This window comes from Pantoea agglomerans (assembly GCF_020149765.1).
In the GTDB taxonomy this organism is placed as follows: Bacteria; Pseudomonadota; Gammaproteobacteria; order Enterobacterales; family Enterobacteriaceae; genus Pantoea; species Pantoea alvi.
On record NZ_CP083808.1, the window covers coordinates 114,763 to 170,935 of the forward strand.

General features: G+C 56.8%; 52 protein-coding genes and 2 pseudogenes (1 of these 54 cut by a window edge). 33 read left to right on the top strand and 21 right to left on the bottom strand.

Annotated features, from left to right (window positions below; all coding sequences use genetic code 11):
- A protein-coding gene (locus LB453_RS00555; RefSeq protein WP_224481406.1) for a LysR family transcriptional regulator crosses the window boundary here: on the top strand, positions 1-275 show its 3' end. It extends 634 nt beyond the left edge of the window; 275 of the gene's 909 nt are visible here — the last part of the coding sequence; its start codon lies beyond the left edge, outside the window; it ends in the stop codon at positions 273-275.
- Between the two features lie 422 nt (positions 276-697).
- Here LB453_RS00555 and LB453_RS00560 read toward each other — a convergent pair whose 3' ends face one another.
- Both LB453_RS00560 and LB453_RS00565 read right to left on the bottom strand, forming a co-directional pair.
- Positions 698-934: a hypothetical protein gene (locus LB453_RS00560; protein WP_103796404.1), complete on the bottom strand. Its 237-nt coding sequence runs from the start codon at positions 932-934 to the stop codon at positions 698-700.
- Between the two features lie 256 nt (positions 935-1,190).
- Positions 1,191-2,582, bottom strand: a complete 1,392-nt coding sequence (locus LB453_RS00565) for an MFS transporter (protein WP_103796406.1) — start codon at positions 2,580-2,582, stop codon at positions 1,191-1,193.
- A gap of 123 nt (positions 2,583-2,705) precedes the next feature.
- Between LB453_RS00565 and LB453_RS00570 the strand changes: the two genes are divergently transcribed.
- From LB453_RS00570 to LB453_RS00590, 5 genes are all read left to right on the top strand, one after another.
- A complete protein-coding gene (locus LB453_RS00570; RefSeq protein WP_103796407.1) occupies positions 2,706-3,608 on the top strand; it encodes a LysR family transcriptional regulator in 903 nt (300 codons plus the stop codon).
- Positions 3,609-4,197: 589 nt separating this feature from the next.
- Entirely contained in the window at positions 4,198-4,893 is a 696-nt protein-coding gene (locus LB453_RS00575) for a DJ-1/PfpI family protein (protein WP_103796408.1), read from the top strand.
- A gap of 177 nt (positions 4,894-5,070) precedes the next feature.
- Positions 5,071-5,952, top strand: a complete 882-nt coding sequence (locus LB453_RS00580; protein WP_103796409.1) for a hypothetical protein — start codon at positions 5,071-5,073, stop codon at positions 5,950-5,952.
- Between the two features lie 351 nt (positions 5,953-6,303).
- On the top strand, positions 6,304-6,582 hold the full coding sequence (locus tag LB453_RS00585; RefSeq protein ID WP_103796410.1) for a hypothetical protein: 279 nt from the start codon (positions 6,304-6,306) through the stop codon (positions 6,580-6,582).
- Between the two features lie 234 nt (positions 6,583-6,816).
- Positions 6,817-7,266: an NUDIX hydrolase gene (locus LB453_RS00590; RefSeq protein WP_103796411.1), complete on the top strand. Its 450-nt coding sequence runs from the start codon at positions 6,817-6,819 to the stop codon at positions 7,264-7,266.
- A 352-nt stretch (positions 7,267-7,618) separates the two neighbouring features.
- Here LB453_RS00590 and LB453_RS00595 read toward each other — a convergent pair whose 3' ends face one another.
- Positions 7,619-8,401, bottom strand: a complete 783-nt coding sequence (locus LB453_RS00595; protein ID WP_103796412.1) for a MipA/OmpV family protein — start codon at positions 8,399-8,401, stop codon at positions 7,619-7,621.
- A 165-nt stretch (positions 8,402-8,566) separates the two neighbouring features.
- Between LB453_RS00595 and LB453_RS00600 the strand changes: the two are divergent.
- Positions 8,567-8,719, top strand: a pseudogene (locus tag LB453_RS00600) (DNA-binding response regulator); the annotation flags it as partial.
- Positions 8,720-9,219: 500 nt separating this feature from the next.
- On the opposite strand, the gene LB453_RS00605 reads toward LB453_RS00600, so the two are convergent.
- On the bottom strand, positions 9,220-10,242 hold the full coding sequence (locus LB453_RS00605) for a S66 peptidase family protein (protein WP_103796414.1): 1,023 nt from the start codon (positions 10,240-10,242) through the stop codon (positions 9,220-9,222).
- 330 nt (positions 10,243-10,572) lie between these two features.
- Between LB453_RS00605 and LB453_RS00610 the strand changes: the two genes are divergently transcribed.
- From LB453_RS00610 to LB453_RS00660, 11 genes and pseudogenes are all read left to right on the top strand, one after another.
- Entirely contained in the window at positions 10,573-11,742 is a 1,170-nt protein-coding gene (locus LB453_RS00610; RefSeq protein WP_103796415.1) for an efflux RND transporter periplasmic adaptor subunit, read from the top strand.
- Entirely contained in the window at positions 11,726-14,797 is a 3,072-nt protein-coding gene (locus LB453_RS00615) for an efflux RND transporter permease subunit (RefSeq protein ID WP_103796416.1), read from the top strand. The genes LB453_RS00610 and LB453_RS00615 overlap by 17 nt, the downstream gene beginning before the upstream one ends.
- Before the next feature lie 220 nt (positions 14,798-15,017).
- Positions 15,018-15,353 (top strand): annotated as a pseudogene (locus LB453_RS00620) (addiction module toxin RelE).
- Between the two features lie 4 nt (positions 15,354-15,357).
- Entirely contained in the window at positions 15,358-15,648 is a 291-nt protein-coding gene (gene nadS / locus LB453_RS00625) for a NadS family protein (protein ID WP_103796417.1), read from the top strand.
- Positions 15,649-16,196: 548 nt separating this feature from the next.
- Positions 16,197-17,567, top strand: coding sequence for an adenylosuccinate lyase (gene purB / locus LB453_RS00630; RefSeq protein ID WP_103796418.1), 1,371 nt, complete (start codon positions 16,197-16,199; stop codon positions 17,565-17,567).
- Positions 17,564-18,067: a GNAT family N-acetyltransferase gene (locus tag LB453_RS00635; protein WP_103796419.1), complete on the top strand. Its 504-nt coding sequence runs from the start codon at positions 17,564-17,566 to the stop codon at positions 18,065-18,067. The genes purB and LB453_RS00635 overlap by 4 nt, the downstream gene beginning before the upstream one ends.
- A 28-nt stretch (positions 18,068-18,095) precedes the next feature.
- The gene (locus tag LB453_RS00640; RefSeq protein WP_375337776.1) at positions 18,096-18,899 is read left to right on the top strand and encodes a transporter substrate-binding domain-containing protein; all 804 of its coding nucleotides are present in this window, start codon (positions 18,096-18,098) and stop codon (positions 18,897-18,899) included.
- A 62-nt stretch (positions 18,900-18,961) separates the two neighbouring features.
- Positions 18,962-19,633, top strand: a complete 672-nt coding sequence (locus tag LB453_RS00645; RefSeq protein ID WP_103796421.1) for an amino acid ABC transporter permease — start codon at positions 18,962-18,964, stop codon at positions 19,631-19,633.
- A gap of 7 nt (positions 19,634-19,640) precedes the next feature.
- Entirely contained in the window at positions 19,641-20,402 is a 762-nt protein-coding gene (locus tag LB453_RS00650) for an amino acid ABC transporter ATP-binding protein (RefSeq protein ID WP_103796422.1), read from the top strand.
- 50 nt (positions 20,403-20,452) lie between these two features.
- Positions 20,453-21,604, top strand: a complete 1,152-nt coding sequence (locus LB453_RS00655) for an amidohydrolase (RefSeq protein WP_103796423.1) — start codon at positions 20,453-20,455, stop codon at positions 21,602-21,604.
- Positions 21,605-21,756: 152 nt separating this feature from the next.
- A complete protein-coding gene (locus LB453_RS00660; protein ID WP_103796566.1) occupies positions 21,757-23,709 on the top strand; it encodes a methyl-accepting chemotaxis protein in 1,953 nt (650 codons plus the stop codon).
- 222 nt (positions 23,710-23,931) lie between these two features.
- On the opposite strand, the gene LB453_RS00665 is transcribed toward LB453_RS00660, so the two are convergent.
- A complete protein-coding gene (locus LB453_RS00665; RefSeq protein ID WP_103796424.1) occupies positions 23,932-25,140 on the bottom strand; it encodes a zinc-dependent alcohol dehydrogenase in 1,209 nt (402 codons plus the stop codon).
- Positions 25,141-25,482: 342 nt separating this feature from the next.
- Between LB453_RS00665 and fdhF the strand changes: the two genes are divergently transcribed.
- From fdhF to LB453_RS00685, 4 genes are read left to right on the top strand one after another with little or no spacing between them, the layout of a single operon-like run.
- Positions 25,483-28,455, top strand: a complete 2,973-nt coding sequence (gene fdhF / locus LB453_RS00670) for a formate dehydrogenase subunit alpha (RefSeq protein WP_224481407.1) — start codon at positions 25,483-25,485, stop codon at positions 28,453-28,455.
- Positions 28,455-28,943 carry a DUF1641 domain-containing protein gene (locus tag LB453_RS00675; RefSeq protein WP_103796426.1) on the top strand — a complete coding sequence of 163 codons (489 nt, stop codon included), beginning with the start codon at positions 28,455-28,457 and terminating at the stop codon, positions 28,941-28,943. The genes fdhF and LB453_RS00675 overlap by 1 nt, the downstream gene beginning before the upstream one ends.
- Entirely contained in the window at positions 28,936-30,303 is a 1,368-nt protein-coding gene (locus LB453_RS00680; RefSeq protein WP_103796427.1) for a cytochrome ubiquinol oxidase subunit I, read from the top strand. Before LB453_RS00675 ends, LB453_RS00680 begins: the two co-directional genes overlap by 8 nt.
- On the top strand, positions 30,300-31,244 hold the full coding sequence (locus LB453_RS00685) for a cytochrome d ubiquinol oxidase subunit II (protein WP_103796428.1): 945 nt from the start codon (positions 30,300-30,302) through the stop codon (positions 31,242-31,244). The genes LB453_RS00680 and LB453_RS00685 overlap by 4 nt, the downstream gene beginning before the upstream one ends.
- Here LB453_RS00685 and clcA read toward each other — a convergent pair.
- Complete coding sequence (gene clcA, locus LB453_RS00690) at positions 31,241-32,641, bottom strand: H(+)/Cl(-) exchange transporter ClcA (protein ID WP_103796429.1); 1,401 nt, start codon at positions 32,639-32,641, stop codon at positions 31,241-31,243. The genes LB453_RS00685 and clcA overlap by 4 nt on opposite strands.
- 96 nt (positions 32,642-32,737) lie before the next feature.
- Positions 32,738-33,415, bottom strand: a complete 678-nt coding sequence (locus LB453_RS00695) for an SOS response-associated peptidase family protein (RefSeq protein WP_103796430.1) — start codon at positions 33,413-33,415, stop codon at positions 32,738-32,740.
- Between the two features lie 168 nt (positions 33,416-33,583).
- Between LB453_RS00695 and LB453_RS00700 the strand changes: the two genes are divergently transcribed.
- The 3 genes from LB453_RS00700 to LB453_RS00710 all read left to right on the top strand — a co-directional run bounded on the left by LB453_RS00700 (position 33,584) and on the right by LB453_RS00710 (position 35,145).
- The gene (locus LB453_RS00700; protein WP_224481408.1) at positions 33,584-34,270 is read left to right on the top strand and encodes a hypothetical protein; all 687 of its coding nucleotides are present in this window, start codon (positions 33,584-33,586) and stop codon (positions 34,268-34,270) included.
- 323 nt (positions 34,271-34,593) lie between these two features.
- On the top strand, positions 34,594-34,767 hold the full coding sequence (locus tag LB453_RS00705; RefSeq protein WP_199187332.1) for a hypothetical protein: 174 nt from the start codon (positions 34,594-34,596) through the stop codon (positions 34,765-34,767).
- A 30-nt stretch (positions 34,768-34,797) separates the two neighbouring features.
- Complete coding sequence (locus LB453_RS00710) at positions 34,798-35,145, top strand: hypothetical protein (protein WP_103796431.1); 348 nt, start codon at positions 34,798-34,800, stop codon at positions 35,143-35,145.
- 38 nt (positions 35,146-35,183) lie between these two features.
- Here LB453_RS00710 and LB453_RS00715 read toward each other — a convergent pair whose 3' ends face one another.
- The gene (locus LB453_RS00715) at positions 35,184-36,377 is read right to left on the bottom strand and encodes a zinc-dependent alcohol dehydrogenase (protein WP_103796432.1); all 1,194 of its coding nucleotides are present in this window, start codon (positions 36,375-36,377) and stop codon (positions 35,184-35,186) included.
- 288 nt (positions 36,378-36,665) lie between these two features.
- Here LB453_RS00715 and LB453_RS00720 point away from each other — a divergent pair, with 288 nt between their 5' ends.
- Positions 36,666-37,373 (top strand): phage antirepressor KilAC domain-containing protein, encoded by a 708-nt coding sequence (locus LB453_RS00720; RefSeq protein WP_199187333.1) that lies wholly within the window; start codon positions 36,666-36,668, stop codon positions 37,371-37,373.
- A 294-nt stretch (positions 37,374-37,667) separates the two neighbouring features.
- The gene (aroD, locus tag LB453_RS00725; RefSeq protein ID WP_224481409.1) at positions 37,668-38,513 is read left to right on the top strand and encodes a type I 3-dehydroquinate dehydratase; all 846 of its coding nucleotides are present in this window, start codon (positions 37,668-37,670) and stop codon (positions 38,511-38,513) included.
- Between the two features lie 97 nt (positions 38,514-38,610).
- Here the strand turns inward: aroD and LB453_RS00730 are convergent, their stop codons facing one another.
- The 3 genes from LB453_RS00730 to LB453_RS00740 form a co-directional block, all read right to left on the bottom strand.
- Complete coding sequence (locus LB453_RS00730; protein ID WP_103796434.1) at positions 38,611-39,321, bottom strand: IclR family transcriptional regulator; 711 nt, start codon at positions 39,319-39,321, stop codon at positions 38,611-38,613.
- A 309-nt stretch (positions 39,322-39,630) separates the two neighbouring features.
- Positions 39,631-40,959 carry an MFS transporter gene (locus tag LB453_RS00735; RefSeq protein WP_103796435.1) on the bottom strand — a complete coding sequence of 443 codons (1,329 nt, stop codon included), beginning with the start codon at positions 40,957-40,959 and terminating at the stop codon, positions 39,631-39,633.
- Between the two features lie 565 nt (positions 40,960-41,524).
- Positions 41,525-42,115, bottom strand: a complete 591-nt coding sequence (locus tag LB453_RS00740; protein WP_103796436.1) for a CGNR zinc finger domain-containing protein — start codon at positions 42,113-42,115, stop codon at positions 41,525-41,527.
- A 170-nt stretch (positions 42,116-42,285) separates the two neighbouring features.
- Here LB453_RS00740 and LB453_RS00745 point away from each other — a divergent pair, with 170 nt between their 5' ends.
- Complete coding sequence (locus tag LB453_RS00745; protein WP_103796437.1) at positions 42,286-43,167, top strand: alpha/beta fold hydrolase; 882 nt, start codon at positions 42,286-42,288, stop codon at positions 43,165-43,167.
- Positions 43,168-43,240: 73 nt separating this feature from the next.
- Positions 43,241-43,456, top strand: a complete 216-nt coding sequence (locus LB453_RS00750; protein WP_103796438.1) for a hypothetical protein — start codon at positions 43,241-43,243, stop codon at positions 43,454-43,456.
- A gap of 54 nt (positions 43,457-43,510) precedes the next feature.
- On the opposite strand, the gene LB453_RS00755 is transcribed toward LB453_RS00750, so the two are convergent.
- Positions 43,511-44,716 carry a diguanylate phosphodiesterase gene (locus LB453_RS00755; RefSeq protein WP_103796439.1) on the bottom strand — a complete coding sequence of 402 codons (1,206 nt, stop codon included), beginning with the start codon at positions 44,714-44,716 and terminating at the stop codon, positions 43,511-43,513.
- A 500-nt stretch (positions 44,717-45,216) separates the two neighbouring features.
- Positions 45,217-46,176, bottom strand: coding sequence for a LysR family transcriptional regulator (locus tag LB453_RS00760; RefSeq protein ID WP_103796440.1), 960 nt, complete (start codon positions 46,174-46,176; stop codon positions 45,217-45,219).
- 96 nt (positions 46,177-46,272) lie between these two features.
- Here LB453_RS00760 and LB453_RS00765 point away from each other — a divergent pair, with 96 nt between their 5' ends.
- The 3 genes from LB453_RS00765 (at position 46,273) to LB453_RS00775 (ending at position 48,262) form a co-directional block, all read left to right on the top strand.
- Positions 46,273-46,707 carry a DMT family transporter gene (locus tag LB453_RS00765; protein ID WP_103796569.1) on the top strand — a complete coding sequence of 145 codons (435 nt, stop codon included), beginning with the start codon at positions 46,273-46,275 and terminating at the stop codon, positions 46,705-46,707.
- Between the two features lies 1 nt (position 46,708).
- Positions 46,709-47,167, top strand: a complete 459-nt coding sequence (locus LB453_RS00770; protein WP_103796441.1) for a DMT family transporter — start codon at positions 46,709-46,711, stop codon at positions 47,165-47,167.
- A gap of 108 nt (positions 47,168-47,275) precedes the next feature.
- Positions 47,276-48,262 carry a UV damage endonuclease UvsE gene (locus tag LB453_RS00775; RefSeq protein WP_103796442.1) on the top strand — a complete coding sequence of 329 codons (987 nt, stop codon included), beginning with the start codon at positions 47,276-47,278 and terminating at the stop codon, positions 48,260-48,262.
- Here LB453_RS00775 and LB453_RS00780 read toward each other — a convergent pair.
- From LB453_RS00780 to LB453_RS00795, 4 genes are all read right to left on the bottom strand, one after another.
- Positions 48,234-48,767, bottom strand: coding sequence for a hypothetical protein (locus LB453_RS00780; RefSeq protein ID WP_103796443.1), 534 nt, complete (start codon positions 48,765-48,767; stop codon positions 48,234-48,236). The two genes, LB453_RS00775 and LB453_RS00780, sit on opposite strands and share 29 nt — an antisense overlap.
- Positions 48,768-48,800: 33 nt before the next feature.
- Entirely contained in the window at positions 48,801-49,094 is a 294-nt protein-coding gene (locus tag LB453_RS00785) for a hypothetical protein (RefSeq protein ID WP_103796444.1), read from the bottom strand.
- 170 nt (positions 49,095-49,264) lie between these two features.
- Complete coding sequence (gene ycgZ / locus LB453_RS00790) at positions 49,265-49,504, bottom strand: regulatory protein YcgZ (protein ID WP_033748886.1); 240 nt, start codon at positions 49,502-49,504, stop codon at positions 49,265-49,267.
- Between the two features lie 262 nt (positions 49,505-49,766).
- Positions 49,767-50,516, bottom strand: coding sequence for an SDR family oxidoreductase (locus tag LB453_RS00795; RefSeq protein WP_224481410.1), 750 nt, complete (start codon positions 50,514-50,516; stop codon positions 49,767-49,769).
- A 155-nt stretch (positions 50,517-50,671) separates the two neighbouring features.
- On the opposite strand from LB453_RS00795, the gene LB453_RS00800 reads away from it, so the two are divergent.
- Positions 50,672-51,577, top strand: coding sequence for a LysR family transcriptional regulator (locus LB453_RS00800; RefSeq protein ID WP_103796446.1), 906 nt, complete (start codon positions 50,672-50,674; stop codon positions 51,575-51,577).
- A 30-nt stretch (positions 51,578-51,607) separates the two neighbouring features.
- Here LB453_RS00800 and mdtI read toward each other — a convergent pair whose 3' ends face one another.
- The 4 genes from mdtI to LB453_RS00820 form a co-directional block, all read right to left on the bottom strand.
- Positions 51,608-51,937, bottom strand: a complete 330-nt coding sequence (gene mdtI, locus LB453_RS00805; protein WP_103796447.1) for a multidrug/spermidine efflux SMR transporter subunit MdtI — start codon at positions 51,935-51,937, stop codon at positions 51,608-51,610.
- On the bottom strand, positions 51,924-52,274 hold the full coding sequence (gene mdtJ / locus LB453_RS00810) for a multidrug/spermidine efflux SMR transporter subunit MdtJ (RefSeq protein WP_103796448.1): 351 nt from the start codon (positions 52,272-52,274) through the stop codon (positions 51,924-51,926). Before mdtJ ends, mdtI begins: the two co-directional genes overlap by 14 nt.
- Positions 52,275-52,878: 604 nt before the next feature.
- Entirely contained in the window at positions 52,879-55,422 is a 2,544-nt protein-coding gene (locus tag LB453_RS00815; RefSeq protein WP_103796449.1) for an excinuclease ABC subunit UvrA, read from the bottom strand.
- 220 nt (positions 55,423-55,642) lie between these two features.
- The gene (locus LB453_RS00820) at positions 55,643-55,972 is read right to left on the bottom strand and encodes a DUF1471 domain-containing protein (protein ID WP_103796450.1); all 330 of its coding nucleotides are present in this window, start codon (positions 55,970-55,972) and stop codon (positions 55,643-55,645) included.
- Positions 55,973-56,173: the final 201 nt, after the last annotated feature.

Below are 56,173 nucleotides of genomic sequence, written 5' to 3' on the forward strand. Positions count from 1 at the left end.
AAGCGGGCGGCTGCGTCCCCGTTATTGCGCAGTATGCTGAAGAGAAACAGACCATCCTGAGTTTTGTAGCCGCTGGTCTGGGCATTGCTCTGGTCCCTTCATCCTATAAGAATATGAATGCTGACGGCGTGAAATACCTTGCTCTCTCGCCGATGAAGAATGTGGAAGGGCTTCCGCTAAGTGTCATGTGGCATCAGGGAAATAATAATATTTTTGTTAAGGCTCTGCTGGATATACTTTCTGATAACATTGAAAAGCTTACTTATAACATGTAACTGTTTACAGCACGCTGGAGACTGGCCGTCTATTTTCCCTGCGCATGCGTGCTGAAAAAATCGGCAGATTGTGGCTGGATATTATGTTGCTCATTTATAAGCGAAGGCAGAAGATAGCCGTAAAAAGAATCAGGGTGCATAAATTATATGAAACGTGTTCTTATAAAAAACCTTTAAATACATGAAGTTATAAATAAATCTTAACACAAGCTACATACAATAAATTACTCAGGCCGCCATGAGCGAGTAATGGATATGCCTGCATTAACCTGCTCCCCAATAATCAATGCAGCGCAGAGCTAGCAACGTCTGTTTCTGGCACAAAGCGGGCATGCATGTAGGGCAGGGGCCGCTTTGTGCGAAAGGTGGACGTAGCGGAGATATCAGAATACCGAGGGACTCTTTTTTGGGTGTTGGGCTTTTTATTCCCATCCCATTTCTTTATAGGTCTTACTATCCTGTTCAGGAAAACCAGTTTGATATTCTCCCCAGTTACGGAACGCGTAATATTTTTTCATTGCTTCCAGATGGGAATCTGCTTCACATGTCCACACTAATCTGTAGTCCGGCTCTAGAAATTTACGAGCAGAGTCTCCCCTTGGACCGGCAAGACAAAACAGATCTAAACCATCTTCATTTGTCCATAGCTCATGCTTCATAATTTTTTTCCATGAACTGCTTTCCCTAAATTAAGATATTGCGATGTTATCAATGTCCGCTTCGTTGGCACGAAGCAAGCCGAAATCAGGTTAATGTCCTTTACGGAAATCGACTTCTTCATTAACTTTGTGCAAGAAGAATAAGCCTTAGATACGGGCTGCTTTTCGGTCAGCATAATGAAAATTATCATCAAACGCCTTAGCTGAGTACCATCCATTCGCAAGTGTATCGTCAGGCCAGAATAAGCGCGTGAGTTCAGGCTGCCGCCAGGCCTGTTTTACGTAACCGGCTCACGCTTAACACTACTGATGCCGCAGAAGCGACGACAGCAATCCACAGAGCATAATGGACAGCCTGTCGTTCATTTATTGCCAGCAGAGCCCCCATGACAGCTGCACCGAGGCATTGCCCGAACGTCCGGACGATAGACAATACGCCCGATGCGTAGCTGGCATAGTCGCGGGATACGTTAGAGAGCATTTCCCGGTTGTTAGGGCTCTGGAAACAACCAAATCCGATGCCGCACCACAGGCTACGTAAACAGATATCCCATGCCGCAGGGCTGTCGGGCAGCGTGGCCAGCAAAATCAAACCCACAACAAAAAGAGCTAACCCAACGGTAGAAATCAGAGGCGCTGAAAATATGTCGGCCCAGCGGCCCGCATGAGAAGCTATTAACACAATGCCGATCGGCCAGGGCGTAAAGAGTAATGCCGAAACTACAGGGCTGTAGCCATACAGGTTCTGAAACAGAAATGGCAGCGCAATAAAGGTAATCCCCTGGCTCACAAAACAAGCCAGCGAAGTTAACGCGGCCAGGGTAAAGCGTCCATTTTTGAATATTACGGGGGGTAATAAAGGATGCTTTACCCGGCGGATCTGCCAGATAAAAGTTATGGCGCTGAACATCGCGAGCAGACTCCAGCTGACAGCCTCGACGCTGATGCGATGGTCTGAGGAGAAGCTGTTTGCCGCCATTACCATTGAGCCTAAAAGTATTGCAGAAAGCACAGCTCCTGGCGTATCGAACGGCGTTCTGTCGGACGCCGTTTTCCGTGGCAGCGACCTGAATACCAGCAACAGGGAAACGGTGCCGGGGAGCACATTTATGGCGAACAACCATTTCCAGCTCATTATGTCCAGCACTGTGCCGCCAAGTACCGGCGCAATGGCCGACGCTGAAGCAATAAGCAGGGCATGTAGCCCAAGAATACGGCCAAGCAATCGCCCGGGGAAAACAGAACGCAGTATGGCCGGGGCAATGCTCAGGGTAGCTGCGCCGCCGATCCCCTGCATAATGCGCATTCCGATGAGTATCTCCGGCGAACTGGCCAGCGCACAACCCAGTGATGTGAGCGTAAAGAGGGTAAGGCCTGAAAGAAACACGGGTCGGTAACCGACGCGTACTGCCAGCGCAGCGAAGATAGCCAGCGTCATGGCGGCGGAGAGCAGGTAACCGTTGGCGAACCAGACCGAGACATTCGCCGGTACCTGCATCGCTTTTGCCATAGATGGCAGGGCGATGTTGATCATCGTGCCGTCAAACACGCCCATCAGCGTCGTGGTCATCACGGCGGCCATAACGCGTGCACGCTCCTGTCCCGGCAGGCCTTCATCGCCCGGCTGATTTGAAAATAACGTAGTCATCTTTATGCCTGTGAAAAGAGGAATACGAAAACTATAATCAGCAGCAGCTCAAGGCGGAAGATGCAACGTTTGCACTGTATAATTGCGTCTGACGCCATATCTGAATGGTTAGCAGGAACCAAAATGTCCGATCCTGATTTTAACTTGCTTGTTGCGCTCGACTTCTTGCTGGCAGAAGCCAGCGTTGCGGGGGCGGCTCGACGCTTAAATCTGAGTACCTCAGCGATGAGCCGTACTCTCAGCAGGCTACGTGAGGTGACGGGGGATCCCATTCTGGTACGAGCGGGACGTAACATGGTGCTCACCCCCTGGGCTGAAGCAACCCGGGAGCGTGCCAGAAGCGCGGTCAATGAGGCGAGAGCGGTTCTTCAGCCCTCATCCGGGACGCTCAAAGTGGAAGACCTCGAACGGCTGTTCACCATCAGGGCCAATGATGGTTTTGTCGTGGCATTTGGCCCCATGCTGATTGCCGCCGTGGCCGAAGCGGCTCCAAATGTTTGCATACGCTTTGCACCGAAACCTGAAAAAACCTCTCGTTACCTTCGAGAAGGTTTGGTTGACCTGGAGATTGGCGTCCAGAGCAATATGGGGCCAGAAATTCGGGTGCAGAGACTCTTTCAGGATCGCTTTATTGGTGCGGTGCGCAAGGAGCATCCGCTGGCGTCACAGCCGGAAATAGGCGTTGAAGATTATATTGCCTGGGGACATGTGGTGGCGTCACCCGACGGGGTGTTACATGGTTTTGTCGATGATGCCCTGGCGGCGTCAGGCGTCACGCGCAAAGTGATGAGTGTGGTTCCGGGCTTTCCGACTGCGCTATCCGTCGCACTGGCCTCCGACCTTATCGCCATGGTTCCCGCGCTGTACTTGCGCAACCAGCAAATGTCAGAGAATTTACATCTCTTCGAATTGCCATTTAAAACCCGGAACATTGTGGTGTCGCAGATGTGGCACCCAAGAATGGAACAGGATCCCGGGCACCGCTGGCTTCGAGAGAAAATTTTAGAGGTGTGTCGGGTACCGTAATGTAATCCGACCCATTTCAACTAAGTTAACCGGACTGTTATCACGGAAGTTTTAAGACACACGGGACGGTCTCCGGCACGCGTTATTGAGATTCTGCGGCTGATGTTTGCCAGAGGCAAAATCGAAAATACGAATCATCCCCTTTCTGTCATGGCAGGGGAAAGAGGCTCCCCGGATGTTGCCATTATGCGTAAGCATTTCGCCGTACTATGCATCTTTCTCTCAGGGATACGAGAGGGGATGGGGCAAATGAAAACAGCTCTCCAGATAGTTAATGAATTCCGGCGGTAGCCGCTCCAGCTAAAATAGACTCGGTTGAATGGCATGTCCTGCTTCTGATAACACAAAGCAACGCTAGCTACGTCCGTTCCTGACACAGAGCGGACATGCACGAAGGGCAAGGTCCGCTTTGAGCGAAAAGCGGACGTTTTACCATTTGTCAGCCTGGTACTGGTAATAAATTTCTTAACGCTACAGATATACAGCTGGATTAAGCAGGATCTTCAGCAGACGCACTTCTGTTTGTTAAAAACATTTGTCTTTGTTGAAATAAACGACATTATATTCCTTTAAGTTAAAAGGATTTTTTATGAGCGATTCTGCATGCATATCAATAGGGCTGGTCCTGTTTCCGGCTCTTACTCAGCTTGATCTTACCGGCCCTTATGAAGTTTTTGTAAGAGCGCCAGACACAAAGGTTCACCTTATCTGGAAGAACCTGGATCTTGTCGTTTCTGATCGTGGTATGGCGATACAGCCAACGACCACATTTAACACCTGTCCAAAACTGGATGTAATTTGCGTTCCGGGTGGCCCCGGGCAGATAAACCTGATGGAGGACGAAGAGGTCCTTTCGTTTATCCGTACCCAAAGTCAGGAAGCCAGGCTTGTGACTTCGGTATGCACTGGGTCGCTTGTTTTAGGCGCAGCAGGGCTTTTGAAGGGATACAAAGCCACTACGCATTGGGCCTCTCTGGAGCAGCTCGCTTTGTTGGGTGCAGAGCCAGTCAGTGAGCGCGTGGTTCGTGACCGCAACCGTATAACGGGCGCAGGCGTGACTTCAGGTATTGATTTTGCTCTCACTGTCGTATCAGAAATATATGGCAGTGATATTGCTCAGAATATTCAGCTGCATATGGAATATGATCCCGCACCTCCTTTTACCTGCGGCTCACCCCATACAGCATCTGAAGAGCAGTTAAAAAAAGCACAGGAGCAAGCTGCGCCATTTATTGAAAAGAGGCGGCAGGCTACTTTGAAAGCAGCAGCCAGACTGCAGAAATAAGGGCTCAGTTGGGGAGGGCTTTCTGGCACAGAGCGGACTGATATGAAGCTCAGGTCCGCTATGAGCTGCCCTTATTGTATAAAACATGTAGCTAATTTACAGTGAAGCCATTGATTGACAAGTGAGTGAAATCAGGCAAGTAGCAAATGAAAAAAAACTTCGGCAGGACAACAAATAATGTTATTAAATAATAAAAACCTATTTATTACTCTCTTATCCCTCTGCACATTTCAGACTTATGCAGCTCAATGCACTGCGGAAATCCTCGCTAAAAACAAACTGAACAATTTCATCCTTGTGAGCCAGCAGACAAGAAGTGGAATTCCCAAATCTGTATCAATCACTACTGAAAGTCCAGATGGGTATCTCCACACGTCGGTTCAAAGCAACTTCACTCAATGCGGTGAGCTAATTAGTGGCCGTATGGAAGAGGTCAAAACCTCCCCAGGCCAGAAAACAGTTTTCACGGCAACCACTGTCATTCAGTTGAATAAAACCGAATTCGGGTGGCGCATCCAGCTGAACTCAAACGGGGCCATAGCCGATAAAAACAGTCAGAAAACCACGCCGGTCTTTCGGCAGACTCTTGAGGGAATCTACCAGCTTAACGATAAAGGAATTATCAGCCGTGCGGTTAGTCATTCGGTTATCGCGGCCACAAAACCGGAAGATAAAGACAAAACCGCAGTGAGCACAGTCGACTACGCCTTTAATTCATCAGGACTACTGGCAAGTGCGGCAAGTAAAGGAAGTATGGCGATAGATAATTATACGATTGTATATAGTTATGATGCCAATCATCGGCTGATCAAAACGCAATCACCCTCAACCATAGAAGAGTATGGCTATGATAACGAGGGCCGTGAATTGACCATGAGCAAGACCCAGACCTATTTCACCATCGAAAAAAAGCTGGCCACCTGCGAGGAATGGAACTCACATGGAGAATGCACTCGCGCTAATTTGGATATCACGATCACCCCTATTGATCGTACAGATAAACAGTATATGGAAAAACATAACGCCGTAATGACGGCGAAATATGAATACTGGAACTGAACCGCCCCAGCATGGCCTGGTAAATGGCCTGCTCCCCGTTAATAATCCGACATAATTTCAGCCATGTCCGCTTCTGGCACCATGTGGACATCTGCAGCACCCACTATCCGCAGTGGGTAAAGAGCACCGCTCAGCGCTGCCTGGTCATTGACTGACTGATTTTCTCCGGTCTCCGTTAACAGCAGCCTGATTCAGGGAGTGGCCCGACCGCATAGGAAAAATCTGCTTTTTTAGGGCCGTTATAAAACTGACATACAGGCCGTGTAATGTCACTTCGCTGGGACTCAGCTACAAAGATTTGCGATACAGATGATACTTTCCTCTACAGAACGTATTTCCTAAAGGTGAATCATGAATATGCTCTCAACAAAATCGGTCCTAAAGACAGCAGCCTTGGCGCTTACTGCGTTTTTATTAAATCAGGGTACAGCACTGGCTGAAACCGCTGCAGCATCTACGCAGACCATCAACAACAGTACGGTTTCACAGCTGAAGAGTGTGGCGCACGGTAACGACAACCTCATTCTGGCCAGTGGGAAAGGCCTGGCGAGTGGCCTGCGCATCAACTCTGCCTGCGACGATGACGGCAGTCCGTGCCCACATGATGACACCACTGATGATGCATCATAAGTGATAAAAAACCGGCGGTGTCCTGCAGACTCCGGCCTAAAAAAAACCGCCTTACTTACGGCGGTTTTTTATTTTGACCGGCGCAGATCGTTATTCAAAACTCAGGCCAGTAACGCCATCTTCTGGCACGCTAAGCACGAGCCAATTGCGCTGAAGTTCCGCTTTCAGCAAGACGCGGTCGTGTCATACCAGAGCGAACGCTCAACAAACTAAACGCTATCAGAAGGAAACGTTATGCGTACTCGCCCATCATCCCGGTTAATCATTCTTTCACCCGAAAACGATGTTCTGCTGTTTAATTTTGTTCATAAAAATGATGCCTTAAGCGGCATGTCATACTGGGCGACGCCTGGCGGTGGGCTTGAGCTGAATGAATCCTTTGAGCAGGCCGCACTACGTGAGCTGCAGGAAGAAACCGGGCTAAAAAGAGATTCTGCTGGCGCGGCGGTGGCATCCCGAACATTCCCCATGAAGCTGCCTGATGGGGAAACCGTTCTTGCTGAAGAGCGTTTTTTTAAAATCGAGACGGAAAAGAGCGATATCGACTGCTCGGGATGGAGTAATAATGAAAAAAGCGTTATTCAAAATTATCACTGGTGGACATTAGAAGAACTCAGAGAGACTGACCAGACTATCTTTCCCCACGATTTAATCATCGACATACTCAGCGGAAATTTGGTCTGAACATTCAGGATAAAGTGTACAGGCGAATGAAGACGCCAGGACTGACACCTGAATAGCGCATGCCACGGCGATTCAAATACCATTTCGAACAGCCGTACCTGGATGCTACATCCTGGATAGTGATTTTTCGGGCAACATTTTCTCTTATCCAGGACGCAGGCCTTTTAAAAACAGGACATCAGGCAACACAGACGGAATATCCATTGCCTTATCACTCCAGGAGCCTGCGCCGGTCAGCGCTGTCAGGAGACATAAAGTACATATGCGAGCAGGTGCACCACGGCGCTCAGCAGCAGGACGTTGATAAGCGAGAACAGGTGCTTTTGAGAATGCATCACTCCTGCCTCCTGTCTCAGAATGTATAGGTAAAACCAACCATGCCCGTTGCTTCATTGCGCCGCGAGACTATCGGACTCTCTGCCGCATGATCGCCCAGCCACGTATAGCCTGCGCTTACGAGCGTGCCCCAGTGCGGATCAAACTGATGGCTCCACGTCACTGAGGTGTCAACGCCGTAAAACCCGCCGGGTGCGTTATAGCCTGTAAAGCGGCTGCGTCTGCTCTGCACATCGCTGACGCCATACCAGGTGTTCATGTAGCGTGCGTCGCCAAACAGGGCCGCGGTCTGGAGCGCAACGGTATCGCTTTCACTCTGTAGTGGAACCAGCGTGACGGAGGCCTGATAACTTACCCCCTGATCATCGCTGAGCGGCAGGACTGCTTTTCCTTCCGCGCTAAACCAGGGCGTAACCTGCCAGCCGACGGCCAGCGCCGTGTTAACGGTGGCCCTGATTTTCCCCATGCCTTTTAACCGGCTGGCACCGTCGCGCCAGTCCGAATCTTTGTCATCCCGGCCGAGGTTGTAGCCCAGCGAGTGCTCCAGATAGAGCCCGTTGTCGCTCTGCAGGTCATAACCGATACCTTTCTGGGCGTCCGCAAATAAGGCACCCTCTCTGGCCTGAAAGATCGGTACCGCCTGAACGCGGGTCTTGTCTGAGCCACTGTATCGGGGCGCATACTGCGCGCCGGCGCCGATTGTCACGCCATTCTGCGCATCGCTGCTGTCAGCCCGGGCTGCCGCTGAGGCCGTCAGGGCCAGACCGGCCATGTACATCAGCATTTTTCTGGTTGTCATTGTGTCACCTCGTTATCCGTCTGTTATTCGCCCCTTGCCCGGGCGATCGCCTCGCGAATCTGGAGTCTCCCGTAGCTGTGTCAATAAACAGCCAGGGATTTATGAAGAAACTGTCAAGGTGATCCATGCAGAGCAAAATTTTCTGATTGTTAAGGATGAGGCTGACGCAACAGCGAGGTTCCCGCGATTAGGATGGCGGCCATGGGTAACAGACTCGATCGCATCGGCGCACTACGCTATGGGGCGGATGATTACGTGGTTAAGCCTTATCCCCCTGGAGAGATGGTCGCTTGCGTGCAGGCCGTGCTGCGTCGCAGCACAGGCAGGAGCCCGCTGCAGGGGTGAGCCTTGCCGTTCGCCATCAGACCCTGGCCAGCAGGCCCGAACCCCGGAGGGATTCGGCGGAGCTTACCGGCTCTGCCGGTTAGCACAGTAGGTTTCGACGACCCGGCAACGCCGGGGAGCCGGAGGGGGCCATAAGGTTTTTGATACTAACGTCCGCTTTGTGCCAAAAGCGGACGTTGCTAACATCTGCATGCACTAATCCCTGGAGGACAGATTTCACTGCATAGCCATGCAAATGAGCTCGAATTCTGAGGGGCAATTTTTAGGGGCTTACCAGAGAACGGTACTGGATAGCTGCATGGACGCGCTGAAACGCGCCCAGGCGGTGCACGCAAGGGATGTTATGTTTAATGTGGCAGGACTTCCCTGTAGCTTTCATTTTGACGTTAGTTTTTCGCTCTAAACGGCCCATGAGTCGACAGCAAGATGACTATGTCAAAAGTTATGCAGTACGTTGAAATTTGCGCAACAGGTTATTTTAAATATTTACCTGTTATTGCCACGGTGCCCCCATCGAAATCTACACGTAGTGAAACACCAAGGGGCAGCGTAAGCATTGGATGTGTATGGCAACAGTCGAAGCCATCTACAAGTGGTATAGGCTTATCTGCCAGAATTTCCTGCAGCACATCAGCAGGCTGACGCCCAGTTCCTGCGTTATCAAAAAGCTCATGCTTACCTAAAATTATTGCACCAGCTTTATCAAGTATACCGTTGAGCTTTAACATAGAAAAAGAACGTTCAACTGTAGCAATATCTTTCAGACTATCTTCAATAAATAAGATGTCGCCTTTCTCTATTTCAGGCATCCACTTACTTCCCATGATACCTGACAGGGTATTCAGGTTACCGCCTATAACTCGCCCTTCGATGACACCTGCCCCTAAAAACCTACAATTGTTTTCATATAGTAATTTAGGTCTGACTGGCTCGGCGTTATCCCAGTTTAAGCATTCATCAGTCCATTTTTTTGGCAAGTTATAATAATAGTTACCTGCTCGACGCTGCACCAGTAATTCGTAAAACGACTGATAGGTTTCATTTACTAACGGAGGAAACTCACCAAATGAAGCGACCAGTGCAGGTCCGTAAAATGTAACCAGCCCTGTTTTGGCATAGATGCCTGCCAGTAGTGCAGTAGCATCAGAGTAACCAATGATTATTTTTGGATTCTCACTAAGCGTTTGATAATCAAGATAAGGCAAAAGCGAGTTGCTGTTGCTTCCCCCGATAGTGGACATAATACAGCTTACCTCAGGATCACGAATAAGCGCATTAAGCTCGTCTGCTCTCTCTTTAATAGTACCTGAACGATAGTAATCCGACAGGCCTGTGAGACTTCCTGCTTTAAGCCCGAACCCTTTTTGTTCAAGGAATTTTTTTGCGCGGTTAAAGCGGTTAGGTGCCGTTATGGTTGCCGGAGACGACGGTGAAAAAAAACCAATCGTATCACCAATTTTTAATGGAGGAGCAAGCAGCTTTTGTCTTACATGCATATTTATTCACCCTCTGGTTGGAAAGATTTTTACATTAACACGCTGAGAAATACTTGAAGTAGCGTGATTTTATTTAGTTATCAGTCATATTATCCTCAGATTAGTTTCTGAGGATAATAAAATTATAAAAGCGCTGTTCATCAATAACTATTACCGCTGCTCTAAATGTCCGTTTCTCGCTCATAGCGGACATTAACGGCTAACCGTAACTGACAGTCCGGATAGTGCGTAGCGGTTGCTGACGGTCTTGACACCCTCTTGATAGATCGTCGCAGAAATCTTGATAATCGCGAGGTTTAATGGCGCAAAACCCACTAGAGGAACTGCGCCATGTCTGATGAACTCCCCGGCCTGCTTAAACAGGGCGTCAGGCACCTGCTGGATACGCGGCATCTTGTCTCACTGATGCCTTTGCTGCCCTGTTTTGTTCTGATGGTCATTATGCTTACAGGCTGCGATGGGAAAAAACAGCCTGATTCTTCCCCTCCGCGCCCGGTCAGGTTTGTAACGGTCGGTCCGCGCCAGGCTTCCGGGCCGCAGACGCTGACCGGCGAAGTACGGGCACATGATGAAACGTCCCTGAGTTTCAGGCTGGACGGTCGCATAATCATGCGCAGTGCTGATGTGGGCAGCCGCTTCAGACAGGGCGACGCGCTTGCTGTTCTGGACAGTCCGACAGCACAGAACCAGTTAACCAGCGCCCAGGCCGACGTCAGCAGCAGCCGGGCCGCAGAGAAAGTGGCGGCGCTTAACCTGCATCGTATGCGTCTTCTGATACCGTCCGGGGCTATTGCACGGGCGCAGCTGGATAGCGCTTCCGCAGACTGGCAGGCCGCGCTTTCACGCCTTCAGAGCAGTGAGGCGGCGCTGAAAAATGCGCAGGAAAATCTGCGCTGGACAACCCTTACGGCACCGGTAAGCGGCGTGGTAACAGGCATCAGCGCGTCAGCGGGGCAGGTGGTCAGCGCCGGTCAAACCGTCTTTACCGTCGCGTCCGGTGATGAAAGGGACGTCGCATTTGACGTAGCCAGTCCCGGCATCATCTCTCGCCAGCCCGGTGCCGTTTTCCAGGTGGCCTTGCTTCAAAACCCCTCTGTGATTGCACAGGCGCATCTGCGCGATATCAGCCCCCAGGCCGATCCGCAGACGCGAAGCTGGCGAGTGCGCATCACGCTTGATCATCCGCCGAGTGACATGGTGATGGGAGCCAGCGTCGCCATCACGCTTCCATCCGTAGCGACAGCGGCTGAACCGGTCATATCACTTCCGGCTACTGCCCTGACGCGCCTGTCAAATGAGCCCGCGGTGTTCGTTCTGGATCCGGCTAATAATCTGGTTCGCCGGCGGCCCGTGCACATTGCAGGCTATTCAGCGGACGCGGTGTTTATAAGGGCGGGCATATCACCGGGAGATCGTGTGGTAACGGCTGGCGTCAGAAGCCTGCGTGACGGTGAGCGCGTGGCCGGCATAAAGGAGGCGCAGGATGAAGCAGGGATTTAATCTTTCGGCCTGGGCGCTGAAACAACAGCAGCTGATGGCTTTTCTCATGCTGTTGATTATGACCGCGGGCATCATCAGTTATGAACAGCTTTCCCGCAACGAAGACCCGGCGTTTACCATCAAAACGGCGGTGGTGTCTGCGCAGTGGCCGGGCGCGAATCTCAGCGATACGGTCAACCTGGTCACCGACACGCTGGAGAAAAAGCTGCAGGAAATCCCCTGGCTTGACTATGTCCAGAGTGAGACGCACGCCGGGCGCTGCGTTATTTTCATTAATCTTCGCGATAACACACCTCCTGAGCAGGTTGCTGACATCTGGTATCAGGTACGAAAGAAAATGCAGGACGTGGCTCCATCATTACCGCAGGGTGTACAGGGGCCAGCGGTCAATGATGAGTTTGAAGACACGTTTGGCACGATTTACGGATTTACCGCCGACGGCTTTACCCTGCGAGAGCTGCGGGATCGGGTGGACAGCATCCGCCGGGATCTTATGAGCCTGCCGGACGTGGGCAAAATTCAGCTGCTGGGCGAGCAGGAAGAGCAGCTGGTGGTTGCCTTCTCCCCACGCCAGCTCTCCGCCATGGGGCTGGATTTACAGCAGGTCGCTGATGCGCTGCGCGCGCAGAACCTGGTTGAGCCTGCGGGTATCGCCCGTACGGCCGATGACACTGTTGCCCTGCGCGTCAGCGGAGCGTTCAGCAGCGAAGAGAGCCTGCGAGCGGTAACGCTTCGGGTCAACAACCGTTATATCCCTCTGACAGATATTGCCAGCATTATACGCAGGCCGGCAGAGCCGCCGGCTCCGCTTTTTCGCGTCAATGGCCAGCCTGCCATTGGCCTTGCCGTCTCAATGGCGCCAACCGGAAATATGCTTGATTTCGGGCAGGCGCTGCGGTCGCGCATGAACAGCGAAGCGGCACAGCTACCGCACGGTATTGAAATGACCCGTATTGCCGATCAGTCTGCCGTGGTGAAGGAGGCCGTCAGCGGGTTTGTGCATGTGCTGGGGGAGGCGGTAATAATTGTACTGGCCGTTTCTTTCGTTTCGCTCGGGCTACGTGCCGGTCTGGTGGTGGCGGCAGCGATCCCGCTGGTGCTTGCCATGACGTTTGTCTGTATGCATCTTGCCGGTATCGGCCTGCAGCGCATCTCTCTTGGCGCGCTGATTATTGCGCTGGGCCTGCTGGTTGACGATGCGATGATAACGGTTGAAACCATGGTGGCGCGTCTGGAAGCCGGGGATTCCCGTGCCAGTGCTGCGACCTATGCTTTCACTTCAACGGCATTCCCGATGCTGACCGGCACGCTGGTGATGATTGCGGGCTTTATTCCGGTTGGCTTTGCCGCTTCAAGCGCCGGGGAATACTGCTATACCCTTTTTGCGGTGGTGCTTATCGCGCTAATCAGCTCATGGGTTGTGGCCGTGCTTTTTTCTCCGCTGACCGGCAGCTGGCTGTTGCCAGGCACGCTGCAGAAACACACTGCCGGTCGCGGGCTGCCTGGCAGGCTTTACCAGCGCCTGCTTGCCGGAGTTTTGCGGCACCGCTTACTGACAACTGGGCTTGCGCTGGTGGCCCTGGTGCTGGCAGGGGTGGGAACGACATATATGCAGGGCGAATTCTTTCCGGCCTCCGATCGTCCTGAACTTCTGGTCAGCCTCTCTCTGCCGGCGAATGCCTCTCAGGAAGCGACCCTGCGTCAGACAGAGCGGCTGGAGCGCGCGGTATCAGCCAGCCGAGATGTTGACCACTACTCCTCTTATGTCGGAACCGGGGCGATACGCTTTTATCTGCCTATGGACGTGCTGCTTGATGATGAAAATACTGCTCAGCTGGTCGTCGTGGCCAGAAGCCTGGCGGCGCGCGAAAGGCTTCAGCACTATCTCGACAGGGTGCTTGATCGGGATTTCAGCGATATCACGACCCGCGTTTCTCCCCTTGAGCTTGGCCCGCCCGTGGGCTGGCCCGTGCGCTATCGCGTCAGCGGGCCTGATTACAGGCGCGTTCAGGCGCTGGCTGAGCGGCTTTCAACTTTATTAGGGGCTTCCCCCCTGACGCGGGAGGTGAATCAGACCGCAGGCGAGCCTGAGCGGGTTATTACGCTGAAGGTAAACCAGACCGCAGCCCGGGCAGCAGGACTCTCTTCAGATCAGATTGCCCGTTATCTGAACACGATCTGGTCAGGATCGCTTGTTACTACTGTTCGCGACAGAAACCGGCTGATTGACGTCGTGCTGCAGGGCAATGCGGATGAAAGGCGCAATCTTGACAGCCTCTCCGGGATGCTACTGACCTCATCGTCGGGGGCAAAAATTCCGCTGGCGCAGGTGGCCACGCCAGAGTGGGGGCTTGAGGATCCGGTTATCTGGCGGCGCCAGCGTCTGCCGTTTATCACCGTACAGACAGATCTGGCACCCGGTATGCGCGCGGAAACGGTCTCAGCGGGTCTGAAGCCGCTTATTAATCACATGCGGGCGGAATTGCCAGCGGGTTACACGATCAGCGAGGACGGAGCCGTCGCTGAATCTGATAAGGGTAACAGCTCGGTATTTGCCATTTTACCCGTCACGCTGCTCTGCATGCTGGTGCTGCTGATGATTCAGCTAAAGCGCGTTTCCCGTATGCTTCTGGCCCTGCTGATGGCCCCCTTTGGTTTGCCCGGGATCGTGTTGGCCATGCTGCCGACCGGAACGCCTATGGGCTTTGTCGCTTTACTGGGCATTATTGCGCTTGCAGGCATGATTATACGCAACGCGGTTATTCTCATTACCGAAGCAGACCACAACCGGGAGTCGGGGATGCACTATAACGCGGCGATAGGGGCCGCAGCTGCACACCGCGCTCGTCCTATTCTTCTCACGGCAAGCGCAGCTATTCTGGGCATGATCCCTATTTCCCGTCAGATTTTCTGGGGGCCGATGGCGCTGGCCATTATCGGCGGACTGCTTGTGGCGACGGTGGTGACGCTTACGGTTTTACCGGCAGCCATGAGTCTGGTAATGCAGACAGAAGCACGCTTGGCTGCGAGCCGGGCAGCCAGGGCCTCTCGTTAAAATGCCAGTCTGTAACTTCATTACTGAGACCAGGCATAGTCAGTAACTCACACACTATCCTGGTCAAATTCCTGTGAAAGAGGCAGATGTCCGCCACAGGCCAGACAATGTTCACCCGCGCCGACTTTTTCAAGTATCTGACGGGCAAATCTTACTTGTGTTGTAAGTCCTACCGGGTAGGAGTATGATCTGGCCGTCAACGAGAGGGATGATTTGAAGCATGGAATACTATGAGTTCGTTGAAACGTCGATCTTTACGAGAGAGCTTAAGTCTCTTCTGTCAGATGACGAATAAAAAGAGTTTCAGGCGTTTTTGATTGAGAACCCGGAAGCTGGTGATCTGATAGCTGGAACAGGCGGCTGTCGTAAGGTTCGATGGTCAAGACCGGGAACCGGCAAGCGTTCTGGTGTCCGGGCTATATATTACTTCTATAACTCTGTTGGAAAGCTATACATGCTTATCATCTATCCAAAGAGTGAAAAGGATAGTTTAACTGCAGCTGAGAAGGCCCAGCTTAAAGCTGTTATCGCGGGCCTTCAGGGCGAGGAGGAGTAAGTCAATGCGTAAAGAGCTTTTCGATGATCTGATGGCTTCTGCTAAAGAGGCTGTAGAAATCCATCAGGGTAAGCGTGAACCAGCTCGCATTACCCGTTTCGAACTGCCAGACGTTAAAGCTATACGTGCAAGCACGCACATGAAGCAAGATGATTTCGCTGCTGTAATTGGCGTAAGCTCAGCGTTAGTTCAGGCATGGGAGCAGGGCCGAAGAAGCCCATCAGGATCGGCGCTTAAGCTTCTACGCATGATTGAACGTAAGCCTGAGTTCGTTCAAGAGCTTTTACAGGTTTAAGCCTCTTAAAAGCCCCATAAGGGGCTTTCTATTATACTTTTATCAAATAGTAACCTTTTGCCCCTTCTACGAGCTGTGGGATCTGTATACCAACACTACCTTCAGTTTCAGTCACAAAGCAGTCAATCGCCACAGAAATACCTCTCCAGGTTTTGACTAAACATCCTGTGCCCACGGTTGGTGACGAACGGGCGAGCCTTATTCTGCCGGGTTGAGCCGCTGGAAGAGCATTATCCGCTGACGTGATAATGACGGGTAAAGAAACAACTGCAATAAATCTGAAAAACGCGGCGCGTGGCCAGTTCCATATAACAAAACTGCAATAAGAAAAGCGATAATTATTTACATTCCAGCCGTTAACGCTGCGTGCTTTCCTTGTCTGGCAAGGGATGCGGCCGTTTTGCTGTCCATTGCACAGCGCCGCGAGAGAGGGGACTTTTGCCGCAAAGTTATAACTTCCCGCTATAACATATGTCTTTCCATTATCGGCCTGGTCTGTTTAGAGGTGTTATTTTAAGGCTCTCTAAAACAGCATAAGTGACATAAATATGGCGTCACATATTATTGATTTTCTTTTAATTGGCAACAATTTTGGCACACCAGAAATGCGCGATGTCTGGTCGGAACAAAGCCGACTGAAGCAGCAGGTAAAGGTCGAAGTAGCGCTGGCGCAGGCGGAAGGCGAACTTGATGTCATTCCGGCGCAGGCGGCAAAAACCATTATCGAGCGCGCCGACCCGTCAACGCTAAATATCGACGACATCGCACAGCAGGGCGCGCAGATGAAGCACTCTCTGATGCCGACGCTGATCGCACTGCAAAAACAGTGCGGCGAGGCGGGCGAGTTTATTCACTACGGCGCCACCACGCAGGATATCGTCGATACTGCCACCGTGCTGCAGCTGTGCGACGCGTTCGCCATTATTCAGCGCGACACGACACAGATGGCAAACGAGCTTGCGACCGTCGCCAGACGTTATCAGCATACGCCGATGGTGGGGCGCACCCACGGTATGCAGGCGTTGCCGACCACTTTCGGCTTTAAAGTCGCCGTCTGGCTGGATGAGTTCCTGCGCCATCTGACGCGCCTGAACGATATCAAACCCCGCACGCTTACCGGCAATATTAACGGCGCCATCTCCACCTACGCCTCCTTCGGCCCCCTTGGCCCGGAAGTGGAAAAGCGCACCCTCGACATTCTCGGACTGGCGACGCCGAATATCGGCTGGCAGTCGGCGCGCGACCGCTTCTCCGAGTTCGCCTCCGTGGCGGTACTGATCAGCGGCACGCTGGGTAAAATCGGTAACGAGCTTTACAACCTGATGCGCACCGAAATCAACGAGATTGAGGAGCCGTTCTCCGCCGGTAAGATCGGATCGACCACCATGCCCCACAAGCGCAATCCCGCCGCGCTGGAAGGGCTGGCCAGCCTGACCGCGCCGGTGCTGAAAAGCGCCGCGCTGATTTATGAGTCGATGCACGTTGAACACGAGCGCGATGCCATGAGCTGGCGCGCCGAGTGGATCGCGCTGCCGGAAATCTGCATCTACCTTTCGGCGCAGTTGCAAAACGCTATCGCCATTCTGCGCGGCATGACGGTGAACGAAGCGCGCATGCGCCGCAACCTCGATATGCAGGGCGGCCTGCTGCTGTCGGAAAAAGTGATGTTCGAACTGGGCAAAAAAATGGGCAAGCAGACCGCGCACCATGTGGTGTACGACTGCGCCATGCAGGCCTGGGAGCAGCAGCGCGATTTTATAGAGACGCTGCGCGCTCATCCGCAGATGGACAACAGCATCAGCGACGAGGAGCTGAACCGCTGGCTCGATCCGGTGAACTACCTCGGTTCGGCGACGCGCAAGGTGGATGAGGTGATCGCCGCCGCGCAGGCCTCCGGCCTGCTGGAGAAATCGCCATGAGCGACAGCTTCCGCCAGCTGACCGCGGAGGATACCGCGGCCTACTACGCGCTGGTACATGCGGCCTACGCTTCCGCGCGCGACCTGGGTATTAAATTTGATGCCGCCACGGCGGATGCGGCGCAGATGCAGCGTCATATCGCCGCCCACGGCGTCTACGGCATGTTCCGCGACGGTGAACTGGTGGCGTCGGTGACGCTGCGTTATCCCTGGGGGCCGCTGCCTGGCCCGTTCGGACTGCCGCATATCGGCTGGTTCGCCACCGCGCCGCACTATCGCGGTCAGCGGCTGGGCGTGAAGATGCTCGACTGGCTGGAGCAGGCGGTACTGCGCGATCAGCTGCGCGCGCCAGCCTATTCCCTCGGCACCGCCGAGAGCCATCCGTGGCTGATTCAGCTTTACGAGGCGATGGGGTTTGAGAAGGTCAGCAAAAAAGACCTCGGCAAAGGCCACATCACCGTTTACATGAAAAAAACTATTCATACACCGCACGCCCGCTAAGCGCGGCTGCAGATAAGAAACCAGGGAGATCACCATGAAAAAAGGGTTAATCGCACTGTCCGTTGTAATGGCGGCCTCACTGCTTAGCGCCTGCGACAATAATGATAAATCGGCGCAGGGCGGTTCCGACGCCACCACTATCCGCGTCGGCGCGACCGGGCTGAGCTTTCCCGGCGCATTCAAAAAAGAGGGCAAGCTGACCGGGTTCGACGTTGAGGTCACTGAAGCGATCGCCAAAGACCTGAACTACAAAATCGAGTGGGTTACCTCTGACTTCAGCGGCCTGATGGGCCAGCTGGAGGGCGGCAAGCTCGATACGGTGGCGAACGTGGTGGCGATTACGCCGGCGCGCCAGGCGAAATATAACTTCTCCACGCCCTACAGCTACTACGGCAGTCAGATCGTGACCAATAAAGACAATGCCACTATCAATACGCTGGATGACCTGCGCGGCAAAACCATCGCTGGCGTGCTCGGCTCCAACCATCTGGTTAACCTGAAAAAAGCCTTCGGCGATAACGGCGTGACGATCCGCACCTATGAGAGCCGCGACGGCGCGATGAACGACGCCATCAACAACCGCGTGCAGGGCTACGTCAACTCCGGGCCGATTCTGCTGGCGGAGATCAACCAGAAAGGGCTGCCGCTGAAGTTTGTCGGTCAGCCGCTGGTGATCGAGTCGGTCGGCTTCCCGTTCCATAAAGATGAGAAGGGCGACAAGCTGCGCGCCGCGTTCGACAAAGAGGTCGATGCGATGCGTAAAGATGGCCGCCTGAAAGCGATCTCAGAAAAATACTTCGGCGAAGATATCACCGCGCAGCCGTCTCACTAAACCCGGCGTTTACTTGTCAACGTTTGCCACCGTCGGGTGGCAAACGTCGTTAAGGGCTTTTTATGAATTTCGATTTTAATTACCTGCTGAAAATCTCGCCGCAAATCCTCAGCTATCTGCCGGTCACGCTGATGCTGGCGGTGGTGTCGATGGCGTGCGCCATGGTGATCGGCCTTGGGCTGTCGCTGCTGCGCAACAGCAAATCGACCCTGGTGAGCAAGCTGGTCGAGCTCTATATCTCGCTGTTTCGCGGCATGCCGTCGCTGGTGCAGCTGTTTATTATCTACTTTGGCCTGCCGCAGCTCTTCCCGGCGCTAAACGGCATGTCCGCTACCACCGCCGCAATTATCGGCTTTAGCCTGAAGACATCTGCCTATATGGCGGAGATCTACCGCGCAGGCCTGGCGTCGGTGGATCCGACGCAGATGGAAGCGGGGCTCTCAATCGGCATGCGCCGGCCGCAGATCTATCGTCGCATTATTCTGCCGCAGGCGCTGCTCAATGCGCTGCCCGCTACCGGCAATACCTTTATTTCGCTGATTAAAGATACCTCGGTGGCATTTGCGCTGGGCGTCTCTGAGATGTTCGCCGAAGGCAAAATGATCGCGGCGGAGTCGCTGCGCTACTTTGAAACCTTCCTCGTAGTAGGTCTGATTTACTGGCTGGTGATTATCGGTTACGCCCGCCTGCAGGCGCTGCTGGAGAAAAAACTCAGTCACTCACTGCAACGCTAGGGCTCTTATGATCAGTGTAAAACAGCTTAATAAACGCTTCGGCGACAAGGTGGTGCTGGACGATATCAGCCTGACCATCGGCGAAGGCGAAGTGGTGGCGATTATCGGTCCATCCGGCTCAGGCAAATCGACCCTGCTGCGCTGCCTCAACCTGCTGGAAAAACCCGAGTCGGGCGTGATCCAGATCGGCGATGTGTCGCTCGACACCGCCAGCTACAGCGCGAAAGAGGAACATGCGCTGCGCGGCCAGACGGCGATGGTTTTTCAGAACTACAGCCTGTTTCGCAACAAAACCGCGCTGGAGAACATCACCGAAGGGTTAATCATGGTGAAGAAAATGCCGAAAGCGCAGGCCAGCGAGACCGGGATGCAGCTGCTGGAGCTGGTCGGCATGGCGCCGCAGGCGCATCAGTATCCGGTTACGCTGTCAGGCGGCCAGCAGCAGCGCGTCAGCATTGCGCGCGCGCTGGCGGTGAAGCCGCGCGCCATCCTGTTTGACGAGCCGACCTCGGCGCTCGATCCCGAGCGCGTCCACGAAGTGCTGCAGGTGATGAAAAGCCTGGCGCAGCAGAAGACAACCATGGTGATCGTCACGCACGAGATGCAGTTTGCCAAAGAGGTGGCCGATCGCGTCATCTTTATGGCGGATGGTCATATCGTCGAGCAGGGGCCGGCGGAGCAGGTGATCAGCTTCTCCGACAACCCGGTGACGCGCCGCTTTTTGCGCCAGATGACTAACATCGACACTAATGATGATTTCAATATTTAAGCGCGCCGCCGCATACTTTGCCGCAGGCCGTCGCACTGGAAGGAAATAATATGAAAGAGATCCGCGAGCAGGATCGGGCGCTTGCCAGCCAGATTGAGGCTTTTCGCCACGATATGCACCGCTTTCCCGAACTCTCCAATCAGGAGTTCGAAACCACCAAAAAAATCCGTGCGGCGCTGACCGCGGCGGGCATCCGCATCCTCGATCTGCCGCTGAAAACCGGGCTGGTGGCCGAGGTCGGCGAGGGGACGGGGCCGCTGGTGGTGGTGCGTTCCGATATCGACGCCCTGCCGATTGAAGAGGAGTCGGGCGTGGCGTTTAGCTCCGAGAACGCGGGCGTTATGCACGCCTGCGGCCATGACTTTCACACCTCGGCCGCGCTGGGTGCCGCCATTCTGCTACAGCAGCAGGCGGCGTCGCTGAAAGGGCGCGTGCGCATCCTGTTCCAGGCGGCTGAAGAGACCGGTCTGGGCGCCCCCGACCTGATCGCCACCGGCGCGCTGGATGAGGCCGCGGTAATTTTCGGCATTCATAACGATCCGACCCTGCCGGTCGGCGTAGTGGGTGGTAAAGAGGGCGCGCTGACGGCGGGCGTCGATCGCTTTGAAATCAAGGTGGCGGCGAAGGGCGCGCACGCGGCCAAACCCCACGAGGGCAACGATCCTGTTGTTATCGTCGGCCAGATTATCAGCGCGGTGCAGACGCTGATCAGCCGCAACGTGCCGTCAGATCAGAACGCCGTGGTCTCGATTACCCAGATCCACAGCGGCAGCACCTGGAACGTTATCCCCGATACCGCCTGGCTGGAGGGCACGGTGCGCACCTTCAGTAGCGAAGCGCGCGCGCTGATCGAGCAGCGCTTTCGGGCGCTGCTGGAGGGGCTCGCCGCCGCGTTCGGCGCGCAAATCGAATTCCTGTGGCACGCCGGTCCGCCTTCGGTGGTGAATACCGCGGAGTGGGTCGATTTTGCGCTGGAGCAGGCGAGCGAGGTCGGCTTTGAGGCGCGCCGCATTGACGCCAGCCCCATTGGCGAGGACTTCGCCTTCTATCAGCAGAAGATCCCCGGCACCTTTATGATGGTCGGCTCAGGCGGGCCCTGGGCGCTGCACCATCCGAAGTTCCGCGTTGACGATAAGGCGCTTTTCCCCACCGCCCAGTATCTGGCGCAGCTGGCGGTTAACGCCTTGAATAAGCTCGCCTGATCCTTTTTAATCCAGGGTGAGCGCCTGCGCGTTCGCCCTATTTCCCTCGCCTCTCCGCCTTTACCTGCTTAAGTTTCAATCGCCCCCGCCGATAAGAGTGATAACAGCGCTGCTGTTTTATTAGCCTGTCTTTGAATCTGGGGAAATCAATGATGAAAGCGGATCGCGTAACAAAAAAGAGATTAAGCACCCGCGCCATGATGTTGCTGACCGGCGCGCTGACCATCGCCACCGGCTTTGCCGTTACCATCGGCGTGCTGAGCTGGCAATCGGGCCAGGCGCAGCGCACGCTGGCGGAAGCATACTTGCAACAGATTGCGCGCAGCAAAGCGCTGGAAGTGGAACAGAGCCTTAACCACGCGCGGGATGTCGCGCAGAGCCTCGGGCAGAGCCTGATCGCGCTGCCGGATGCCAGCGTTCAGGATCGCCACGTCGCCGACAAGCTGGTGGAATACGCGCTGCGCAGCAATCCAGACTACCTCTCTGTTTCGGTGGTGCTGGAAAAAGATGTCTTTGACGGGCGCGACGCCGAGTTCGCTGCGCAGAGCGGCCAGCCGCCGCAAGGGCGCTATGCCTGGTTTGTCGATGTCGATCAGGCGGGCAATTACAAAATGCATCCTCTGACCTCCTATCTGACGCCAGGCCAGGGGGACTACTATCTGGTGGCGCAGCGTACCCGTAAGGATTACCCGACCGAACCTTACAGCTATGCCTACAACGGCGTGCCGACGCTGCTCACCTCCATCACCACGCCGATTATCGATCGCGGCAAACTCTGGGGCGTGGTGAGTTCCGATATTTCGCTGGCTAAGCTGCAGCAGCAGGTTAACGAGATCAAACCCTGGCAGGGCGCTGGCTACGCTATGCTGCTCTCCAGCGGCGGGAAGATTGTCTCTTCGCCCGATAAAGCGCAAAACAACCAGCTGTGGAAGGGGGACAAAAGCCGCCTGACCACCGCGATAACCGAGCAGGACGACGCGTTTCTCGGTGAAAAAACACTGATGACCTGGCAGCCAATCGCCATCGGCAACAGCAGCAACGTCTGGTATCTGGGGGTCGCCGCGCCGCTGGATTTAGTGATGAGCGCCGCGCGTCAGCAGCTGCATAATGCCCTGTGGATGATGCTGGCGAGCATTGTGCTGGTAAGCCTGCTGCTGGGCGTGGTTTTCAGCCGCATAGTCCTGCGTCCGCTGGGCGGCGAACCCGCCGACGCGGCCGCCTTCGCGCTGGCGGTAGCGGACGGGCAGCTGAATACCCGCATTCCGCTGAAAGCAGGCGACCAGAGCAGCCTGTTCTATGCGCTGCATACCATGCAGGCGCGGCTGATCGCGATGGTCAGCCAGATTAAAGAGACCACCGCCTCGGTGCGCGACGGCGCGGAGGAGATCGCCAAAGGCAATATCAACCTGGCGTCCCGTACCGAGCAGCAGGCCGCCGCGCTGGAGGAGACCGCCGCCAGCATGGAGCAGCTAACGGCGACGGTGAAACACAACGCCGCCAATGCGCATCAGGCGACGACGCTGACGGAAAACGCCTCACAGACCGCACGCAGAGGCGAGTCGCTGGTGGGCGAGGTGGTGCAGACCATGGCGCAAATCAACGACAGCGCGCGCAAGATTGGCGATATCACTGCCATTATCAACAGCATAGCGTTCCAGACCAATATCCTTGCGCTTAACGCCGCGGTGGAAGCGGCGCGCGCCGGGGAGCAGGGCCGCGGCTTCGCCGTGGTGGCGTCGGAAGTGCGCAACCTGGCGCAGCGCAGCGCCGCAGCGGTAAAAGATATCGCCTCGTTGATCGAGGAGTCGACGCAGCGCGTTGACAGCGGCGTTAGCCTGGTGCGCCATGCGGGCGATACCATGCAGGAAATCACCCAGGCGGTTACCTCGGTGCAGGCAATTATCGACGAGATCGCCACCGCATCCGACGAGCAGAGCCGCGGCATCAGCCAAGTCTCCGTGGCGGTCAACGAGATGGACAGCGTCACGCAGCAGAACGCCGCGCTGGTGCAGGAAATTTCCGCCGCCGCCAGCGCGATGGAGGATCACTCCTCGCAGCTGGCGCAGTCGGTGGAACAGTTCCGGCTGGAGGCGCAGCCTGCCTGAGGCGACGTACCGGGCCTGCGCCGAACGGCTGGCCCGGCATTGTCCCGAGGCGCAGGTCGCCGAGGGACAATGCCTGACCCGGTGAGCATAGCATCCGTGCAGAAGCTGGCAGCCTTTATCGACCTCTGCGTGCGACATCCCGTACGCCGGTTCCGCCAGGATCCAGGGAAGCTGACTGGAGAATAGCTGCGTTGAGAAGGCTTCAGCTCATCACCCGAGCCTTTATACTTCCAGCTCGACTTTCACCCAGCCCGGCTCACGCTTGTCGAACGCCTCATAAGCCTTAATCACATTCTCAACAGGTTCGACATTGGTCAGCACCTTCGCCGGATCGATGGCGCCGGTGCGCGTCAGCTCCAGCAGGTAGGGGATATGCGTATGGTGGTTACAGTTGCCCATCTTGATAGTGAGATTTTTGTTCATCGCCTTGCCGATGGGGAACGTCTCGGCGGTGGGGGGATAGACGCCGATAATGCTTAGCCGACCGGCTTTCTTCACTGCGGCAATCGCCCATTCCAGCGCCTGCGTCGGGGCATCGCCGGGGATCCAGTTCCCGTGCTGCGGATGGGTTTCCGGCGCAACCTCTTCTACCTCCTGAGCGAATTTATCCGCTTTCTTCTCCGCCTCTTCGCTGGCCGGGCCATGGTGAGCATGCTGGCTGTCAACACCCACGGCGTCGATGGCGCAGTCCGCACCGGTGCCGCCGGTCAGCGTTTTAACTATCTCAACCGGATCTTCCTGCTCGAAATTAATCGGGAATGCGCCCTGACGACGCGCCATTGCCAGCCGATCCTCATGGCAGTCCACGGCAATCACCCGCGCCGCGCCCATCAGCAGTGCGCTGGCAATAGCGAACTGGCCGACTGGGCCACAGCCAAACACAACGACAATATCCCCACGCGTAATATCAGCCAGCTCGGCGCCGAACCAGGCGGTGGGGAAAATATCGCTGATTAAAATGGCCTGCTCGTCCGTTACGCCGTCGGGAATTTTAACCAGCGTATTGGCGGCGTAGGGAATCCGCGCTTTTTCTGCCTGCAAACCGTTCACCGGGCCGGTAGCTTTGGGGCCGCCAAAAAAGCAGGTGCCCGCTTCAGGCCCATTGGGATTCGCATTGTCGCACTGCGCGGTATGTCCGGCGCGACAGGGTGGACAGACGCCGCAGGATACCGTAGAGCAGACCACCACCCGATCCCCAGGGCTGAAGTTACGCACCTCATCCCCGACCTGCTCCACAATGCCAACCGCCTCATGCCCAAGGATGGTGCCGGGCTGCATATCGCTAAAGGTGCCACGAATAAAATGCAGATCCGTGCCGCAAATCGCCGAGGCGGTAATACGAATGACGGCATCGCCCGGTTGCTCTATCTGTGGATCGGCAACGTTATCCAGCTGAATGTTTCCCACGCCGTGCCAGACCAGTGCTTTCATTATTCACCTCTACCGCTTAAATAGTGTTTGCTGGAAACCAGCCGGACTAAAAAGTATAGAAAGCGTCAGAAATCCTGCGCGCCAGATAAATAACCGCAGCGGTTAGCAATGTTTAACACTTTTTGCGAACTCTCCCACAACATAACTTATGACCATGATAATTAACGTTATTTACAGCATGGATTCAGACAAGGCGCGGCATTTTCAAACAAAATGATATTAATAAACGCAGCCGCCCAATGGCAGCTGTTTTAATTGTCGCTAAGCTGAAGACATAACTTTACATAACAAACAAAAGCACGCTGGCAAATGCCAATTGCAATGTCGAGAACGAGGCGTTAAATGTCAGAGAAAACCTGTACCATTATTTATAATGGCGAACCCCTGGTAGGTGCCGTTAATCAGCCCTTGATCGACTTTCTTACCGAGCAGGGAAAAAAACTGCCTCACGTCTGTTATCACCCGGCGCTGCAGCCGCTGGAGAGCTGCGATGTCTGCTGGGTGGAAGCCAACGGCGAAAAGGTGCGTGGCTGTACGCTGCGCACCTTCCAGGGACTGGAAATCAACAGCGAAGGAGAGTGGCCACGCGCCGCGCAGCAGGAAGGGATGGATCGCATCCTGAATCGCCACGAGCTTTACTGCACGGTCTGCGAGCACAATACCGGCGACTGCACGCTGCATAATACCGTCGCAGATATGCATATCCCGATTCAGTATTACCCCTATCAGCGCAAGCCCACCAGTAAGGATCACTCCAACCCCTTTTATACTTACGATCCCGACCAGTGCATTCTCTGCGGGCGCTGCGTTGAGGCGTGTCAGAACGTCGAGGTAAATGAGACGCTGAGCATCGACTACACCCAGGCGCATCCGCGCGTGCTGTGGGATGGCGGCACGCAGATTGCCGGATCGAGCTGCGTCAGCTGCGGCCACTGCGTCACGGTCTGTCCCTGCAACGCGCTGCTGGAGAAGACCATGCAGCCCGACGCCGGCCCCTTTACCGCCATGGATGAAGGGCTGAAGCGGCCGATGATCGACTTCGTTAAATCGCTGGAGAACAGCATCGGCATGGAGCCGATCACCGGCATTTCGCTGATCGACGACGCGCTGCGTCAGGCAGAGATTAAGCGCACCAAAACGGTCTGCACCTACTGCGGCGTGGGCTGCAGCTTTGAAATCTGGACGCGCGATCGTCATATCCTGAAGGTGCAGCCGGTCGCCGATGCGCCAGCTAACGGCATCTCCACCTGCGTCAAAGGCAAGTTCGGCTGGGATTTCGTCAACAGCCCGCAGCGCCTGACCACGCCGCTGATCCGCGAAAATGGCCGCTTCCGCCCCGCCAGCTGGGACGAGGCGCTGGATCGCGTGGCGCAGGGGCTGCGCGACGTGGCGCGGCAGCATGGCGGCGACGCTATCGGCTTTATCGGCTCCAGCAAGGCCAGCAATGAAGAGGCCTACCTGACACAGAAAATCGCCCGGCTGATTTTCGGCACCAATAACGTCGATAACTCCTCTCGCTACTGCCAGAACCCGGCAACTGAAGGACTGTTTCGCACCGTGGGCTATGGCGGCGACGCAGGCACCATTCGCGACCTGCAAAAAACCGATCTCATCATCACCGTCGGCAGTAACCTGGCGGAGAACCATCCGGTTATCGCCTCGCATATCAAGCAGAGCCACAAACACCGCGGGCAAAAGCTGCTGGTGGTGGATCCGCGCCGCCATGAAATGGCCGACCGCGCCGACCAGTTCCTGCGCATCAAGCCGGGCACCGATATGGTGTGGGCCTCGGCGATGGCGAAATATATGTTCGACCACGGCTATGCCGACGAGGCGTTCCTGGCGGAGCGCGTCAATCAGGTCGAGGAGTATCGCGCGTCGCTGGCGCCTTTTACCCTGGCGTTCGCCAGCGAGGTCACTGGCCTGAGCGTGGAAGCGCTGACGGCGGCGGCGGAGATGATCGGCCAGGCGGATAGCGTTTGCCTGCTGTGGGCGATGGGCATCACGCAGCATAGCCACGGCGCGGATACCAGCACGGCGCTCTCGAATCTGCTGCTGGTGACCGGCAACTACGGGCGTCCCGGCACCGGCGGCTATCCGATGCGCGGCCACAACAATGTACAGGGCGCGAGCGATTTCGGCTGCCTCAGCAACGTTTATCCCGGATATGAAAAAGTCTCTGACCCGGCAATACGCGAAAAATGGGCGCGCGCCTGGGGCGTGACGCCAGAGGCGCTCTCTGACCAGCCCGGCGCGGATAACTTTATGATGGTGCAGCACGCCCACGAAGGAAAACTGCGCGCCATGTATATCACCGGCGAAGAGACCGCCTTCTCCGACGCCGATTCCACCAAAGTGCATGAAGCCTTCAGCCGCCTCGACTTTATGGTGGTGCAGGATATTTTTATGAGCCGCACCGCCGAGTTCGCCGATGTGGTGCTGCCCGGCAGCCCGAGCGTGGAGAAAGAGGGCACCTTCGTCAACACCGAGCGCCGTATCCAGCACTTCTCCCCGGCGATGGATCCGCTGGGCGAGAGCCGCCCCGACTGGCAGATCTTTACCGATCTGGCTGCGCGCCTCGGCCATCACTGGAACTACCCCAATCCCGGCGCGATTATGGCGGAAGCCGCCAGCATTGCGGAGATCTTCGCAGGCGTCAGCTATGAGCGGCTGGTGGGCTGGCAGTCGCAAATCTGGCCGGTGACGCCGGACGGCGAGAGCACGCCGCTGCTCTATACCGATAAGTTCAAGTTCCCGGACGGCAAGGCGCGACTCTATCCGCTGAGCTGGCAGCCGCCGATGGAGGAGGCGGACGCGGAATACGATCTGATTCTGGATAACGGCCGTATGCTGGAGCACTTCCAGTCCACCAACCAGACCGGACAGGGGGGACGCATGATGTCGCTCTCGCCTAACTGGTTTGTGGAGATTTCCCCGCAGCTGGCGCAGGCGCGCGGTCTGCTGGAGGGGGAATGGGTCGCGCTGAAATCGCGGCGCGGCACGGTGGAAGTCCCGGTGGTAGTGACCGATCGCGTGGCGGGCAATGTGCTGTTTATCCCTATCCACCACGGCAAGCCAGGCGTTAACGGCCTCACCGGCGAACATCACGATCCCGATGTTAACACCCCGGCGTACAAGGAGATTGCCGTCAATATGACGAAACTGGCGCGTACGCCGCAGCCGAACCCGATTCCGCGCCATAATTTTCGCCACGGCCAGCGTACGCCGCTGGATCATCTGCCCATTGAGCAGAAGTGGCAGCAGGAAGGCTATGTCGAGCCGCCTGAACACGTTCAACACCCGGAGAAATTCTAATGGCAGAACGACTGTCCTATACCGTGCCGCCGACGCGCACCGAGAAAACCGCGCAGGAAGCGATGGATGAACTGGTGGAAAACCTGCATGAGCACGGCTTTCTGCGGCTGGCGAACGACGCCATCAAAGCCAATAACGATATCGGCAAAATTCTGGTTGCCGGCCTGAACCGGCCAGGCACGCAGAGCGCGCTGCAAAATATCTCGCTGATCCTGATGACGCTGAGCACCATCCCACCGGAGCGGCTTAACCATATTTTGCTGGCGCTGCGCGACGCGGCGATGGCGATGAAGCCCGCCAGCGACGCCACGCAGCAGGAGGGGAACGCCGCGCCCGGCATTCGCGGCGTGCTGCACCTGCTGAACGACGAGAATCTATGGCAGGGACTGCGGCCGCTGTTCGCCGCGCTGGAGGCGTTTTCCGCAGGCATGCAGCGCGAGGAGGAGAAGCCGATTACCCGCTACAGCGGAAAGCCGAGCAATGAGTAATGCCGAATGGGTGCTGCTGCTGTCGCGTGGGCAGTTCGCCCTCACCATGGGGATGCATATTACCCTGGCCGCGCTGACGCTTGGCCTGTCGCCCTTTTTGCTCTGGTTCGAGGCGCGCTGGCTGTGGGGAAAGCAGCCGGGCGCGCGCGAAGCGCTGCACTTCTGGCTTAAGGTCTTTGCGCTGACGGTGGCGATCGGCGCGGTGTCCGGCGTGGTGATGGAGGTGCAGTTCGGCACCCACTGGTCCGGGCTGTCGCAAAAGGTTGGCGGCGTTATCGGCCCGCTGCTGTTCTATGAAGTGCTGGTGGCCTTTTTTCTTGAATCGGGGCTGACCGGGGTGATGCTGTTTGGCATGGGCAAAATCAAGCCGGGCCTGCACTTTATCGTCACCTGCTTCGTCACGCTCGGCGCGCTGCTGAGCGCCTTCTGGATCCTCGCCGCTAACTCCTGGCTACAGACGCCCACCGGCTTTACGCGCGACGACAGCGGCCGGTTCCTGCCGGAGAGCTGGGCGATGGTGCTCTCCGCGCCGTCGTTTCCGTTTCGCTTTAGCCATATGCTGCTGGCTTCGCTGATCGCCGTGGCCTTTATGATCGCGGGCGTGGCGGCGCGCCGTCTGCTGCTGAATGTTCAGGAACAGGCGGCGCGGCGCATGCTGACGGCGGCGCTCTCGTTCACGCTGGTGGCGGTGCCGCTGCAGGTGGCGGTTGGCGATCTGCATGGGGAGAATACGCTGGCGCATCAGCCCGCCAAGCTGGCGGCGATTGAGGGCAGCTGGCATCCGCCTGCGGCGAACCGGGGGGAGCCGCTGCGGCTGTTCGCCTGGCCCGATCAGCAGGCGCAGCGTAACCGGCTGGAGCTGGCGATCCCCGATATCGCCTCACTCTATTTGCGTCATAACCTCACCGGCCATATCAAAAGCCTGAGCGAGTTCGACGCGCAAAGCCTGCCGCCGGTGGCACCGGTTTTTTTCGCCTTTCGCCTGATGGTGGGGCTGGGGATGGTCATGCTTATCGCCAGCCTGGTGGCCAACGTGCAGCACTGGCGCGGACGCCTGACCACTTCGCCTCGCCTGCTGCGTATGCTGGTATGGGTTTCGCCGTCGGGCTTTATCGCTATGCTGGCCGGCTGGCTGGTGACGGAAATCGGCCGTCAGCCCTGGACGGTCTACGGTATGCTGCGCACCGCCGACAGTATCTCCGCGCTGTCGCTCTCCACCACCGTGGCGATCCTGGTCGCTATTGTTGTGGTTTACACCCTGAGCTTTGCGCTGGGCCTGCGCTATCTGCTGCGGCTGGTCTCCACGCCGCTGCAGCCTAAAGGTGACGTTGTCACACAAGAGATCAGGACATCCCTATGACGCTTGCTGATTTTTCGGCGCTGGCGCTGCTGCTGTCGATGCTGATTTATGTGCTGCTTGACGGCACCGATCTCGGCGTCGGCATGCTCTTTCCCTGGTTCCGCGAGGAGTCGCAGCGCAGGCGCATGGTTAACAGCATCCTGCCGATCTGGGACGCCAACGAGACCTGGCTGGTGCTGCTGGCGGGCGGGATGTTTGCGCTCTTTCCGCCGGTCTACAGCCTGCTGTTCAATACCCTCTGCGGCCCGGTGTTTGCCATGGTGCTGGCGCTGTTTCTGCGCGGGCTGGCGCTGGAGTATCGGGCGCAGGCGCAGGAGGGCTTTCGCCACTGGCTGGATCGGCTGATGTGCGCCAGCTCGGCGCTGGCGGCGTTTCTGCAGGGCTGGTGCGCGGGCGTGGTCTTTAGCGCAGAGCCGCAGCGCGGGCTGGAAATCGGCTTCTCGCTGACGCCGCTGCTGTGCGGGCTGGGGCTGATGGTGATCTACTTACTGCTGGGCTGCTGCTGGATCCGCTGGCGTATCGGTGCAGATGTCGAAGAGCGTGCCAGCACGCTCGCCTGGCTATGCTGGGTGCTTTCGCTGGTGCTGTTTCTGTCGGTGCTGCTACTGAATCGCGATATCTGGATGACCGCCTGGCAGCGCTGGCCGGGCAAGATCGCCGTCGCGCTGATTTTTCTCTTCTGGCTGGCGCAGCTGCTGGCGCTGTGGCGCGGCCGGGCAACCTGGCAGCTGGCTTTGACGCTGGGGCTGATCTCAGCGGTATTTATCGGCGTCGCCTGCGGTTTTTATCCCTGGCTTATTCCCTGGCAGCAGGATCTGCACCGCAGCGCGGCGCCGGCGGCGACGCAAAGCTTTGTGCTTATCGGCGCCGCCATCGTTATGCCGCTGACGCTGCTCTATCACAGCTGGGCGTTCTGGGTGTTTCGCGGCAGAGTGCGCTAAGCCTTGCCGCTCTCCGCCTGCTGCTGACGCGCCAGGGTGCGTGCCAGCAGAGAGGAGTAGAGCGGTTTGCCGCCGAGAAACTGCGCCAGCAGCGTCGCGCCCAGCCCGGTGACGATCATCGGCAGTATCAGCTGATAGTTATCGGTCATCTCCAGCACCAGCACAATGCCGGTCAGCGGCGCGCGCACCGAGGCGGCAAGCAGCGCGCCCATACCGGCGATGGCGAAGGTGGCGGGCTGCAGATGGTAGAGCGGGAAAACGTCCGCCATCAGCACGCCGAAGGCGGTGCCCAGCACGGTGCCGAGCGCCAGCATCGGTGCGAAAATGCCGCCCGGCGCGCCAGAGCTGAAGCAGAGCAGCGTAGTGAACAGCCGCACCGCAAAGATCACCAGCAGCACGCCGAAGGTATAGTGGCCAGCGGTCGCCTGCGGAATCAGCTCAAACCCGCCGCCTGCGCCCGGCGCGAACCACAGCGCCAGCAGACCGCAGCCGCCGCCGAGCGCGCCGCCGGTCGCGACGACGCGCCACAGACGCCCGTTATAGAGGCGGGCAAACGTATCCTGACAGAGAAAAATCAGCCGGTTAAGCAGCACGCCCACCATGCCGAACAGCATGCCCAGCACCAGATAGAGCCACAGGGTTTCTACCGGCGCATCCGCCAGTTTGCCGACGGAGATCACCGGATGCGCGCCGTTGATCAGGCGGAACACAATGCTCGCCATAATCACGCCGGTAAAGACCGCCTTGATAGAGATAAGGTTGTAGCGAAACTGCGGCCGCATCTCTTCAACGATAAAGAGAATGCCCGCCAGCGGCGCGTTAAAAGCTGCCGCCAGCCCGGCCGCCGCGCCGGTCGCCAGCAGCGAATGGCGCGCTTCGTCGCTGCGGATGCGCAGCAGGTCAAGCACCATGCGGCCGATATTGCCGCCAAGCTGCACCGTCGGCCCCTCGCGACCCAGCACCATGCCCGCGCCCAGCGTGCCCATACCGCCGAAAAATTTTACCGGGATAACGCGCCACCAGCGCACCGGGCGCAGCTCTTCCAGCGCGCCTTCGATTTCCGGGATGCCGGAACCTGCGGCTTCTGGCGCAAAACGCCGCACGAGAAAATAGCCCGCCATCGCCAGCAGGGCGGAGAGCACAAACGCCAGCGCGTAGAGGGTCCAGCCGCTGTGCAGCGCCGGATCGGCCAGCGACAGCCGCCAGTGCTGTACCCAGCGAACCGCGCTGGCGAAGGCGCTGCCCACCAGCCCAACAATGACGCCGACCAGCGCGGCGGAGATAAGCACCGCGACAGGGGTTTTATCGCGGTTAAGTAACGCCCGGAACATGCGGTTACGTGCCGGGATCGACTGAGGAACGTTTACTGAGGAGTGCGCTTCGTTATTCACTGTCATTCACTGCTGCAGAAAAGGAGAGCTAAAGTTTACTGCAATCGCCTTTTTCCGTCCTGCCCTGAGATCGGTTGATTGATAACCTGGCGCAGCAGGGAGCTACTCCGCTTCAGCCGTCTCCTCTATCATCTCTTCGCCCTGATTGTGAATATTGCCAACCTTTTTCGTCACCGGATGCCAGCGAAACACCTTTTCCGGCAGCGCCGCCTCGTCGGCGATCTGTTTTGCCCGTTCGGGGGAGGTCTCTTCGCTCAGCCACTCCTCGACGGCGTCGGCGCGCAGCACCAGCGGACGGCGATCGTGGATATCCACCATGCCCTTATTGCTCGCCGCCGTTACGATAACGAATCCCTCATGGCCGTGCTCTCTGTCGAAAGGCGCCTTGCCGATGGCGGCGAAAAACAGCGGCTCGCGCTGCTGATGGTAGATAAAATAGGGCTGCTTGCGGCTGCCCTCTTTTTTCCATTCGAACCAGCCGTCCGCGGGCACCACGGCGCGGCCATGATGCCACAGCGGCTTAAACATGCGTCCGGTGGGTGCGGTTTCACTGCGCGCGTTAATCAGCGGCTGTTTATTCCACCACTCAGGGCCATAGCCCCAGAAAACCGGGTCAAGATGCAGATGGTCGTCGCGCATGTTGAGCAACAGCACGCGGGTGCCCGGCGCGACGTTATAGCGCGCGACAGGTTCGGGATCGTAAATCAGCTCGTCATCTTCGATGCCGAGCGCGTCAAAGTAGTCGTTCCGGCTGCGATACTGCGCAAAGCGTCCACACATAGTTGTTACCTCCGCTGTTAAGCATAGCTTTCTCCCTGAGTAAATTAGATTCATTACTAAAGCTTATCGGCTTGCGTCCGTTAATTGTGATTGATTGCTATACGCCGCGCTGACGCCAGACGCCACGCGGGATGAGATACATTAGGGACGTTAAAAAAGGAAAGGCCAGTGAACATTAAGACTTTTGCAGCAGGCACGCTTGCTATCACCCTCCTTGCAGGATGCGCAGGAGGCAAGAAACCCACGGTAGTTAAAGGCTCAGGCGGAAGTAGCCTGGAAGTTTATACCTCTCTGGCGCAGCCCGATATGAACGATAGCCACTATGCTGACGATCATCTGCGCGTTGTAGGGCCAGCCTCCACAGGCGTAGTAGCCGGTCTGACTGCGGTAGGTGCGCTGCTGGGCAGCGTCAGCGCCAGTTCCGATATGTTTGATAAAAAAGGGTATCGGGGCAGCAAGATAGACGCCCTGCCGGAACCCACCAGTCATTACTTCGCACCGAAGGCAGAAGCGAAAATCGCACGCTATTTAGATCAGAACGGCGGAAGTTATGCTTATCAGAACATACTCTTTATCGGCGCGTCACACTGGTCGCTGGTCTACACAGATTTATCCTCCGCTAACAGCAATTATGACCTCTCTTACCGCGTAATCTTCTATAAACGCCCGGAGGGCGGCACGATGTTTAGCGCCTATACGGTTGCCAGCTGCGAGCCTGCGGCGAAAACCGCGCCGCTGGCTGAATGGCAGGCCAATAACTATCAGAAAGTGACCCAGGAGACAGAGAAGATGATGGATGCCTGTTTGCTGGAGCTTGAGAATCAGCTGCCGCGACTGCTGAAAAAATCCTCCTGACGCGTCGTTCAGGATAAAAACGCTGCGCGCGCGTCAGCGTTTTCAAAAAGCGGCGACGGCCTAATCTGCAGCCGCTTTTTTTATTAAGTTTCATTCCCGTAATAGTCAGAGATCGCGATAAAGTTTCACTTTCAGTAAAAGTATTGTGGCAAAACTAAACCGAACTCACAGAAAAAAGGGCGAATGTGAACCTATTTCTGGCCGGCGCTGATGTTTAAGCGCAGCGCGTCCATTCCAGCTTTAAATCTGTTTACGCTTTCCTTCCGCTATAACCGTAAAAACTGACTATCCTTCTAGTAAATAAATGACTTTAAGGAGGAAAGATGAAGTTTTTCTATTTTGTTTCGCTTATCGCCGCTGCAGGCTATCTGCTGGCTTTCTTGCCTAAACTCCGAACCAGACGTGAACCTGTCGCTTATTGGGGATGCTGGGCTTATCTGGCGGCGAACGCCATTTACTGGGCGATTTATGCGCTACGTTATTATTTCCATTTTTAACCGCAGAAATAATCTGCCGCAGGAGAAGAGATGTCTGAAAATAAACGTGACCTGATGCCTTACCTGCTTTATTACTGCCAGTCTCGCCTGCTGGTGGAAAATATTGATGGCCATGTGGTCGATATCGGCGGCGCGGAGCAGGTTGGCGGCAAGCTACGCTGGCAGCTCGACGGTAAAGAGGCGAAAGGCACAACGGAGAATGAGGCGGAGGAGATGCTGAATGATGTCGCCCGCCACCTGAGCTTTTTATTCGTCGACGGGCAGTTCACCAGCCTGCCCGACGTGCGTGGCGAATATGGCGACCGGCTCGATAACGCCCCGTCGCGCGAAATTTCGCTGTCGGAGCTTAACGACAGCGATGAAGATATCGTGCGCTAACCGCCGCCAGGCTGCCACTGGCAGCCTGGACGACCGCATTAGCTGGCGGCGTGCTGCGACGCCATCCCCGGCACCAGAATAACCTTGCGGCAGTCATCCTTACGCTTCTCAAAGATCTCATAGCCGTGCGCTGCGTCTTCCAGCGACATATGGTGAGTAACGATCTCTTCCGGCGTGAGCAGCCCCTGTTCAATTAGCGACAGCAGGCGTGGCAGATAGGCCTGCACATGCGTCTGTCCCATCTTAAAGGTCAGCCCTTTATCAAAGGCGTCGCCGAACATAAAGCCGTGGATAAAGCCGGCATAGACGCCCGGCACGCTTACCACGCCGCCGCGGCGCACGGCGGCGATACACTGACGCAGCGCTTTACCGCTGCTGCCTTCCAGCTTCAGGTTGCTGAGCACCGTCTCGGTCAGGCTGCCTTTGGCTTCAAAGCCGACCGCGTCAATAACCGCGTCTACGCCGCGATTATTTTTTGTATGCTCGATAATCCAGGCGGCTGGATCGTCGATATCGTCAAAGTTGATCGGCGTGACGCCGTAACGCTGACGGGCAAACTCTAGCCGGTAATTATTATGGTCGATCATAAAAATCTGTTCCGCGCCCACCAGTCGCGCACAGGCGGCGCTCAGCAGCCCCACCGGCCCGGCGCCGAAAATCGCCACGCTGGAGCCTTTATCCAGAGCGGCGTTCTGCACCGCCTGCCAGGCGGTCGGTAAGATGTCAGAGAGAAACAGTACCTTATCGTCCGGCAGCGTCAGCGGCACCTTGAACGGGCCGACGTTGGCTTTCGGCACGCGCACATACTCCGCCTGCCCGCCGGGCACGCCACCGTAAAGGTTGCTAAAGCCAAACAGCGCCGCCGGCGGCGTAATATTCTTTTTATTCAGAATGGCACCGCGACCGCTGTTGGTGGTCTCGCAGGCGGCATACTGATGCAGATGGCAATAAAAGCAGTCGCCGCAGGCAATAACAAAGGGCACCACGACGCGATCGCCAACCGCAACGCTGGTAACGGCCGTACCCGCCTCAACCACCTCGCCCATAAATTCATGGCCGAAGATTTCGCCATGCTCGGTGCCAGGGATTTTGCCGCGATAGAGATGCAGATCAGAGCCGCAAATCGCCGTAGCCGTTACGCGCAAAATAATATCGTCTGGCTCCTGCAGGACGGGATCGGGAACGGTCTCAACGCGAACCCGATGCGGGCCATGATAGGTCAGTGCTCTCATATCAACATCCTTTCTTGATGAGTGTGCCGGTCGCCATGACGCAACACAGAAAGTCCACGCCCGCGGCGCGCTTTTCCGGCTTTCGGGGCACGCCAGGCGAGGACGTCAGGGATGGTTTAAGCCTGGCCGCAGATACGGGTAAAGCAAGCGCGGCGGCTGTTGCGCAATCAGGCGAGACGGCAAATCCGTTAGTAAATCGCTTAAATAAAATACTGGATATAACACCAGTATCCTGTATACTTATTCAACAGCCCGAACGGCTGCGTAAGTTTGCATGAGGTGACGCTGATGATGTTCTCTACTGAAAATCTTTCTGCTCTCAACGCTTCTGTCCTGATGAGCAGCCGTGAAATCGCCCGACTGACCGGTATTACTCACGGCGAAGTAAAACGCTTGATCAAAAGCCTGGAAACCGCGCAGCGGCTTTCGCAGCCGCTGACGATCAACCTTTACGAGCACGAAGGAGAGATGCGTCAGGAGTTCTGCCTGAACAAGCGCGACTCGTTGTTAGCCGTGGCGCGCCTGTCGCCGGGCTTTACCGCCGATCTGCTGGATAAATGGCAGGAGCGCGAGAAAGTGGCGCATCTGCCCGACTTTACCAATCCCGCCGAAGCCGCGCGCGCCTGGGCAGAGCAGTTCGAGCAGCGCCGCGCCGCCGAAGAGCAGCTGGCGCTTTCAGCCCCAAAGGCGGAATTTTTTGATCGCTTTGTCGAGGTCACGGATTCACTCGGCTTTCGTCAGCTGTGCAAAATGCTGAAGGTAAAAGAGCCGGAGTTTCGCCAGTTCCTGCTGGAGCGCAACATCATGTACCGCGATAAAGGCACCCTGACGCCGCAGCATCACCATATGCAGGCGGGTTACTTTACGCTGCGCTCGGGCGTGGGCGAAAACCAGCATGCGTTTTCGCAGGCGCGCTTTACCGCAAAAGGGGTGAAGTGGGTCGCCAGCCTGTGGGCGGGGCATATCGCGACGCAGACTAAAGGCGTTGCCGCCTGATACTGATCGCTGTGCGTTAAAAAACCGGTCGCTGACCGGTTTTTTTATGTCTGCCATTCAGCCCTTTCAAACTCAATTTACAGCTGCCTTAAAGCGGCGCCTTCCAGCGTTGTCGCTTCGCCGCGGCGCGCGAAGCGAAAAGCAGAAGCTGACGTGCAGGGCGTCGTTATCCCCTTCGCCGCACGCAGAGGAAGCGCCCGTTGAGGGCAGCGGCGGTGCATTGTGGCTTGCTGGCGGTAAAAGTGTGAGCTAGATCTTAAACCCTGGGTTTTATTCAGGACAGGGAGAGGTTTTATGCTCAAAGCACCTTTAGCGCTGCTGATGATGGCGGTTTCCGCCACGGCGGCCGAACTGCCATCTTCTGATGTGCGGCCGTTACAGGTCGGCAATCTTACGATTCAGCAGGGCAAACCGGCCATTATCGTGTCGACCACCGGCGACGATGCGGACAGCGCCCTGAAGCTGGCGCGCCAGGCGGCCCAAACGCCGCAGGTGCAGATGGTGGAACTGCGCGTTGATAAGCTCAGCTTCGCTACCCACGTTGATAAGGTGGCGCAACTCGGGCGAGATATGCGCCGCGCGCTGCAGGACAAACCGCTGCTGCTGACGCTGCGCACGCAAAACGAAGGCGGCAGCCTGTCACCGGACGACGCCAGCTATATTGCGCTCTATCAGCAGTGGCTCGAGGCGGGCTGCGCCGATCTTATTGATATCGAAATGCGCATTGGCGCACAGGCGGTGGATCGGCTGGTGGCGCAGGCGCACCGTCATCATATCGCGGTGATCCTCTCTTATCACGACTTCCAGTCGACGCCGGATAACGCCGCTATGCTAGAGCGTCTGGCGTGGCAGGAGGCGCACGGCGCGGACATTCTGAAGATCGCGGTGATGCCGAAAACGCCACAGGATGTCAGCCGCCTGAGCGACGTTACCTGGCAGATGCGTCAGCGCAGCGACAGGCCGTTGCTTACCATGGCGATGGGCGGCCTGGGCGCGGTGACGCGCATGTCGGGCGAGGTGTTCGGCAGCAACCTGACTTTTGGCACCCTGGACGAGGCCTCCGCGCCGGGACAGCTTGAGGTGCAGGCGCTGGATCGGGCGATGAGCGCGCTGCACAAGGCGAATGCGTCATCAGGTTGAAACCTAACCACCGAGTCGGCTCTCAGCGTGGAGGCAGCGCCGGGCGCCGCGCAGTGCATGGCGACGCCCGAGCCTCAGCCGCCTTTTCCGGCAGCCGTCAGCGCGGATAAAAGCGGTCGCAAAATCCTTTGCTGGCGCCCAGCCGCGTTGAGAGGCGATAAGCGGTCTCCTGCATGATGCGGCCAACGTCTTTATCGATGCGATCCGGCGTGAGGCGAGATACGGGGCCGGTGATCGCCAGCGCGGCGGTCAGGGCATCGCCCTCGCCAAAGACCGGCAGCGAAAAAGCGGCGATATGCGGGTCGCGCATGCCGGACGTATAGAGCGGCAGCGCAGGCGTCTGGTCAAACAGCGGCTCATGCAGACCCCAGTGGCGCAGCACCTGGCCAATAGCGGAGTTGTCCAGCGGCAGCGCGCTGCCCGCCAGTCGCGTTTCGCGCAGGCCCTCCGACGATTCGGCGCGGAACAGGCAGAGCCGTTGCCCCTCTTCGATAACGTACCAGGAGGCGCTTTCACCGGTGGAGGCCGCCAGCGCATGCAGCTCCGGCTGCACGATGCTTGCCAGATGAAAAGATTGTTCATAGAGCTTGCCGAGATAGAGCAGACGCGGCCCAAGCGAGTAGCTGCCGTTCTCACGCCGGATCACATAATGCATTCGCGCCAGCGAATTCATCAGGCGATAGACCGTGGTCTTGTGCTGACCAGAGGCCTGCGCCAGCGCGGTCAGCGTCAATGACTCCTCGCCCGGTTTAAAGCAGTCCAGCAGCGCCAGCGCTTTTTCGACGGCGACTACACCTTCATTTCCCATCCTGATCCTCCTGATTTTGGCGCGTCGGATTGTAACCTGGCATTTGCGATTTACATCGTGTTTACATCACAACGAAACCTTTAGCCGTCTCTGCCACGCTCTCACTGGCTATGGCTGTTGTATACAGTAAAACAACGGCAACGGCTATAGCCTCTTATCCTGTATCCTTTTTTAAAACGCAGCATCCGTGAAAACCGAGTGTGCGGCGGCCTGCACTCTCCTGAGCAGGCGGCAGCAAAAGAGCGCTGGTATGGGGTGCGGGCAATAAAAAAGGCGCTTAACGCGCCTTTTTTTTTCTGTACCGACCGCTTATCGCGGCTGCGCTTCTGCCTCTACCCGCAGTTGAGATTTGCGTCCCATCACCAGGACAGCGATGCCGCCCGCCGCGCAGAGCAATGCCAGCGGCATCATCGCCAGGGTATGGCTGCCGGTGGACTGATTAATCATGCCATAGACGTTCACCATCAGCCCGCCGCCGATTAGATTGGCGACGGCGCCGATAGCTGCCAGTCCGGCCGCCGCGGTCGAAGAGGATAACCAGCCTGACGCCAGCGCCCAGAACGGCCCTTTCATCGAATAGGCACCGATCAGAACCAGCGAGAGGATCACCACGCTGCCCGTGAGCGACTGGCTGATAAAGGCGGAAAGCAGGCCGCCCGCAATCAGGAACAGGGTCAGGGCGGTATGCCAGCGACGTTCGCCGGTGCGGTCAGAACTACGGCCCCAGACAATCATCAGCACCGATGCCAGGCCGTAAGGAATCGCGTTCACCAGGCCCGTGGTAAAGTTATCCAGCCCAAACGACTTCAACAGCTGCGGCGACCAGACGCTGAGCGTCGAACCGGCAGCGGAAGCGCCGGCGTAGATCAGCGCCATCACCCAGATATGCTTGTGACGCAGCAGCTGCCACAGAGAGATATGGCCAATGGCTTTACGCTGCGCATTCTCCGCTGCCAGGGTCGATGAAAGCCAGTTGCGCTGCTCACTGGTAAGCCAGTTGGCGTTATCCGGGCGGTTGCTCAGTATAAAGAACGCCGCCACGCCCAGCAGCACGGCGGGGACGCCTTCGAGAATAAACAGCCAGTGCCAGCCGCGCATACCTAACCAGCCGTCCAGTGACAGGATCGCGCCGGAAATCGGCGATCCGATAAAGTTAGCGGCCGGGATCGCTACCATAAAGGTGGCGATAACGCGGGCGCGATACTTCGCCGGGATCCAGTAGGTCAGATAGAGCAGCACGCCGGGAAAGAAGCCGGCTTCTGCAGCGCCCAGCAGAAAGCGCAGCAGATAGAGCATTTCGCTGCTTTCGACAAAGGCGGTGCAGACCGATACGATGCCCCAGGTAATCATGATGCGGGAGATCCAGATCTTTGCGCCGACCTTTTGCATCGCCAGGTTGCTCGGCACTTCAAACAGGAAATAACCGACAAAAAACAGGCTGCTCGCCAGACCAAAAACCGCTTTCGACAGCCCCAGATCCTCATTCATTTGCAGCGATGCCATGCCGATATTGCCCCGGTCGATGATCGCAATCAGATAACAGACGATCAAAAAGGGCAGAATACGCCAGACGACGCGCCTGACGGTCTCCCTTTCCAGCTCTGAGGGCGCAGTTGAAGCGTGCATCTTTTCAGACATGATGTACCTCTTAACAGAAGACGTCCCCGGCAAAGCGCGCCTTGCGGGAGTAGGGTTGTTTTACTGTGTAAAACTGTTGTGTGCAGAGTACAACTCATTATCTCTGTATGGCGTGATATCTGTAGAGAGATGTTGCAAGGTTGAGTGAGGTGTCACAAAAACTTAACGCGATAATGGTGGTTATGTGATGGCATTAAAACTCTCTGCGCCCGGTAAAGCTCACGTGCCGGACTGACCCGGTTTTTAATCGCCTGGCTTGAGCTGTTGCCGGCCATGTCTGAGGCAATGAGCGCCCTTTCAGTAGGCGAGAGGAGAAATCATGCGCGACTATCAGCGGTAAGTGCCTGCGAATTGCCTGGGGGAAAAGCCTGCGTCAGGGCGGAGTGGCTTATAAAGCCGACAAGGAATAGCCGCCGTCTGCCAGGGCAGAAATCAAAGCAGGGGGCAGCTACAGCTGGCTGGATCAAACAGACAGAGCGTCTGTTTGTACTGAGGCAGTTAAAAGGGCTGGCCGCTGGAGAGTCGGGGAGGCTAACCCGAGCCGTCGCGGCCGGACTTCACGGCTTTAGCTCTGGGTCATCTGGCGAAACCGCGCCGCCTTGGCCCGATTGCCGCAAAGCGCCATGCTGCACCAGCGGCGGCGATGCGCTTTGGTGCGGTCGTAAAACCACAGCGTACAGTCGGGATGTTCGCACTCGCGCACCAGCGAGAAATCACCGTTAACCAGCAGGTCGGCAGCCTGCTCCGCCACGGGGGCAAGCTGCTGCTCCGGCGTGGCCGCGGCGTAGAGGCGTCGATACTCAGGCTGACCGTCGGAGTTCAGTGCCAGCTCCAGATAGCTGGAGGCGCTGCGCAGGAAGCGATTAAGCTGCTCCGGCTGCCACTCCTCTTCGCGCTTTCTCCGCTGTACTGCATGCAGAATAATGGCGCGCAGCTCACGCGCTGCCGTCAGCAGACCGCCAGCGCGCGCTTCTCTCTCTGCCGCGCCTGAGCCGCATCCCGCCGCCTCAAGCCAGCGCGCCACATCCTCATCGCGCTGAAAAAAGTCATGCGGCTCGCCGTCTACCTGCGCCACGGTGTTCAAAAAATCCAGCGCCATATGGTCGCCAATCTGCAGCGGGGCCGCTGCCGCGCTTCTGCTCTCTCTCGCTTTCATGGGATCCGCTCTGTCTGATAACCCTTAAAGATTACGTTAACCGGTTATCTGTCGCAACCCAGCTACGCTAAAAATAACCGCTAAAAATAACTTTTAAAGGTTTTGATTGTGTGCCAGGGTAAAAATGAAACCAGTAAAACGAACTTTTAACAGTTATTAGCGAGGCCGATATGAACAGCAACACCGACTATCCTGTGCACTATCGCTACGTCGACGCCGACGGCGTGCGCCTGTTCTACCGCGAGGCAGGCAACCCTGAGCTGCCCACGCTGCTGCTGCTGCATGGCTATCCCAGCTCGTCGCATCAGTTTCGCCAGCTGATCCCCTTGCTGAGCGACAAATTCCATCTGGTCGCGCCCGATCTGCCGGGCTTTGGCTTTACCGAGGTGCCAGCGGCGCGTCATTACGTCTACAGCTTCGACGCGCTGGGCGAAACGCTGGTCGCGTTTGTCGATGCGTTGGGGCTGGAGCGCTACGCGCTTTATGTCTTCGACTATGGCGCGCCGAGCGGGCTACGACTGGCGCTGGCTTATCCCGACAGGGTCACTGGCCTGGTTTCGCAAAACGGCAATGCCTACCTGGAGGGACTGGGCGACGCATGGGCGCCGATTCGCCGCTACTGGGCGCAGCCGACCGCGGAAAACCGTCAGATCGTGCATGACAAGGTGCTTAACCTGGCGGGCACCCGCTGGCAATATCTGCATGGCGTCAGCGATGAGACGCTGGTGGCACCGGAAGGGTATATGCTCGATACGCTCTTGATGGAGAGACCCGGCAACAAAGAGATTCAGCTGGATCTTTTTCTGGACTACGCCAGCAACCTGGCACGCTATCCGGCCTTTCAGCAGTTCTTTCGCGAAAAACAGCTGCCGACGCTGGTCATCTGGGGCAAGCACGATCCCTTCTTTATTCCGCCGGGCGCGCAGGCTTACCTGCGGGATAACCCCAACGCACAGGTCGAACTGCTGGATACGGGCCATTTCGCGCTGGAAACCCATGCGGCTACTGTGGCGCAGCGCATCAGGCAGCTGCTCGGCGGCGAAGTGGTTTAGATGGCGGATTTGCCGGGATAGCGTATGGTTAAACTTTGGTCACACGGTTTTGGTGAATCATCAGGGGGGAAATATGGATTACGCTATCGCCAGCAATCTCGATGAGCTGAATGAACTGCTCAGCAGCGGGCAACATAAATCAGTGGTTATCGGCTACGAGCTTTCCGCCGATGAGTTTTTCGGCATTGCGATGTACTGGGGCGATCGCGGCGCGAAAATCAAACGCGTCGACGGGAGTTTTCTGGTGAAGCTGGGGAAAAATGCGATTCCGCCGAACGACGAGATTTGACCGCCGCCAGAGGATAACAGGCGGGCCGCGCGCAAGGCGGCCCGCCTGAAAGCGCTACTGAATTTCTGGCCAGGCGACGGCCGGAATACCGTTCAGCTGCGGTCGGGCGAACAGATACCCCTGGAAATTGCTGATGCCTGCCGCCTCCAGCCACATCCACTCTTCCGGCTTTTCGACCCCTTCGGCGATAACGCTGATCTCCAGCGAGGAGCAGCATTTCAGGATCGCATGCACGATCGCCTGTTTCGGCCCGCTTTTGTGGACGTCGGTAATCAGGTTGCGGTCGATTTTGATTTTGTCCGGCTGAAAGCGCGACAGCAGCGACAGCCCGGCAAACCCAGCGCCGAAATCATCCAGCGCAATACTGATGCCCGCCGCGCGCAGCTGTTTAACCGCGATGGTGAACTCATCAAGGCGTGAGATCACCTCGTTTTCCGTCACCTCTACCACCACCTGCTCTGGCACCAGCCCGTTCTGCCTGATCTGATCCAGTAATATCTCTACCGCATTCGGCACCACCACCAGCGACATCGGCAGCAGGTTGACCGATAACGTCTGGCCCTGAATATCGAGCTTTTTCGCCAGCGCGAAGGCGATCCCTTTCGATTTAATGTCGGCGGTATAGATGTCGTCGCCGGAGAACTGCGCGAAATAGTCCCCTGGCGCGCTGCCATCCGGCGTGCGGATCAGCGCCTCCAGCGAGACGATTCGCTGCATCAGCGGATCGATAATCGGCTGGAAGGCGAAGCTACAGTCAGCGGCGTCCGGCGGCGCAATCGCCTTTTCCAGCGCTTCCTCTACCACAAATTGCAGGCTGTCGGTCGGCGGGATTTCGAAATAGTTGCCTTTTTCTCGCGCTTCGACGAAGGTGCGCAGGAACTGCAGGGCGCGGTCGTCGTAGGTAAGCTGATACTTTGAGGTGCCTTTATCCAGCACCGCCTGCAGCACCGTCTCTTTGTCATGTTTGCGCAGGTCGAACAGCTCCATGCCGACGTTGCCGAAGCGGCGCGACGGCGCGTAGTCGTACATTAACTCAACTAAATTATGATGACGTTTATCCGCGCAGATACGTTCGTAAATGGCGCAGACCGCAGCATCGGAACCCTCCAGAAGCTGGAAAAAATGGGTGCCGTCAAACAGCAAAATACCGGTAACGTCGTGGTTCTCATTAATTTGATTAGCATGTGTGGCCAAATTATCCAGCGTTTTTACAGGCACGTCGTCTGATAGATGGCTGCGATAAATAATTGTTGTCAGCATGGATAATTCCAGTCTTAGCTTTTGTGAGGCACACATTAACAGAGGTCGCGGCGGTATTGTCTAGCGGTTTTTTTGAGAAATAAAAAAAAGTTGGTGGAGCGAGGATTTTAAAAAAACCGGTGATAAACGACTGCCGCTCCGCTTAAATTTGCGCGCTGCCAGTTCCCGGCTAATTTTCTGCTAATAAAATAGATAAACCATTGAAAATATAAGATTTTAATTAGCCGGGGGAATGGCAAGGGCATTTAACGCTTAGTTTTATTAAAAGTTGCATTTCAGATATTATTTATCTATAACCTCAGCCAGCCTTTATGCGCGTCGGCGAACCTTAAATGAGCTTTGTCCGACATAAACCGCTTCGCTTAAAAAGAAGCGTTATCACCAGGTCAGCCACCTTTCCCCTTTAAGACAGGACGTTTTATGCCCCGCGAGTCAGATATCATTGAAAAAGCGCTATCTGTTGCCGCCTCTGTTTTTCTGGCGCTGGCGTTAGCTATCATTTATTTCGGCTGAGGGTCGCTTGCCGACTCCCGCTGCCAGTAAAGCGGGGAACCATATACCTCGACAAAGTAATCAATCACCGCTCGTACGTTGAGCGGCGGATGGCGCGTATTGGGATAGATGGCTGCGATTTGCTGCGGCACAGGATTGATCCCCGCCTCATACTCTTCCAGCAGCCTGACCAGTTTACCCGTGCGCAGATGATCGCCCGTGAGCCAGTCGGGAAAAAGCACCATTCCCATGCCGCCCAGCGCGGCGGTCAGCAGGGTTTCAGCATTGTTCGACGACAGCAGCGGCATAACCGGATAGTGGACCCAGGGCGCGCCGTCGCGCCGGAACAGCCAGCGGTTGGCACCGGCGGAGCCGCGATAGACCAGACAGTGATGTTCGCTCAGCGCATCCGGAGTGGCGATCGCCCCGTGCCTGGCGAGATAGTCGGGCGCGGCGGCCAGATAGTAGCGCTGGCTGCCCAGCACCCGCGCGTGAAAGGAGGAGTCGGTGAGCGGGCCGATGCGAAAAATAAGATCGGTGGCGGTGCGGTGCGGGTCGACGTAGTCGTCGGTCAGCGTCAGCTCGATTTCCAGCAGCGGGTAGCGCGCCGACAACCCCGCCAGCCAGGGCGCAATATGGCGCTGGCCGAAAAATACCGGCGCGTTAAGCCGCACCAGTCCTGACGGCTGAAGCGATCGCTCCTGCAAAGCCTGCCGCGCGTCGCTGAACTGGCTGTCGATGGCGCGGGCATAGTCGACAAACAGCCGGCCCGCCTCCGTGGGGATCACCGCACGCGTGTTGCGGTAGAAGAGCTGCTGACCTAGCGCATCTTCCAGCTGGAGAATGGTGCGCGACACCACGGAGGCGGAAACCCCTTCGCGCCGCGCCACCGCGGAGAAGTTTTGCGCATCGTACACGCTCAGGAAAAAGCGCAGCGCGCGCAGATCTATCGAGCCGGTGTTATCCATTAATGCCATTCCTGCAAAGGTGTTTGCCACACTATAGCGTTTTTCATCTTAATCGACTTCATTATGCTGTTCCGCTTCGATTTAAAGGACGCGGTTATGCAACTCATTTTTATATTTCTGGTTATCGCCGGCGGCATGGGGCTGTCGGTAGAGGCGGGGCTGCTTGGGCCGCTGGGCCAGCAGGTTGGGGATCTCTGGGCGACGCTAAGCATTTTCGGCGTTGGCGCGGCGCTCACCTTTTTGCTGATGCTCTTTTTCAGCCCGCGCAACAGCCCCTCGTTTTTCGCACAGCCGGGCTGGCAGCTGCTCGGGGGAATTTTAGGCCCTGGCTATGTGGTGATCCTGACGCTGGCGACGCCGGTTATCGGTATCGCTATGACGATGATCGGCATTCTCGCCGGTCAGGTATTCAAAAGCCTGGTAATTGACCACTTCGGCCTGCTGGGAACGCCGCATCGCAGAATCGATGGCAAACGCATTATTGCGCTGGTGTTTATTATTATCGCGTTGGCGCTGGTCGCCCGAGGTTAGTATGACGATTTTTATGATCTGTTTAGCGGTGCTGGGCGGCGCGCTGCTGAGTATTCAGGCGGCCATTAACGGGCAGCTTGGCGCCAGAGTAGGGGTATTCCGCTGCGCCTTTCTGACCTTTGCGCTGGGCGCGGTGGTGACTGCGCTCCTGATCTTCTTTTTTGAGCCGCCGCAGGCGCACAGCCTGATGGATGTGCCGAAGTGGCAGCTGCTGGGCGCGCTGTGCGGCGTTCCCTATATTGTGATTATGGTGCTGGCGGTGCAGCGCATCGGTACCGCCGTGGCCACCGTTGCGGTCATCTTCGGCCAGCTCGCCATGAGTATGCTGATTGATAACTTCGGCTGGTTAGGCAATGCGGCGATAGCCTTTTCGCCAGGGCGCCTGGCGGCGGTGGTCTGCCTCGGGATTGCGCTGTTTTTTATCTACAGCAGCAACCGGCCGAAAAAGCCGCGCGCCTGACCCGCATGCCTGCGCCCTGTGCGCAGGCATACGTGATTGCCTTCTCTCCCGCCCGGTCGGTTTTCAAATAACTGTTAAACTTACTGTTTGTGTTTAACAGGGGGAAATATGAAATTAGGCTTCGCGTGTAAGTATCTGGATGCAGACGGCAAACAACATTTCCCGTTCAAAAGCACTACCCGTACCCGTTTTCTCAGTTTAGGGCGCGACCAGCAGATTGCGCTGATCGCCAGCCTTGCCCGTCTCAACCTGACCAACCTGGCCGGCCTGCTGGAAACGCTGGCTACCCAGCCGCAAAGCCTGCGCATGATGCGTATCGGCAGCGATCTCCTGCCGCTCTATACCGTGCCGGAAGCGACGCCGCTCTACCGTGAATTTCTGCCCGATCTCTATCCGCTGTTCGAGCGCTGCGGCGCGCTGGCGCGTCAGCACGGTATCCGTCTCTCTTTCCATCCAGGACAATATTCGGTGCTGGCGTCAGATAATCCCGATGTGGTGCAGCGGGCCATTGAAGATGTTGAGTACCATGCGCTCTGCGCCGTGCTGATGGGCTACGGCAAAACCTTCCAGGATTTCAAAATCAACATTCATATGAATGGCAAAGGAGGTTTTGAGGGATTTCGCCAGGCCTTTGCTCAGCTGACGCCTGAGGCGCGCAATATGCTGACGGTGGAAAACGATGAGATCTCCTGTTCGCTGGATGATGTGCTGCAGGCGAGGGCGCTCTGTCCCATTGTGCTCGATATTCATCACCACTGGGTCAAAGAGAACGCCTTTATTCAGCCGGACGACAGCCGCATCGCCCTGATCAAAGAGTCATGGCGCGGCGTCCAGCCGGTGCTGCACTATTCGATTTCACAGGAGGGAGTGATACCGGAGCAGGGCTACCCCGATCAGCAGGCGTTAGGCGTGGCGAAAGCCAAACTGCGCGCCCACTCGGACTACTATTTTAACCCGACGCTGAACGACTGGGCGCTGTCGTTTAACGCCTTCGATATCATGTGCGAAGTGAAAATGAAAAATCTCGCCAGCCATCAGCTCTATGACTATGCGCTGGAGAGGGGGGTTATCGATCCCAGCCGAAGTGAGCGGTAATGGCGCGTCGATAAGGCGTGTCGATCTGCGCGGGTACCTGCATGATATAGGTGCGCGCGTGGATGGCCTCGTCGCCCTCCAGCTGCTGCAGATGCGCTATCGCCTGCGGCAGCGTCGGGATTAACCCTTCCACGCTGCCCAGCTTAGGCGGCAGGCCGGTCCAGATCACCGCATCCAGCTTGCGCGCCCGCGCCCAGTCGGCCAGCACGCCGGGCGTCTGGGCGGTAACGGAAAAAATGCCGATGCCGTCGACGCGTTCATCAGGGATCCCTTCGCGCTCGCGCAGCTGCAGGCAGGCCCGATCTAAATCCTGCGTCGCCAGCCTGGCCCACAATACCGGCACCGGCGGCGCGTTCATACAGATCGCGGTCGCCAGCTCGCCGCCGTCGCTGGTGCGGGAGAACTCAACTGGAAAGAGGGGGCCATCGTGATGCCACTCTCCCTCAACGGGAAGAGCGCCCGGTTTCCAGATCAGCGACCCCCATCCAAGACAGGCAATATTCATAGTGCGCTCCTGAGTAAACCGGGAAAGGGAGGATTAGTGCTTACGTTTGTCGCCCGGCATCGCTTCACCCTTGAAGTGGTGCTCGTTATTGTTGCGATCGCGCATCGTCACGCGCGTCTGGGCGGACTGAGTGGTGAGGTTTTGCTGCACCTCGTTAATGGCGCGGACGATAATCAGCTGCCGCTCTTCATCCGCTTCTTCTTCAGCCATACGCTGCAGCACGTCCATTAGCGCGCGGCTGGAGATCGCTTTATCCGATAGCAGCAGCTCGAGAGTCGCCTCGCCAATCACGATGTCGGTCAGTCTTTCTTCATTACTTTTATACATAACATTTGCTCTGTGTCCCGCTGCACGCCCCAGCAATTGGGGCAGGTTGGAGGTGCGGTTGACTACAGAAAGAACCAGCGCACCTGGCTGGTGCTGGCCGAAGCCAGCCAATGCCTGCTTAAATCTTAAGGCCGTGCCGGAAAAACGGAAATCGTAACTACTGTCGGGAATTAGCGGCCTAACAGCAAGCCGATCAGACGTTGGTAGTGTTTCTCTTCTTCGGCCGTTGAGGCAACTTCCAGTCGTCTTACCAGCTTAGTGCAAATACCTTTACGGTTGACGTTCTTGCCTGCGCGGAGAAGCTCAACAACGATCTGACCCAGCGTTTCCTGTTCGGAAGGTAGGCTGGCTTCGCGAAAATAACGTGCGATATCTTCGGATGAAGAGAGAAGGCTGCTGCTCTGACGCATAATTTTACCCCAAAATGAGTTAAACGATGATCAGTCAAAAAATTGACAAGTTGTACATCGAAAGAAAACGTGTACAAGAATATGCAAGAAAAGTGCGTTAACCTTTTTGCAAAAAATGCTCTCAAATAGTTATATTTTTTGTTAAACCATTGTATTGTGGCGAAAGCGAGGCCGAGGTCAAGTTTTTTTAGGACTCTTTTACCCTTGTACAACTTTTGTTTAGAGCATCGCCCTGAAGCCTGTTCGCTTCAGGGCGTTAGCCTTATACCTGCGCCATGCCGCCATCGACAAAGAGTTCGGTGGCGTTGATAAAGCTGGCGGCGTCAGAGGCGAGGAAGGCGACTACCTTGCCAATCTCCTCGGGTTCCCCCAGACGGCCTAGCGGCACCTGGGCCGCCAGCGCGTCGAACAATCCCTGGCGGCTCGCTTCATCTACCAGCTCGCCTAAGCCCGGCGTGCGGATCGGCCCAGGGCTGACCACGTTAACGCGGATAGCGCGCTCTTTGAGATCCAGCGCCCATGAGCGGGCGAAGTTGCGTACCGCCGCCTTGCTGGCGCTGTAAACGCTGAAGCCGGCGGTGCCCTGCACCGAGGTCGTCGATGAGGTTAAAATCACCGATGCGCCGTCCACCAGCAGCGGCAACGCTTTCTGTACCGTAAAAAGCACGCCGCGCACGTTAGTGGCGAAGATCCGGTCGAAATGCTCTTCGGTAATCGCGCCCAGCGGCAGCATGTCGCCACCACCCGCATTGGCAAACAGAATATCCAGATGGCCGACGCTGCGCGCTATCTCGGCGTAGACCGCATCGAGGTCGGTGAGAAGAGAGGCATCGGCGCGGATGCCGGTGGCGGCAGGGCCAATAAGCGCGACCGCTTCATCCAGCGCATCCTGACGGCGTCCGGTTATAAAGACGCGTGCGCCCTGTGCGGCGAGCTGCTGCGCCGATGCCAGGCCGATACCGCTGGTGCCGCCGGTAACTAATGCGATTTTGCCATTCAGTGTATTAGTCATGATCGTTTCCTCTTGAGCAGATTAGTCAGGGGTCGCTGCGGTGGATGACTGCAGCGCTTAACAGCAATCTATCGCTCTCTGGTTTATTGAAAAATCCTGTAAAATGAAAAGCACTATTTCTGTGTGTGGATAATCGGACAAAGCGAGAGGCGAAAATGGATCAGCTGATGGCAATTAGGGCATTCGCCCGCGTAGTGGAGGCGGGCAATTTCACGCGTGCGGCGGACTCGCTTGATATGCCGAACGCGACGCTGAGCAAGCTGGTGCAGGAGCTGGAGGCGCATCTCGGCATCCGCCTGCTGCAGCGCACCACGCGCCGCGTCACGGTGACGCCGGAAGGGCGGGAATATTATGAAAAGTCGCTGCGCATTCTGAACGACCTCGAAGATATTGATGCCTCTTTCAACGCAGCGCGCAGCGCGCCCCGCGGCGTTTTGCGCATTGACGTTGGAGGCTCGACTGCCAGCGACGTGCTGATACCGGCGCTGCCCGATTTTATGGCGCGCTACCCCGATATCCGTATCGATCTCGGCGTAGCCGACCGCGCCGTCGATCTGATTAGCGACAACGTAGACTGCGTGATCCGCGGCGGCCCGCTAAATGACTCTTCGCTGGTGGCGCGCCAGATCGGCTACGCCACGCTGATCACCTGCGCGACGCCCGCCTATCTGAAACACTATGGCGTACCGGCCTATCCTGACGAACTGAAAAACGGGCATCGCCTGGTGAGCTACCTTTCGCCGCAGAGCGGGCGCGCGTTTCCTTTTCGCTTTGAGCGCGACGGGGAAAAAATAGAAATTAAGGCGGACTATCGGGTCGGGGTAAACGAAAGCAACGCGCATCTGGCGGCGGCGCTGGCGGGGTTAGGCATTGTGCAGACCTTTACCTACGCCACCGCTGAGCATCTTCAGGCTGGGAGGCTGGTGGAGATCCTGACGCCGTGGCGGCCGGCGCGCTATCCCTTTCATGTGGTCTACCCGCAAAATCGCTACGTGACGCATCGACTGCGGGTATTTATTCGCTGGCTACAGGAGATCTTTCCCGCGCGGGTAGGGCGGTAACGTCCCGCCGGGGCAGGACGTTACCTGACATCAGGCGAGCTTCATTAAGATCATGCCCGCCAGCAGCAGGCTCAGCCCCGCCCAGCCGCGAACGTTGAGCCGCTGGCCAAACAGTATCCAGCCCGCCGCAACCGTTGCGGCGATACCGAATCCACCCCACAGCGCATAGGCGACCGACAGGTCGATGCCTCTCACTGCCTGCGAGAGCGCGCTAAACGCCAGCAGCACCGAGGCCAGCGAGGCGATACCGAGCAGCGGTTTTTTAAAGCCGTCGGAATATTTGAGGAAAATATTGGCGGCGATTTCCAGCAGGATCGCCAGCGCCAGCCAGAGCATATGGGTCATATCAGCTGAGGACATGCTGCGACTCCTTTTTCTTCGCGGTGCCGGTTTTGATCAGCATAATGCCGGCGATCAGCATGGTTATCCCGGCGATTTTCATCGACGTCAGCGGCTCACCAAACAGCTGCACGCTGAATACCGTAATTAACACGATGCCGATGCCTTCCCACAGCGCGTAGGCGACGCCCAGCGCAATTTTTTTAACGGCGAAACTCAGGAAAATATAGGAACAGGCGATCATCACCAGCATGATCATATACCCTGACGCGCTTTCATCGACGCTCGACCATTTCATCGCCAGCGTACCGATAACTTCACAAACAATAGCAAGTAATAATAAAGCCCATGCAAACATGGTTAACTCCTGTCGCAATTATTCAATCGACCTGCACCGCTCAGGCGCAAGTTCCTTTTGGCAAACGGAAACGAGGAGAGGGCGCTACAGGGCGCTACGCCAGTGCTGGTCGGCGATATTCCAGACAGGAAGAGAGCAGATAAAACAACAATGATTGATTAATGCTGTGCGCATAATTTAAACAAGACATCCACACTGTTGCTTCTCATCGGTGGACGGATTGTACTCCAGTAATAAACATGGCGCCGTTATAGCAGCTGCCTAATGGCAACTCAATAGAAGTAATTGCTAATATTGATTTATGACAAAGTTTATTGTGTTGTGAGTTGGGGCCGTTAAGAAGAAAATCTAAGTCAAAATCAACAGGCTTTATAAATAGTTACAACATACTCAATAATAGTTTAATTAACGCTGAGGCATCGAGCGAATAAAGGTCTGGCAGAAAAACCGTGGCGCTAACGCCAGAGCAGATACCGGATATGAGAATAGCCAGCCGCCGCTTATCGTTATTTGCAAGCACAGGTATGCGGAAGCGAAAGCGCCCCCAGATAGGGGGCTGTTTTATGCGGCAGGAGTGGCACCCGCCGCACATTCCTTTCAGACGCTATGCCTGCGGGTCGCCCTTTCTCTTTTTGAGCCGGCGGGCTAAATAGGGCGCGGTGAGGCTGTTCTTCGCGCGGCCGATCGCTTCCGGCGTACCGGCCGCAACGATACGACCACCGTTTTCCCCTGAACCCGGCCCCATATCGATTATCCAGTCAGCCTCCGACGCAATTCTCATATCGTGCTCCGCCATCACTACGCTGTCGCCCCGTTTTACCAGCTGATCCAGCACTCGCATCAGTTTATCCATGTCCGAGGGATGTAAGCCGGTAGAGGGTTCATCGAGCAGATAGAGCGTTTTGCCTCGCTGCGCGCGTTGAAGTTCCCAGGCCAGTTTAATGCGCTGGCACTCGCCGCCGGAGAGCTCCGTTGCCGGCTGGCCAAGCGTCAGGTAGCCCAGACCGAGCGCCCGCAGCGCGCTGAGCGAGCGCTGAATACTTTCAATTCCGCTGAAAAACTCTGCGGCTTCGTCTACCGTCAGATCAAGCACATCGGCGATGGTTTTATCGTTCCAGCGGACCTCAAGCGTTTCCGCATTGTAGCGACGGCCGCCGCAGGTTGAGCAGGGCGCGCTCGCCTGCGGCATAAACAGCAGTTCAATAGTGATCAGCCCTTGCCCTTCGCAGGCGGGACAGCGGCCGGCGGGCAGGTTAAAAGAGAAACGGCTGGCGTCGAAGCCGCGTTTTTTGGCCTCATCCGTCTCGGCAAACAGCCGCCTGACGATATCAAAAAAGCCGGTATAGGTGGCAAGGTTGGAACGCGGCGTACGACCAATAGGGCGCTGATCGATGCGTACCAGTCGCTTCAGGGAGGCGCCCCCGGCAATCACTTTTCCCTGCACGTCCGTGGCGGCGTCATCTTCATCCTCGCCATCGTCAACCGGCGTTTTATCCAGCCGCTGCAGCAGCGCAGGCAGCACGCGGATAAGCAGCGTCGATTTGCCAGAACCAGAGACGCCGGTAATCACCGTCATTCTTTCCAGCGGCAGCGAGAAATCGAGTCCGCGTAGGTTGTTGCAGGCGGCCTGTTCAATACGCAGCCACTCCTCAGGCGGCCTGCGCTGACGCAGGCCGGGATAGCGGTCATCGAAAAGATAGCTGGCCGTCGCTGACCGACTGTTGCCCGCCAGACCAGCGGGCGCGCCGTTATACACGATTTCGCCGCCGAGCCGTCCCGGCCCCGGTCCGATTTCCGTCAGCCAGTCCGCTTCGGCGATAACATCAAGATTGTGCTCGACGATTACCAGCGAGTTGCCCGCCGCCAGCAGAGAGCGCAGCGAGCGGATTAGCGCGCGCACATCTTCCGGGTGAAGCCCGGCCGCCGGCTCGTCCAGCACATACATGACGCCGAAAAGCTGCGAGAGCAGCTGCGTTGCCAGCCGGATGCGCTGCAGCTCGCCGGAAGAGAGCATCGTGGTCTTGCGCCCGAGCGAAAGGTGGCCAAGGCCGAGATTCTCCAGCTGGTCCAGACGTCCGCAAATATCTGTCGCCATGCGGATTGTGGCATCCCTTAGCGCCGTCTCATCGGGCAGGTGCGGCGAAGCGCCCTGCGCCAGGGGAGCAAACAGCGCCTTGAGCTGGGCAATGGTCAGCTCGCCCATTTCAGCAATATCGTAGCCGGCGAAGGTCACCGACAGGGCATCCTGATTAAGCCTTTTCCCCTGGCAGAGCGCGCAGGGCGCGACGGTGACAAAGCGGGAAAGCCGTTTCCGCACGCTCTCTTTTCCGCCCGAATAGCTTTGCAGCAGATATTTTTTCACGCTGGTATAGGTGCCGGTGTAGGCGGGCTCGCTCTTTGCAGCTATCGCCGCTTTGCGCTGTTCAGCGGTCAGCCCGACAAAGATCGGCACCGACGGCTGCTCCTCTGTCATCAGGATCCATTCCCGGTCCTTTTCAGAGAGCGTTTCCCAGGGCGCGTCAATGTCGTAATCGAGCACCTCCAGGATAGAGCGCAAGTTTTTCGCCTGCCAGCCATGCGGCCAGGCGGCGATAGCGCCCTCGCGAATGCTTAATGAGCCGTCTGGCACCAGCGCCTCCTTCCTGACCTCATGCACCATCCCCAGCCCCTGGCACGCCGGACAGGCGCCCTGCGGATTGTTGGGCGAAAAGGATTCGGCAGCCAGAAAAGGCACGCCTTCAGGGCGTTTCCCCGCGCGGGAATAGAGCAGTCTGAGCGTGACGGAGACGCGCGTCAGGCTGCCGACGGTGGAGCGCTCCTGAGCGCCCGCGCGGCTCTGCTGCAGGGCAACCGCCGGCGGCAGGCCGTCAACGTTATCGAGATCCGGCGCCGCAGCCTGATCGATCAGGCGGCGCGCATGGGGCGCCACGGATTCCATAAAGCGCCGCTGCGCCTCTGCATAGAGCGTATCAAACGCCAGCGACGACTTGCCCGATCCTGAAACGCCGGTAAACACCACCATCGCGTCACGAGGAAAAGTGAAAGAGAGGTCTTTAAGGTTATGGGTGCGCGCCCCCTGAACGGTTACGCCGCTGTGGTTACCGCGATGCGGCAGGTCGCTGCTGTTTTCCTTTCCTTTTAGCGTCATAACGTTCTCATAAAAAAGAGTGTAAATCTGCCGGATCGTCGTACGGGCAGCTCTCTGCGCTGTCGTTGACGCGATCCCGCCGGTAAGAGGTCAAAGGGTAGCAGGGATATGCGCTGCCTGAGGGGCGGGGGGCAAAAAGCGGAGGTAAAAGCTGCAACAGCCGGGGCTGCCGCAGCGTTGAAGTAAGCGGTCGTTTTCTGACAAGGGCGCTGCGCTGAGATTAGAGTATAAACCCTGCCGTTAGCTGCTCGTTACCGCCTTCGTCGGGGATGTTATAGAGCGTCGCTTTCGCCGCCAGCAAAGGCTGACCGTCGCTGCCCGCCTTATGCGACTCCACATCGGTAATGTGATAACCGACGGCGCCTGCCTCATGCGCTTTATGGGCAAAGGCGGCGTTAAGCTCCTCCATGGAGGTCGCCCAGCTGACGGAAGTCACGGCGAAGGGCTGAACGGAAGCGATTTCACGCTGAGAGAGACCCGTACGAATCAACACGGGATTCACGCTCTGCGGAGAGAAGATGGATAAAACATCCTGCACTAACTCTTTCATTAGCAGACTCCTTAAGTAATTAACGCACGGCTATCGGATCTATTTTTCGGGGGTGACGAAATGAATAAACGACAGAATTTGTTATGCGTTTTAGCTTTAGTTGCTAATGGGATGTTATAGAAACAAGGGCTGATAACTTATCGGGAGTTTCAGTAAGATATTTTCATTTGATTACATTCTGGCGGGTTTTGTCATGCCTGA

Excerpts from the sequence above, each read along its gene's own strand:
- fdhF (WP_224481407.1), top strand. The coding sequence starts at position 25,483 with ATGTCAGAGAAAACCTGTACCATTATTTATAATGGCGAACCCCTGGTA.
- LB453_RS00705 (WP_199187332.1), top strand. The coding sequence starts at position 34,594 with ATGAAGTTTTTCTATTTTGTTTCGCTTATCGCCGCTGCAGGCTATCTG.
- LB453_RS00680 (WP_103796427.1), top strand. The coding sequence starts at position 28,936 with ATGAGTAATGCCGAATGGGTGCTGCTGCTGTCGCGTGGGCAGTTCGCC.
- ycgZ (WP_033748886.1), bottom strand. The coding sequence starts at position 49,504 with ATGCGTCAGAGCAGCAGCCTTCTCTCTTCATCCGAAGATATCGCACGT.
- nadS (WP_103796417.1), top strand. The coding sequence starts at position 15,358 with ATGCGTAAAGAGCTTTTCGATGATCTGATGGCTTCTGCTAAAGAGGCT.
- LB453_RS00775 (WP_103796442.1), top strand. The coding sequence starts at position 47,276 with ATGAAATTAGGCTTCGCGTGTAAGTATCTGGATGCAGACGGCAAACAA.
- LB453_RS00765 (WP_103796569.1), top strand. The coding sequence starts at position 46,273 with ATGCAACTCATTTTTATATTTCTGGTTATCGCCGGCGGCATGGGGCTG.
- clcA (WP_103796429.1), bottom strand. The coding sequence starts at position 32,641 with ATGACAGTGAATAACGAAGCGCACTCCTCAGTAAACGTTCCTCAGTCG.
- LB453_RS00780 (WP_103796443.1), bottom strand. The coding sequence starts at position 48,767 with ATGAATATTGCCTGTCTTGGATGGGGGTCGCTGATCTGGAAACCGGGC.
- LB453_RS00565 (WP_103796406.1), bottom strand. The coding sequence starts at position 2,582 with ATGACTACGTTATTTTCAAATCAGCCGGGCGATGAAGGCCTGCCGGGA.
- LB453_RS00760 (WP_103796440.1), bottom strand. The coding sequence starts at position 46,176 with ATGGATAACACCGGCTCGATAGATCTGCGCGCGCTGCGCTTTTTCCTG.
- LB453_RS00770 (WP_103796441.1), top strand. The coding sequence starts at position 46,709 with ATGACGATTTTTATGATCTGTTTAGCGGTGCTGGGCGGCGCGCTGCTG.
- LB453_RS00635 (WP_103796419.1), top strand. The coding sequence starts at position 17,564 with ATGAGCGACAGCTTCCGCCAGCTGACCGCGGAGGATACCGCGGCCTAC.
- mdtJ (WP_103796448.1), bottom strand. The coding sequence starts at position 52,274 with ATGTTTGCATGGGCTTTATTATTACTTGCTATTGTTTGTGAAGTTATC.
- LB453_RS00730 (WP_103796434.1), bottom strand. The coding sequence starts at position 39,321 with ATGGGAAATGAAGGTGTAGTCGCCGTCGAAAAAGCGCTGGCGCTGCTG.
- LB453_RS00595 (WP_103796412.1), bottom strand. The coding sequence starts at position 8,401 with ATGACAACCAGAAAAATGCTGATGTACATGGCCGGTCTGGCCCTGACG.
- purB (WP_103796418.1), top strand. The coding sequence starts at position 16,197 with ATGGCGTCACATATTATTGATTTTCTTTTAATTGGCAACAATTTTGGC.
- aroD (WP_224481409.1), top strand. The coding sequence starts at position 37,668 with ATGCTCAAAGCACCTTTAGCGCTGCTGATGATGGCGGTTTCCGCCACG.
- LB453_RS00745 (WP_103796437.1), top strand. The coding sequence starts at position 42,286 with ATGAACAGCAACACCGACTATCCTGTGCACTATCGCTACGTCGACGCC.
- LB453_RS00575 (WP_103796408.1), top strand. The coding sequence starts at position 4,198 with ATGAGCGATTCTGCATGCATATCAATAGGGCTGGTCCTGTTTCCGGCT.
- LB453_RS00615 (WP_103796416.1), top strand. The coding sequence starts at position 11,726 with ATGAAGCAGGGATTTAATCTTTCGGCCTGGGCGCTGAAACAACAGCAG.
- mdtI (WP_103796447.1), bottom strand. The coding sequence starts at position 51,937 with ATGTCCTCAGCTGATATGACCCATATGCTCTGGCTGGCGCTGGCGATC.
- LB453_RS00605 (WP_103796414.1), bottom strand. The coding sequence starts at position 10,242 with ATGCATGTAAGACAAAAGCTGCTTGCTCCTCCATTAAAAATTGGTGAT.
- LB453_RS00610 (WP_103796415.1), top strand. The coding sequence starts at position 10,573 with ATGTCTGATGAACTCCCCGGCCTGCTTAAACAGGGCGTCAGGCACCTG.
- LB453_RS00820 (WP_103796450.1), bottom strand. The coding sequence starts at position 55,972 with ATGAAAGAGTTAGTGCAGGATGTTTTATCCATCTTCTCTCCGCAGAGC.
- LB453_RS00815 (WP_103796449.1), bottom strand. The coding sequence starts at position 55,422 with ATGACGCTAAAAGGAAAGGAAAACAGCAGCGACCTGCCGCATCGCGGT.
- LB453_RS00645 (WP_103796421.1), top strand. The coding sequence starts at position 18,962 with ATGAATTTCGATTTTAATTACCTGCTGAAAATCTCGCCGCAAATCCTC.
- LB453_RS00800 (WP_103796446.1), top strand. The coding sequence starts at position 50,672 with ATGGATCAGCTGATGGCAATTAGGGCATTCGCCCGCGTAGTGGAGGCG.
- LB453_RS00560 (WP_103796404.1), bottom strand. The coding sequence starts at position 934 with ATGAAGCATGAGCTATGGACAAATGAAGATGGTTTAGATCTGTTTTGT.
- LB453_RS00585 (WP_103796410.1), top strand. The coding sequence starts at position 6,304 with ATGAATATGCTCTCAACAAAATCGGTCCTAAAGACAGCAGCCTTGGCG.
- LB453_RS00655 (WP_103796423.1), top strand. The coding sequence starts at position 20,453 with ATGAAAGAGATCCGCGAGCAGGATCGGGCGCTTGCCAGCCAGATTGAG.
- LB453_RS00715 (WP_103796432.1), bottom strand. The coding sequence starts at position 36,377 with ATGAGAGCACTGACCTATCATGGCCCGCATCGGGTTCGCGTTGAGACC.
- LB453_RS00740 (WP_103796436.1), bottom strand. The coding sequence starts at position 42,115 with ATGAAAGCGAGAGAGAGCAGAAGCGCGGCAGCGGCCCCGCTGCAGATT.
- LB453_RS00720 (WP_199187333.1), top strand. The coding sequence starts at position 36,666 with ATGATGTTCTCTACTGAAAATCTTTCTGCTCTCAACGCTTCTGTCCTG.
- LB453_RS00685 (WP_103796428.1), top strand. The coding sequence starts at position 30,300 with ATGACGCTTGCTGATTTTTCGGCGCTGGCGCTGCTGCTGTCGATGCTG.
- LB453_RS00755 (WP_103796439.1), bottom strand. The coding sequence starts at position 44,716 with ATGCTGACAACAATTATTTATCGCAGCCATCTATCAGACGACGTGCCT.
- LB453_RS00580 (WP_103796409.1), top strand. The coding sequence starts at position 5,071 with ATGTTATTAAATAATAAAAACCTATTTATTACTCTCTTATCCCTCTGC.
- LB453_RS00660 (WP_103796566.1), top strand. The coding sequence starts at position 21,757 with ATGAAAGCGGATCGCGTAACAAAAAAGAGATTAAGCACCCGCGCCATG.
- LB453_RS00675 (WP_103796426.1), top strand. The coding sequence starts at position 28,455 with ATGGCAGAACGACTGTCCTATACCGTGCCGCCGACGCGCACCGAGAAA.
- LB453_RS00750 (WP_103796438.1), top strand. The coding sequence starts at position 43,241 with ATGGATTACGCTATCGCCAGCAATCTCGATGAGCTGAATGAACTGCTC.
- LB453_RS00735 (WP_103796435.1), bottom strand. The coding sequence starts at position 40,959 with ATGTCTGAAAAGATGCACGCTTCAACTGCGCCCTCAGAGCTGGAAAGG.
- LB453_RS00650 (WP_103796422.1), top strand. The coding sequence starts at position 19,641 with ATGATCAGTGTAAAACAGCTTAATAAACGCTTCGGCGACAAGGTGGTG.
- LB453_RS00570 (WP_103796407.1), top strand. The coding sequence starts at position 2,706 with ATGTCCGATCCTGATTTTAACTTGCTTGTTGCGCTCGACTTCTTGCTG.
- LB453_RS00710 (WP_103796431.1), top strand. The coding sequence starts at position 34,798 with ATGTCTGAAAATAAACGTGACCTGATGCCTTACCTGCTTTATTACTGC.
- LB453_RS00785 (WP_103796444.1), bottom strand. The coding sequence starts at position 49,094 with ATGTATAAAAGTAATGAAGAAAGACTGACCGACATCGTGATTGGCGAG.
- LB453_RS00795 (WP_224481410.1), bottom strand. The coding sequence starts at position 50,516 with ATGACTAATACACTGAATGGCAAAATCGCATTAGTTACCGGCGGCACC.
- LB453_RS00590 (WP_103796411.1), top strand. The coding sequence starts at position 6,817 with ATGCGTACTCGCCCATCATCCCGGTTAATCATTCTTTCACCCGAAAAC.
- LB453_RS00695 (WP_103796430.1), bottom strand. The coding sequence starts at position 33,415 with ATGTGTGGACGCTTTGCGCAGTATCGCAGCCGGAACGACTACTTTGAC.
- LB453_RS00665 (WP_103796424.1), bottom strand. The coding sequence starts at position 25,140 with ATGAAAGCACTGGTCTGGCACGGCGTGGGAAACATTCAGCTGGATAAC.